Source organism: Shinella sp. HY16 (assembly GCF_028534175.1).
Classification (GTDB): domain Bacteria; phylum Pseudomonadota; class Alphaproteobacteria; order Rhizobiales; family Rhizobiaceae; genus Shinella.
The window spans coordinates 230687-287979 of record NZ_JAHYXL010000003.1 but is presented as its reverse complement, the minus strand read 5'-3'; the positions used below and the strand labels follow the sequence as shown (position 1 = coordinate 287979).

Here is a 57293-nt window from a genome sequence, read left to right as displayed (position 1 = left end):
GCGACGAGCACGTAGAAGCCGGTGACGATGACGAGCGCCGAGATGATGGCGATCGGCAGGTTGCGCCGCGGATTGACCACCTCCTCGCCCGCCGTCGAGACGGCGTCGAGGCCGACGAAGGTGAAGAAGATCGACGCCGCCGCCGCCTGCACCCCATTGAAACCGCTGTCGTTGAAGAAGGGCGTGAAGTTCGCGCTGTTGAAGGCACTGCCGGCAATGACGATGAAGAGCGTGAGCACGGCGAGCTTGACCAGCACCATGATGGCGTTGGCGCGTGCCGATTCCTTGGCGCCGCGCAAAAGCAGGATGCAGCACAGCATAACCAGGATGACGGCCGGCAGGTTGATGAGGCCGGAACCTTCGGCAAAGAAGGCCATGGCGAAGGGATGGTCTCCGTCGACGACGGTGATCGGCCCCTTGATCATCCAGCCCGGCAGCACGATGCCGGTGACGTTGGCGAGCAGCTTTTCGACATACTCCGCCCAGCCCACCGCCACCGCGGCAGCGGAAATGCCGTATTCCAGCACCAGGCAGGCGGCGACGAAGAAGGCGATGCCCTCGCCGAGCGTCGCATAGGCGTAGGAATAGGACGAGCCCGAGACCGGGATCATCGAACTCATCTCCGCATAGCAGAGCGCCGAAAGCCCGGCCGCGACCGCCGCGATGACGAAAGCAATGACGACGGCGGGGCCTGCCACCGGCACCTGCTCGCTCAGCACGAAGAAGATACCCGTGCCGATCGTCGCGCCAACGCCGAACATGATCAACTGGAACAGCGTGATCGAGCGGCCGAGATGGCCATGCCCGTCGCCCCCGCCCGACGTATCCGCTACAAGCCGATCGACCGGCTTCTTGCGCGTGATCTGCTCAAAGATAGATGATGCCATCGTCCTCCCCTCCGATGTCTCCTCACATGCCAGAACTGTAGCGGCGGATGCGGCAAAGGTGCTGCCGTATTTCGATCCTCTTCCGACACTTGCTGCTGCCTGGCCCATCCCTGGCGACAGTTTTTATCGCGCGGCCGGAGCAAGGTTTGCCGGCCGGAAAATGCGCGCACGGGGGCCAGCTTGACAGGGTCGGGCCAAAAGTATCCATATGGCCAGGGCCGCCAGGCCACGCTCATCATGAGACAGCATGGCCCGGTCCGTGCAGCAGGGGGCGAATGAATGAAGGACGAAGACGGGTCGATCCGGCTCGATCAGATCGACTTGCGGATTCTGGCCTGTCTGCAGGCCAATGCACGCATGACCAACCAGGAACTGGCCGATGAAGTGGGGCTATCACCAAGCCCCTGCCTGCAGCGGGTGAAGCGGCTGGAGAAGGCCGGCGTCATCAACAGCTACCATGCCAGCATCGACCTAGCAAAGGTGTGCCGGCATGTGGACGTCATCGCCGCGGTCACCCTGAACAGCCACGGGCTCGAGGATTTCCAGATCTTCGAACAGATGGTCGAGGACATGCGCTACGTGGTGGAATGCACCAAGGTCAGCGGCCCGATCGATTATCTCGTGCGCTTCGTCTGCCCCGACATCGCCTCCTACCAGATGCTGTCGGACGAGCTTTTGCGGCTCGGCCCCAAGATCGGCAATCTTTCCAGCTATATCGTGCTGAAATCCAGCAAGCCCTACCGCGGCGTGGCCTTCGACGACCTGGTGTCGCCCTCGCCGCGCGGCGTGACGACGCGGCCGGCCGCGCGCACGGGCAAGTAGTTCAAGCGAGATCGTCCCCCATGTCAGCCTCTTCCCTCGAAGCCAATGCAATGCTGCCGTCCGGCGGCCGGCGGGACAATTCCCGTTTCCTGATATCCGGCATCCAGATGCCGGTGCCGATCGGCGGCCGCAACATTCCGGCCATGGCGATCCAGGTGGAAAAGACCATGGCGCTCTATCCGGGCACCGACATGATCGTCTTTTCGGAACTCGCCATGCACGGGCCGCTGCATGCCTGCGCGGCGGAGGATCCTGCCGTCGACGAAGCCGCCTTCCAGGCGCTTGCCGCCAAGCACCGTGTCTGGATCATACCGGGCAGCTACTTCGTGCACCGCGAAGGCCGGACCTACAACCATTCCATCGTGATCAACCCGGATGGGGAGATCGTCGGGCGCTACGACAAGATGTTCCCCTTCATGCCTTTCGAGGCCGGGGTCACGGGCGGCACCGACTTCCTGATCTTCGACGTGCCCGATGTCGGCCGCTTCGGCCTGTCCATCTGCTACGATATCTGGTTCCCGGAAACGACGCGCACGCTGACCTCGGCAGGCGTGGAAGTGCTCCTCCATCCTGTCCTCACGGGCACGACCGACCGCAAGGCGGAGCTGGCCATCGTGCAGGCCACGGCAGTGATGTTCTCCTGCTACGTGATCGACGTGAACGGGCTCGATGCCGGCGGCGTCGGCCGTTCGCTGGTCGCCGACCCGACAGGCAATGTCGTGCACCAGTGCGGGCAGGTCGCGGAAATCTTTCCGATCAATGTCGATCTCGGCCTGGTGCGCCAGGTGCGCGCCGAAGGCGCCAACGGGCTCGGCCAAGTGCTGAAATCCTACCGCGACCGCAATGTCGCCTTCGGCACCTACGAGAACGGCGGCGCCTCGGCCTATCTCGACAGCCTCGGCCCGTTGACCCCCATGGCCAAACGGCGGTAACCGCCGCGCCCTTTTGCCGGGATCGTTTCAGGTCCACGCGTACCGGACGATGTGGAAGAAGACCGGCGCGGCGAAGACGAGGCTGTCGGCGCGGTCGAGCATGCCGCCATGGCCCTCGATCATGTGGCCCCAGTCCTTCACCCCGCGGTCGCGCTTGATGGCGGAGGCGACAAGGCCGCCGAAGAAGCCCATGATGCAGGCGAGCGCGGCGAGCGCCCCCGCTTCGAGCGGCGAGAACGGCGTCAGCCAGTAGAGCCCGGCCCCGAGCAGCGAGGCGCTGCCAATGCCGCCGATCAGCCCCTCCCAGGTCTTTGACGGCGAGATGCTCGGCGCAACCTTGTGCCGGCCGAAAAGTTTCCCAAAAATGTACTGCAGCACGTCGCTGCCCTGCACGGTAGCGATGAGGAAGGCGATGAGCAGCAGGCCCCGGCCCTCGTTGCCGGGAATGGGCAGCGTCACCAGCGCCGGCACATGGCTGATGCAGTAGACCGAGAGCATGATGCCCCATTGCTGTTCGCTGACCCGTTCGAGGAAACGGGACGTGTCGCCGCGCAGGGCCGTCAGCGCCGGCATGGCGAGGAAGCAGTAGACGGGGATGAAGATCGAATAGAGCCCGTACCAGTCGATCCAGATCAGGTAAAACTGCACCGGCACGATGATCAGGAACATGCCGAGCAGCGTCCACCGATCGGCATGGCGGGTGTTGGTGAGGGTGACGTATTCGCGCAGCGCCGCGAAGGAAACGAAGGCGAAGAGCAGGATCACGCCGCCCGTGCCGAACAGGAAGGCGACGCTGATACCCGCGACCATGATCCACCAGGCCTTGATGCGTGCATTGAGGTTTTCGAGCGTCGCCGGCAGCGGCTTTTCACTGCGCCAGGAGAGCACGCCCGCAACAAGGCTCGCAATGACGAGCACGGAGACGAGGCCGAGGAATAGACGCGTGTCGTCGCTCATCAACGGGTTCCATCCTTTCGGGGCGCAAGGGCGAGAAGCGCTTCGCGGGCGCGATCAAGGAAAACTTTCCGCTCCTCCCCCGCCTGAAGCACCAGCGGGGCGCCGAAGACGACGCGGCAGAGCAGCGGAACCGGCAGGAGCGCGCCCTTCGGCAGGACACGCGACATGTTCTCGATCCAGCAGGGTACCAGTTCGATATCCGGGCGAAGCGCCGCAAGATTGTAGAGGCCCGAGCGGAAGCGCAGCAGCGGCTCCTCCGTCATGTTGCGCGTGCCCTCGGGGAAGAAGATCAGGGATTGCCCCTTGTCCAGGGCGGCGAGCATCACCTGCATCGGGTCGGCGGTGCGTTCCACCCAGTTGCGCTCCACGAGCACCGTGCGCAGCATCTTGCCCGAAATGAAGCGGCGGACCGGGCCGGCATTCCAGTAGTCCGCTCCCGCAACCGCGGCGGTTCGGCGTCGTTCGGCAAAGGGCAGGCAGGTGGAGATCAGGATGAAATCGCCGTGGCTTGCATGGTTGGCGAAATAGATGCGCTGCCGGCCATAGGGCGCCGAGCCCGCCCAGATCGGCCGCACGCCGGTGACCGCCCGCGAAAGCCCCGCAAGCGCCGCCCCGGACACGCTCTGCAAAAGCGATACGCCGCTCACGCTCATGCCCCGCCTCCCTCCATCCCGTCGAGGAGCAGGACGAAGTAGAGTGCGATGGCGATCAGCAATGCGATCCGCTGCAGCCAGAGGAGCCGCCGGCATCCCTGCAGACGCTCCGGCAGCGTTGCCGAAACGCTCCCCCTGGCGCGAAGCCCCATGCGCGCCAGCACGTCGTCGATGGCAGCAAGCCCTGTCGTTTCCCCGTCATGGGAGGCGGCGAGCCGGAAGAGCGCGGCGTCGAACAGAAGATGCACCGAAAGTGCCAGCGGCACGAGGCAGAAGGCGAGCAGCAGCCCCCAGGCGAGCGGCCCGGTAAAACCGTGGGCGCCGGCCGTCGGCGGCGCCACGGCGAGGATCAGCAATGCCGTTGCCCCGCCGGCAAGGCCGTTGCGCTGAAGGCGCCGGACGGTATCCGCAACAACCGTCTGCCAGTCCGTCATCGCGCCGCCTCCTCGATCGCGGCATAGGTTTCCAGCGCAAGATGCACCGGCCGACCCTTCGCCCGGATCTGGGCGACCGCCGCCGCTGCCGTGGTGGCAAAGCCGGTCCGCATCAGGATACAGGAAGCAACGAGCGCGCTGCGCTGGAAGCCGAGCGCGCAGCAGACAAGGACCGGCCCATGCCGCCCCGCCTCCTCGACGGCGAGCGCCGCTTCGCGGATCCGGGCAGCGGAGACGGGCAGCAGGTCGAGCGTCGGGAAAGCACGCCAGGAAAGGCCGGGAACGACAAGGCCCGGCCTTTCCGCCGTCATATCCACAACGGCGGCATAGGTGGAAAGTGAGCGCTGCGACGGCACCCGGCCGAGGAAAACGCCGTCGGCGATCTCGACGGCATCGGGCAGGCGCCGCGTCCACCACCAGACATTCGCCCGCACGCCCAGCCTGTAGGGCATCAGCAGCCAGCGGCTCGCCAGGCTGATGCGGCCATCGGCCCGTTTCTGGAACACATCCGGCCCCGCACCGGCATAGGCGAGCGCGACGAGGGCGAGCGCAAGTGCCGGCCAGAGCAGCAGCAGGCCCGCCCCTGAATCGAACGTCGTCCACACGGCGAGGAACAGGAAAACGAGCGCGCCGGCGGCATAACAGACGGCGAGTCGCCGCGCCTTCGTATCGAGCGTCAGGCGGAACCCTGCCAGCGGCGACGGCCGGCCGGCCGGGAACAGCCAGAGGGCAAAGAGGCCGAGCAGCGCACCCGTCGGGATATCGATGCTGTGATGTTGCCAGGTCGTGAGAACGGAGATGCCGATCAGGAAGCTCCAGACGTGCCAGAGTGCCAGCATCGCCCCGCGCAACCGCAGGCGCCAATGTTCCCAGATGATCACCAGCAGGGCGATATGCAGCGAGGGCGCCTGGTTGAACGGCTTGTCGAAGCCGCCGAGCACGTCGAACAGGAAACCCGGCAGCCCCTGCGTCTCCGGCCGCACGAAGACCGCCTGCAGCGGAAAGGCGATGAAGCAGAGGGCGGCGACGACCTGCGCCGTAAGATAACGCCGCGCCAGCCGGCCGACCTCCGCCGGCGTCTCGTTGACGAAGAGCGAGAGCGCATAAAAGGCGTTGATCGACCAATAGGGCAGGATCGTCCAGGCGAGGAAGGGGATGTGCCGCTCCCAGCCGAAAGCGAGATTCGGCACATCCGCCTGCTGCGCGGCCAGCCAGTTGGAGAAACCGTAAGTCAGATAGAAGAACGGTGCCAGGAAGGCGAGCCACAGCGCCGCAGCGCGAAAAACCGCGCGGCGATCGACGGCAACAACAGATGCGACGCCCTCCCCCATGATCGCCTCAGATACGCTCGGCCAGCGAGACGGTGAAGATGCCCCACTTGTCGATGCGTTGCTCGACCTTGCGGAAACCCGCCGCGGCCACCAGCTGGTCCATTTCCTGCTGGGTGCGCCGCCGCATGATCCACGCCTCGCCGCCGCGATGCGAGGTCAGCGCCCGGGCGATCATCTCGAGCTGCGGATGCCAGGGCTGGCCGGTATAGAGGAGCAGCGCCCCCGGCTCCATCGCCCGGGCGAGCCCGGCCAGCGAGGCCTCGATCAGGGCATTGTCCGGGAAGAGCTCGTAGAGGCCGGAGACGATCGCGAGCGTCGGCTGCGGGGTGATCGCGGCAAGCCCTTCGGTGTCGAAGGCATCGGCCCGGTGGAATTCCGCCACCTCCCTCAGGTCGCGCTCGGCGATCAGCGCCGCGCCCTTGTCCACGTTGATCGGCGAATAGTCCTGCAGGCGGATGCTCTCCGGCTTCGCTTCGGATCCCGCAACCGCGTCGAGCACGTAGCGCCCGTGGCCGGCGGCGATGTCGAGCACACGCAGCGGCCGTCCCTCGGCCTTCAGGCGTGCCAGTGCCTTGCCGATCAGCTCTTCCAGATGGACCTTGCGCTGGCGGATGCCGCGCCAGCCGATCGCATCGAGGAATTGCCGGTCGATCAGCCGCCCGCCGGGGCCGAGACCACGGGCCTCGTCCTCATAGACATAGTCGAGCGTGGAACCGGAATCGAAGCCGGTGCGCACGCCCGTCTCTATGCCCTTGGAAAAAAGGCTCCCGAGGCGGATCGAGCCCCGCGTCAGTGCCCAGTAGAGCCCGCGCGGGGAGAACAGCGACAAGGGTGTCGCCAGCCGGTCGGCCTCGTCGCGGGTGTAGCCGGAAAGATGCGCACGCCGCAGGTCGGCCACCACGGGTGGTTCGGCGAAACGCTGGAGGAGGAAGGTCCGCACCTTTTCAAGCGCCTTGGCCCGGTCCCGCTCGCCGAGCGTGTCGTGGTAGAAGCCGGGCAGCACATGGCGCTCCTTGATCGTGCTGCCGAGATTTTCGAAGAAGCGGTGCTGCGGCGCATGGCGCACGACGAAATCGCTGCCGGAAACGAGAAGCTGCGTCGGCACCGTGATGGCACGCGCATCGCCGACCACCCGGTCCGCCGCCTCGTAGAGCTCCAGGAGGATGTTGGAGGCGATGGGACGGGTGATCAGCGGATCGGCCTCGAAGGAAGCAATGCGCGCAGGATCGTGCGTCAGGAAGCGGGCCTTGACGTAGGAGTTGACGAAGAACGTGCCCTTGAGCTTCTGCCAGAGCTCGATGCCCTCCCTGGCGAAGGGTACGTAGAGTTTCACGTCGAAGGCGGGCGACGCCAGCACCAGCGCGCGGATATCCGGCGCATAGTCATGCACCCAGGTGGAAGCGAGCACCGCACCGACGCTCTGGGCGACGACGGCAATCTGGTCCATGGCAAAGCCGCCGGTCTCGCGGATGTGGCGGACGAAGCAGTCGAGATCGCGCACCGAATGGGCGAAGGACGGCGAATGGCCGCGCTCGCCGGGGGACCGGCCATGGCCACGCGCATCCCACGCGTAGAAGGCGAAGTCGTCGAGCCCGAGCTCCTCGGCAATATGCGCCACCCGGCCGCTGTGCTCATGGCCGCGGTGCAAAAGCACGATCGCGCCTTTCGCCGTGCCGGAACGGGCGGGCCAGGCACGGTAGAAAAGCTCCACGCCGTCATGGCTCGCAAAGGCGGATTCGATCATGCTGTCATCTCTCCTGTAGAAACCTCAGCACCTATACGGATGAGGACGCATGTTTGCAGTTGATTTCATACGATTTGCATCCTCTTTTGTGGCACGCAATCGAGCGGATTCGAGCTGACATGTCGATCTATAAACTGAAATCGTCCTTCCAGAACCTGCTTCGCCCCCTGGTGGGACGGCTGGCGGCCATGGGCGTCACGGCAAATCAGGTAACACTGATCGCCGCGATCGTCTCGGTGGGGATCGGCGCGCTGCTTCTCGTCAATCCGGCACCCGCCCTTTTCGCGCTCGTTCCGGTCTGGATGCTGTTGCGCATGGGGCTCAACGCCATCGACGGCATGCTCGCGCGCGAACACGGCCAGAAGAGCCCGCTCGGCGGCTATCTCAACGAGATCACCGATGTCGTCTCCGATGCCGCGCTGTACGTGCCCTTCGCGCTGGTCGCGCCCTTTTCCCTGCCGTGGTTCACCGCCATCGTCTTTCTCGCCGCGCTGACGGAGTTCGCCGGCGTGCTCGGCGTCGCCCATGGCAACGGACGCAGCTACGAGGGGCCGATGGGCAAGAGCGACCGGGCCGTCCTCTTCGGGGCGCTCGGCGCGCTCGTCGCCGGTTTCGGCACGTTACCCGCCTGGACATGGCATATCCAGCCGATGGCCTGCGTGCTGCTCGCCTGGACGGTCGTCAACCGGGTTCGGGCCGGCCTCACCGCCCCGTAGCCGTCAGCGCTTCTCGCCGAAGCGGCGTGGTGTCGGCCGGCCGGTGATCTGGTCCCAGTGCTCGTCGGCGCGCCGTTCGAAAGTTCCTGCCTCGCGGGCGTCGCTCTGGTAGAAGGCGCCGCGCGGCACCTCCGGCGCGTAAACCTGCTCGCTCCAGCCCCGTCCGTCATCATGCGGAAAGGCATAACCGACATGGCCGAGCGCCGCCGCACCCTTGTAGTGGGCGTCACGCAGATGAAGCGGCACCGACGATGGCGCTTCCTTTGCCACATGGGCAAGTGCCAGCGAGATGCCGCGGCAGGCGGAGTTCGATTTCGGCGCCCGGGCGACGTGAAGAGCGGCATGGGCGAGGATAATCTGCGCCTCGGGATAACCGATCTTCTCCACCGCATGCAACGCCGCCACCGCCGTCTGCAGCGCCGTATTGTCGGCAAGGCCGACATCCTCGGAGGCGTGGATCATGATGCGGCGCGCAATGTAGCGTGGGTCCTCGCCGCCGTGGATCAGCCGGGCAAGCCAGTAGAGCGTCGCATCGGGATCGGAACCGCGCATCGACTTCACGAAGGCCGAGACGACGTCGTAATGCGCATCGCCCGACCGGTCGTGGTTGACCGGCGCGGCGGCATAGGCCTCCTCTACCATCGCCTCGGTGATGACGACAGGTATTCCCGAAGCGTGCCCGACGGCAAGGCTTTCGAGCACCGTCAGCGCCCGCCGCGCATCGCCGCCGGACCGGCCGGCGATGCGGCGCAGCTGGGCGGGCTCCAGGCGCACCTCGATGCCGCGCGCCGCAAGATGGCGAAGACCCCGCCGCACCACCTCTTCCATCTCCTCGAGCGTCAGCGGCTCCAGTTTCAAGATGGTCGAACGGGAGATGAGTGCAGGCGTCAGCGTGTGGTAGGGATTGCCGGTCGTTGCGCCGATGAAGTCGGCGACGCCCTCTTCGCAGAGCGCTAGGAGATGGTCCTGCTGCGTCGCGCTGAAACGATGCACCTCGTCCGCAAAGAGCAGGGTCGGCCGCATGCGCGCCTCGTCGGCGATCTTGCGGATGTCGGCCACGTTGTTGTGCGCGGCGTGCAGCGGGCGGAAACTCTTGCCGAGCATGTTGCCGATGGCACGGGCGATCGACGTCTTGCCGAGGCCGGGCGGACCGTAGAGCACGATGCTGCCGAGCCTTCCGGCGGCGATGCGCCGGCGCAGCATGGTGCCCTCGCCGATGATCTTCTCCTGGCCGATCACGTCGTCCAGCGTCGCCGGGCGCAGTTCCGCGGCAAGCGGCATGACGCCGGAGCGCGGCGCAGCGTCGAAAAGATCGGTCATGGCATCCTCCGGTCTTAAACGGTCCTGTCCAACCCGGCGGCCTGACGCAAAAGCCCGCCTGCCCGGCCGGATGACGTTCGTCTATCGGCCGGAGCAGGCGGGGTCAAAGGCAATCGTGCGCGATGGCGCTCAGTGCAGACCGAAGAGGGTCAGCAGCTCCTCGCGGTGACGGACGAATTCCGGCGCGCTGCGGTCGCGCGGACGCGGCAGGTCGATCTCGATCAGCCGCGGCGCGGCGTTCTTCTCGCGCGGCAGGATGAGGATGCGGTCGGCAAGGTAGATCGCCTCCTCCAGGTCGTGTGTCACAAGGATGGTCGTGACGTCCTCATCGCGCCAGATGCGCGTCAGCTCCTGCTGCATGCCGATCTTCGTCATGGCGTCGAGCGCGCCGAGCGGTTCGTCCAGCAACAGGATCTCCGGCTGTACGGCAAGCGCCCGGGCGATGCCGACGCGTTGCGCCATGCCGCCGGAAAGCTGGCGCGGATAGGCGTTCTCGAAGGATTGCAGGCCGACGAGCTGGACATAGCGCCGCGCACGGGCCTTCGCTTCCTCGCGGGAGGCCCCGCGCGTATCGAGACCGAAGGCGACGTTTTCGAGTACGGTCAGCCAGGGCAGCAGGCGCGGCTCCTGAAAGATCACGGCGCGTTCCGCGCCGACGCCCGAAACGGCCTTGCCGTCGATCAGCACCTCGCCGCCATCGGCATCCTCCAACCCAGCAAGGATACGCAGCAGCGTCGTCTTGCCGGAGCCGCTGGCACCGACGATGGCAAGGCTCTCCCCGGAGCGTATCTTCAGGTTGACGTTGTCGAGGACCGGCAGCGGCCGGCCATCGAGCGTGTAGGATTTCGAGAGGTGACGGATCGTCACCTCTCCGCGGATCGTTGCAGGGGCAAGGCTCATGGGAGACCTCAGTTCGTTGCCGCGTCGGGCGAATAGAGCACGTCCTTGGCCGCGAGCTGGCCTTCCTTCAGCTTGCCTTCGCGGACCAGAACGTCGATCCAGAACTGCACGTCCCGCTCGACCGGAAGGCCGCCGGCACGAACGCCATAGCCGCGGAAATATTGCGCAATATCAGGGTTCTCGCCGCGTTCCTGCAAGGCCTTTGCGAGGATCTTGCGGGTCTCCTCGGGGTGCTCGCGGGCATAATCGAGCGCACGGGCCGACTGTTCGACGAAGATTTTTGCCGCCTCGGGATGCGCCTTGACGAAATCACGGCGCAGCACCACGAAGCCGCCGGCGATCTCGCCGAGCACGTCCGTATCGTCGAAGATCGCACGCAGGCCGCCATTCTTGCTGGCCGCACCCTCGAAGGTCGTCTGCCAGTATCCGAACGCCGAGATGTCCACCTGGCCGGAGCGCAGCACCTGCTCGAGCTGCGGGCCGGGCACGACGACCTGGTTGGCTGCATCCGTCGGCAGGCCGACCGAATGCAGCGCCTCGCGGATCGTATAGTCGAGATGGGCGCCCAGCGTGTTGACGGCGATGCTCTTGCCGGCAATATCCTTGATATCCTTGATCGGGCTGTCTTCCAGCACATAGAAGATCGACTGGACTTCGGCATTGATGCCGTTCGAGGGATAGGCGGCGACGAAATCGTTGCCGCCGATGATCGAGTTCAGAACGGCGGAGGTGGCCGCACTGCCGAGCTCCACATCACCGGAGGCGAGCGCGATCAGCGAGGCCGGGCCGCCGGCGGCATAACCGACATTTTCGATCGTGATGCCGGTTCCCTTGAAATAGCCGAGTTCGGCGGCAAGCTCATGGGCGGAAAGACCGCCCTGGCTGGCGAGGTACCGCAGGTTCACATCCTCGGCGAAGGCCGTGCCGGCAAGGCCCAGGAAGAGGGTGGTGGAGAGGAGAAGTTTTCGCGAGTGGAAGGTCATGGCGGTGTCCTTTGACAAAGAGAAATGCGGAAGGTTCAGGCGTTCGGCTGCGACCAGCGGCAGAGTTTCTTCTGGAGGAGGACCAGCACCGCATTGGCGAGGAGGCCGAGCAGCGCCAGAAGCAGGATGGCGGCGAACATCAGCGGGACCTGGAAATTGTACTGGGCGTTCATCACCTGGAAGCCGATGCCCTTGTTGGCGCCGATCATCTCGGCGGCGATGAGGAGCAGCAGCGCCGTGGTGGCGGAGAGGCGCAGGCCGACAAAGATCGCAGGAACCGAGGCCGGCAGGATGACGCGGCGGAAGATCGTCAAACGCCCTGCGCCATAGGTCCGCGCCATCTCGATCAACTTGCTGTCGACCTCCTTCACGCCGCCGATCGTGGCAAGCAAAATCGGGAAGAGCGTCGCCCAGAAAATGACGAAGACTTTTGACGTTTCACCGAGCCCGAGCAGCAGGATGAAGACGGGATAGAGCGCGAGCGCCGAGGTCTGGCGGAAGAACTGCAGTAGGGGATCGAGCGCCTGCTCGACGATCTTCGCCTGCCCCATGACAAGGCCGAGCGGGATGCCGATCGCGACGGCGGCGACAAAGGCGATACCGGAGCGCTGGAGGCTGATGAAGATGTCATCGAGAAGCGCGCCGCTGGCAAGGCTGTCCCAGAGAGCCGAGACGATGATGTGGAGCGGCGGGAAGACGGAGGGATTGACCCAGCCCTGCGTGCTCGAAATCTGCCAGAGCGCCAGGAAGGCCAGAACCAGTCCGTAGCGGGCGAGGAACGACGGCAACAGCGCATTCAACCGTGTCGCAAGACCGGGCGCCGCCGGCGGCCGGTTCGCAAGGCGAAAATCCGCACCGAGGGTGGAGTTCACGTTTTCATAGGACATCGTCGTCTCCTATTCGGCGGCCTGGACGGCGGCGCGTGCGCCGGCCCAGCGGTTGACGGGGAACGGCAGACCGAGGTTTTCACGCAGCGTCGTGCCCTCGTAGGCGGTACGGAACAGGCCACGGCGCTGGAGTTCGGGGATGACCAGATCGACAAAGTCGTCGAGCGCCGTCGGCAGCCAGGGCGGCAGGATGTTGAATCCGTCGGCGGCCTCGTTCTCGAACCATTCCTGCAGCGTATCGACGATCGTCTCTGGCGTACCGACGACGGTGTAATGGCCACGGGCGGAAGCGATCCACTGGTAGAGCTGGCGGATGGTGAAATTGTTCTCGTCGGCGATCTGGCGGATCAGTGCCTGACGGCTCTTCATGCCCTCGGTCGGCGGTGCGGGCGGCAGCGGACCATCGAGGTCGTAACCACGAAGATCGAGCGTGCCGCCGGTGAGCCCGTTGAGGAGGCCGACGCCATCCGCTTCGACGATCAGCGCGGTCAGGCGGTCGTATTTTTCGCGCGCCTCCTCCAGCGTTCGGCCGACAAAGGGCGAGACGCCGGGCATGATGAGGATATGGTCCGGATTGCGGCCGAGGCCGCGGGCGCGCGCCTTGATGTCGCGGTAGAATTCCTGTGCCGTCCCGATGTGCTGGTGGGCGGTGAAGATCACTTCCGCCGTCGCGGCGGCAAGCCCGCGGCCGTCATCCGACTGGCCGGCCTGCACGATGACAGGATGGCCCTGCGGCGAACGGGCGACGTTGAGCGGCCCGCGCACCTGAAAATGTTCGCCGCGATGGTCGCTCTCGTGCAGCTTCTCCGGATCGTAGAAGACGCCACTCTCCTTGTCGCGCAGGAAGGCGTCATCCTCGAAACTGTCCCAGAGCTTCTTGACCACATCGACATGCTCGGCAGCGCGGCGATAGCGCGCGGCATGGGGCAACTGGGTCTCGCGGTTGAAGTTCTGCGCGGTCGGATCACCCGTGGTGGTGACGACGTTCCAGCCGGCACGCCCGCCGGAAATGAGGTCGAGCGAGGCGAATTTGCGGGCCGTGTTGTAGGGCTCCTCGTAGGTCGTCGAGGCGGTGGCGATGAAACCGAGATTTTTCGTGAAGGGCGCAAGCGCCGAAAACAGCGTCACCGGCTCGAAGCCAGCGACGCGGGCATTGCCCCCTTCCCGCGCCCCGCCGAACCCGATGGCAAGGTTGTCCGCCAGGAAATAAGCGTCGAACAGGCCGCGCTCCGCAGTCTGGGCGAGTTGCTTGTGGAACTCGAAGCTGGTGGCGCCGTCCGCCGGCTGGTCCGGGTGCCGCCAGGAGGCGACGTGCTGGCCGCCGCCGGGAAGGAATGCGCCAAGCCTGATCTTGCGTGTCATCATGTTTCCTTTCATCGCATCTGGAGAGGGCCGCGTCGGCCACAGGGGTCCGATCCCGCCCGCGGCGGGGTACGGCAGTACTCGGATGTGGATGTCGGTGCGGCGGGCGCCGCTCAGCAGGCGTCAGGACAGGGCATGATAGCGGCCGTCCTGATAGAGCAGCGAATGGCCGGCGCCGAGGCGGATCGCCAGAACCTTGCCGATGACGATGACGTGGCTGTGCCGTTCGATGGCTTCCTCGATAATGCAGTCGATTGCTGCGACGGCATCGACCAGAAGCGGCGCGCCGCTGACGGCGGTGGTCCAGTCCGCGCCGTGGTAGCGATCGGCGCCACGAAGACCACCACGGCCGGCAAACTGGTTGGCAAGGGCCTCATGGGCGCTGCCGACGATGTTGATGCCGAGGTGGCCGTAGCGTTCGACGATGGGCCAGGTGGACGAGGTGCGGTTGAGGGAGACCAGCATGCGCGCCGGCTCGACGGAGAGCGCGGTCGCCGACGTGACGGTCGCGCCGGTGCGGGTTTCGCCCTCGCCGGCCGTGATGATGCTGACGCCGCCGCCGAGCGTGCGCAGCGCCGCCTTCAGCGTGTCGGCGTCGGCCGGCTGCTCGATCAGCGACGTGCCGTGAAGGTTGAAACGTGTGTTTTCGACATGGGCGTTCATCGTTCCCGCTCCGCTTGAGACCCTTGATGGTGATAGGGATAACAAGCGGAAGCCCGGGATAGCAGGCACGCCATTTCTTATTTCACTATTTTTATAGAAAATATGAATTTCAATTGCGCATCGCCCGTGGATGCACGCGCCGACCGGCGAGAGCAGAGCCAGACGCACCGCAAAACCAAGCGATGCGTCCGGCATGGGCTCAGGCGCGCCCGCGCCGCGCCGCCATCGCCGTCACCTCGACGCGCATATCGGGATCAGCGAGCGCGGCGACCCCGACGGCGCAACGCACCGGATAGGGCTTCTTGAAATAGGCGCAATAGACTTCGTTGAAGGCCGGGCGCTCGTTGATGTCGGTGAGGTAGATCGTCAGGTGGATCACGTCGGCAAGGCTGCTTCCGGCCTTTTCCAGCGACGCCTTCAGGCTCTCCAGCGTCGCGATGCTCTGCGTCCTGATATCACCGGTCTCCAGCGATCCGTCGGCGCGCAGCGGGATGTGCGTGGTGACGAGGAGGTTGCCGAGGCCGGCGGTGTCGGAGGAGATCTCCGTCTCGTCGGTATCCTCGATGAAGAAGGGGGCGTCGTTGTCAGCCATGGCGATTCTCCTTGAATGCGTTTGCCGGCCAGCACGAGCGGCTTTGCCGCGCGCCGTCAACCGAAATCCGGCCTCACCAGACCGTGCCGCGTGCGGCGACTGCCTCGACCCGCGTCACGATGCCACCGCGGTGGAAGACCATACGGTCGAACAGGTTGCTGACGACACAGGTGTGGTTCGGCACGATGCGCACCACGCTGCCGATGGCGGGAAACTCTCCCCGGCAATCCTTGAGATCGACCACCGCATGCTCCTCCGAGAGCGAGACGATGCGGGCGCCTTCGTGGCCCTCGATCTCGCCGTAGTCGCTGAAACCGAGCAGGTCCGAGGTCAGCGCCTTGGAACCGGCATCCAGCACCGCACGATCCTCAGCCGGGCGCGAGACGACGGTCGCAAGGATATGCATGGCAAGATCCTGCCGCGTGCAATGGCCGGCGCGCACCATGCTCCGGTCGTTGTAGACATAGGTTCCCGCGCGGTGTTCGGTGGCGGAAGGCACGAGATGGGCCTTCCAGAGGTCCGGCGAACCACCGCTGGAGCGCACCGGGCAATCGAGCCCCCTTGCCGCCAGCAGCGTCATGGTCCCGGCGATGAAAGCCTCCACGGCGCTTGCGCCGCCGGTTGCAGGGTAGGTGAGGATGCCGCCGAAGCGGAGGGGCGGCGCGGCGGCGATGCGGGCCGCCAGTTCTGTTGCCGCCTCCGGTGTCTGCACGCCGCATCGGCGCCCGCCCGTATCGCACTCCACAAGCACGGTCAGCGGACGGGCGGCATCGAAGGCGCGGGCAAGACCGTCCACGGTCGTGGCGCTGTCGGCGACCACGGCAAGACGCGGCACCCGCTCGTGCAGCCCGCGCAGGCGCCCGAGCTTCGCCGCACCGAGGATGTTGTAGGTGATCAGGATGTCCTCGAAACCGGCATCGGCGAAAACCTCGGCCTCGCTGATCTTCTGGCAATTGAGACCGACGGCGCCGGCCGCGCGCTGCGCCTCGGCGACGGCGACGATCTTGTGGGTCTTGATATGCGGGCGGAAGGCCTTGCCGTGCCCGTCGAAATAGGCCTGCGCGCGGGCGATGTTGGCGGCCAGCCGGTCCTCGTCGATGACGGGCATCGGGGTGAGGACATCGTCGAGCGGCGTGCCGGCAGTGGGCCAAGGATCGGTCATGGGAAGCCTTCCAGTCTTGGCGCCTGCAGCGCCTGTTGGGGTGTGGTCACTATGATGAAAACAGTGGCGGGGCAAAACCGAAATCCCCGCGCCTGCCTCGGTAACATCTCAGGCCTTGCGCTCCTGAAGAATGTTTCCGCCATCGACCACCAGCACGGCACCGTTGATATAGCTCGCCTTGGGTGAGGCAAGGAAGGCGACGGCGGCCGCCACTTCGTCTGGCCGGCCTGCGCGGCCACAGGGTGTCGCCATGGCGGCGCGGCGCTCCTCCTCCGTCGACGCGCCGGTATCGATCCAGCCTGGCGCCACGGCATTGATCGTGACGCCATGCGGGCCGGCTTCGAGCGCCAGTGCATGGGTCAGGCCGACCATGCCAGCCTTGGCGGCGGAATAGGCCGTCTCGCCGGGATTGGCGACATAGGGGCCTGTCACCGACGCCACATTGACGATGCGGCCGTAGCCGTCCGCCAGCATGTCCGGCAGATAGAGGCGGGTCGAAAGGAACGTCGTCTTGAGCGTGACGGAGATGCCGCGATCCCAATCCGCCTCCTCCAGCATCGCAAAGTCGCGCTGCAGTGCCGGCTGCGCGAGGCTGCCCATGCCGGCATTGTTGACGAGCACCGCGGCCGGCCCCGTCGCTTGCCGCAGGCGCTCGACATCGGCCTTGACGGTGAGGTCGCAAATGTGGCCCGTCGCGGAGAACCCGTTACGCCTCACCTCCGCGGCACGGGTGAAAATCCGATCGCTCGTTGCCACGAGGTGGACGGCATAGCCCTCCTCCGCCAGGCTCCGTGCGCAGGCAAAGCCGATGCCGTCCTCGGCCCCTGCTCCGGTGATGATCGCCGTTTTGCGCTGCATCCGTCCCTCCTCAGTAGCCGGCCGTCACGCCGAAATCGATGGAAAGCGCGGCCCCGGTGATGGGCGCGGCATCCGGCTCGCAGAGATAGGCGACCATGCGGGCGATCTCCTCCGGCCGGATGAAGCGGGCGGCTTCCTGCTGGGGATAGTTGGACAGGAGTTTCGCCTTGTAGCCGTCCGGGTCGCCTCCGCCATAGCGTTCCGCCTGGAACTCGATCATCGGCGTTGCGACGTCGCCAGGGCAGACCGCGTTGACGCGGATGCGGCGCGGCGCAAGTTCCAGCGCCAGCGCCTTGGTCAACAGAACCAGCCCGCCCTTCGAGGCACAGTAGATCGACGCGCCGTTGTTGCCGACGAGGCCGGCATCCGAGGCGATGTTGACGATGGAGGCGCCGTTCTCCAGATGCGGAATGGCCGCCTGGATGAGGAAGAACGCTCCCTTGAGATTGACGTCGAGCACGATGTCCCAGTCCTCTTCCGTCATCGTTCCGGCCGCACCCTCGCGCCAGACACCCGCGGCGTTGACGAGGGCGTCGAGGCGCCCGCGCCAGGCGAGCGTCTTCTCCACGGCAGCGGCACAGGAGGCGACCTTGCGCATGTCGAGCGGCACCGCAAGCGCGGCACCGCCCCCGACTTGCACTGCCTCCGCCGCGGCCGTCAGGCGTTCGGATTCAAGGTCTGCGAGAACGACAGCGTAACCGTCGGCGGCAAGCCGCGTGGCAATCGCCGCTCCCATGCCGCCGGCCCCACCGGCTATGAGCGCTACTCGGGTCTGGTCGGTCATGGGTGTCTCTGCTCCAATGCGATATCCTCCCGGAAGAAGAATGGGCGACGGCGTCGATAGTCAACACCGCAATTCAGGCAACCCACCGCTCAGTGGCGGCCGTCGTCTCAGGCCGCGCGTTCGCGCCACCAGTCCTGTGCCTGCAGTTTCCAGTAGGTCAGCTGTGCCACCGCCAGCCCTGCAAGGCCACCGGCCCAGACAAGGCCGAAGGGCGCAAAGAGCCTGTAGCGTTCGCTTTCGCCGAGAATGCCCTCCGCAATGACCTTGCCGCCAATCGCCGTCGTGTTGAGGCCGTGGCCGCCGAAGGCGGTGCAATGCCAGACGCCCGGTGCCATGCGTCCGATCTGGGGCATCAGGTGGCGGGCATAGGACATCAGACCCGACCAGGCGAGCTCCGTCCCGAGGCCGGCAAGCTGCGGAAAGGTGCCGACCATTTCGGCGCGCAGTTCGCGCACCAGCCCGGCGGTCGAAGCAGCGCGGGTGGTGATACGCCCGCCCCAGAGCAGCCGCCGGCCGTCGTCGACGAGGCGGTAATAGTCGCCCGCCCGGCGGTTGTCGCCGATGGCTTCGCGGGTGGCGATTGCCGAGGCGAGAAGGTCGGGCGCCTCCTCGCTGACCATCACATAGGTGGCGATCGGCAGGAAGGCACGCTGGAGCCGCGCATTCAGCGACCCGGTATAACCACCCGTCGCAAAGACGACGTCGCGCGCCGTCACCATGCCGCCCGCCGTCCTCACTCGCTTTTCCGCCTCGTCCAGTTCGGTTCCTGTCGCCGTAGACTGCCCGAAGATGCGCCCGCCGAGGCGCTCGATTTCGCGGGCAATGCCGCGCAGATAGTTCAGCGGGTGCATGTGGAAGGCAGCCCCGTGGCGCACCGCCTGATGGTAGCGATCCGATTTCAGCACCGCACGCACGGCGTCACGATCCATGTAGGCGATGTCTTCGCCATAGCGCCGGCGCGCCTCCTCCACATCGGCCCTGAGACGCGCGCCGTCATCGTAGCGCAGCACGCTCATCAGGCCGGGCCGGAGATCTGCATCGGAAAGGCCGAGGGTCCGGATGTTGTCGCGGACGAACTCCACGCCCTCCATCGACAGGCGATACAGGTCGTGCGCCACGGCCGGGCCGGCCATGCGGGCAATATTGTCCTCCCCCGTCGCATAACCGGCGCTGACGAAGCCGCCATTGCGCCCGGAGGCGCCGAAGCCGATGCTTTCCGCTTCCAGCACCACGACGCTCCGCCCCGCCCGCGCGAGCTGGAGAGCCGTCGAAAGACCGGCAAGACCGCCGCCGATGATCACCGCGTCGCACTCGACGGTGCCGGAGAGCGCCGGGCGCACCACCTGATCCGTCATGGTGCGGCGATAATAGGTATCCGGATAGACCATGCTGCTCCCCCTCGGCCTGCGACGGGAGGAACTGATGCGCATCCCGTGCCCGTTCGTCAATCAGCCCTAAAGCTGATGCAGCACGAAGGGCTTGCCCTCGATCGTCTCCACCCGCATGCGGAAGCCGAAGACGGTTTCGAGCATTTCCGGCGTCAGGATCTCCGTCGGTGCGCCGTCCGCAACGATACGGCCGCCCTTCATCGCAACGATACGGTCGGCATGGGCGCTCGCCTGGTTGATGTCGTGCAGTACGATGACGACCGTCTTGCCCTTGCCGTCGGCGGCGCTGCGCAGCGAGCGCATCAGCTCACGGGCATAGTACATATCGAGATTGTTCAGCGGCTCGTCGAGCAGGAGGTAGTCCGTACCCTGCGCGAAGGCCATGGCGACCAGCGCGCGCTGGCGCTGGCCGCCGGACAGCGTCTCGATGAAGCGGTCGGCAAGGTCGGCGAGGTCGAACTGGGCAATGGCCGCGTCGATGATGGCGTGGTCGGCCTCGGTAAGGCGTCCACGGCCGTGAGGAAAGCGGCCGAAGCCGACGAGCTCACGCACCTTGAGGCGGCTTGCCACCGTCGTGTCCTGCCGCAGGATGGCGATGACGCGGGCAAGTTCCCGGCCGGGCGTCGTGTCCACCGGCAGGCCGTCGATGTCGATGGTACCCGTCTGGAGCGCTTGCAGGCGGGCAACGAGCGAAAGAAGCGAGGATTTTCCCGCGCCGTTCGGGCCGATCAGCGCCACGACGCCGCCCTTCGGGATCGTCAGGCTGACATCCGTGAGGATCGGCGTTGTCCGGTGTTTGAAGGAGACGTTTTCGATCCGGATCATTTTCGGCTCCCGAGAACCAGCAGCAGGAGGAAGACAAGCCCGCCGACGAATTCGATGACGACGCCGAGTGCTGTGGCATTGCCGAGCGCGTGCTGGAACAACGTCTGCCCGCCGACAAGCACGGCGATGCCGGCAAGGGCTGCTGCCGGCAGCAGCACGCCGTGACGGCGGGTATCGACGATGCGCTCGGCGAGCGCCGCCACCAGAAGACCGAAGAAGGCGACCGGCCCGACGAGCGCCGTGGAGACGGCGACCAGCGCGGAGACGAGCAGCAGCAGGCCCGTCACGGTGCCCGCCCAGCCGACGCCGAGCCCCGTCGCCGTATCCGGCCCGAGCGAGATGACGTCGAGCACGTGGCGCGCGCGCCAGGCGATGACGGCGGCGACGACCGTGACGATGGCGGCAAAGACCAGGAGGTCGGTACGCACGGCATTGAAGTTGGCAAAGCTCGCCGATTGCACGACGGAGAATTCGTTGGGGTCGATGAGGCGCGCGAGCAGCGAATGCAGACTGCGGAACAGGACGCCGAAGACGACGCCGGCCAGCAGCATCAGCCCCATGTCGAGGCGGCTCTTGAGCATGGGCAGCAGCAGCGCCGAGGCGAGCGCCATCAGCACCAGCACCTCCAGGCCGAATTTCAGCTGCGGATCGAGCGTCACGTAACCGACCCCGCCGAGCAGGAAGACCATCAGCATCTGGCCGAAGAGGTAGAGGGCATCGAGGCCCATGATCGATGGTGTCAGGATGCGGTTGCCTGTGACGGTCTGGAAGATCACGGTGGAAATGGCGATCGCCACGCCCACCTGCACCAGAGCTGCAAGCTTCAGCAGCCGTAGTTCCAGCACGAAGGCGATGTTGCCCTTGAGGCCGATCGCCAGGAACGCGGCGGCGGCGGCAAGGGCTGCCGCGGCAAGAGCGAGAAGACGACGGTCAGGCATGGGCGCCACGCCGGAAGAGCAGCCAGAGGAAGATCGCGCCGCCGACCACGCCCATCACCGTGCCGACCGGAATTTCGTAGGGATAGCGGATGAGGCGCCCGACGATGTCGCAGGCGAGAACCAGTCCCGCTCCACCGGCGGCGACCCAGCCCAGCGTGCCGCGCACATTGTCGCCCATCAGGCGCGAGACGATGTTGGGCACGGCAAGCCCGACGAAGGGGATCATGCCGACGACGGCAACGGCCAGCGCGGTGATGACGGAGACGAGGACGAGGCCGATCTGCATCATGCGGGCATAGTCGATGCCAAGCCCGATGCTCGCCTCCCGCCCGAGTGCCATGATGCTCAGCCGGTCGGCGACCACCCAGGCGATGGCGACCATCACGGCAGCGATCCACAGGAGCTCGTAGCGCCCGCGCAGCACGCCGGAAAAGTCCCCGTTGGTCCAGACGGCGAGGAACTGCAGGAGATCCGCCTGCCAGGCTGCATAGGTCGCCGCCGCGCCGATGACCCCGCCATAGACGATGCCGAAGAGCGGCACGAGAAAGGGCTGGGCGGGCGGCAGGCGATGGGCGGTCGCTAGGAAGATCGAGGTACCGAGAAGGGCCGCGCCGCTGGCGACGAGCGTCTTCACTGGCAGCGCGGCGGCGGGAAAAAGCAGCGTGACGAGGAGGATGCCGAGTTCGGCGCTCTGCGCCGTGCCTGCGGTCGCTGGCTCGACGAAACGGTTGCGTACCAGCGTCTGCATGATGAGCCCGGCGATCGCCAGCCCGGCGCCACACAGGACCGCGGCAAGCGTGCGCGGCAGGCGGCTGACGAGGAGGAGCTGGAGCGCTTCGGGATCGCTCAGCACCCGGCCGAGCGGCAGCGGACTGACGCCGACGGCAAGGCTCAGCACAAAGAGGATCGCGAGCCCGAGGCCCGCGATCGTTCCGGTCCGCAAGGATGGGTGCAGGGCGCTGGCGCTCATTTCGCGGCGGAAAAGGCCTCCGTGACCGTCGCAAGCACGCGTTCGAGCGACTGTACGCCGCCGGCCGCGATGTAGAAGTCCGGTGCCGGCAGGTAGACGACCTGGCCCTTCTTCCATGCCGTCGTTTCCGCGACAAGCTCGTTGTCGAGCGTCACCCTCGCGGCCTGCTCGTTGGAGCCGACGGCGGCGGCACGGTCGAGCACCAGCAGCCAGTCGGGGTTCGCCTCGCGGATGAACTCGAAGGACACCGCCTCGCCGTGGGTCGCCGTCTCGATCTCGGCGATTGCCGGCGGCAGGTCGAGCGCCGCATGCACCCAGCCGAAGCGCGAGCCGGGGCCATAGGTGGAGACCTTCGGCCCGTTGGTCATGACGATCAGCGCCTTGCCCTTGCCCGCAACAGCAGCCTTGGCAGCAGCAAGCTTCGTGTCCAGCTCGCCGGCAATCGCCTTTGCCTCAGCCGCCTTGCCGAACAGGGCACCATAGGCCTGAAGGCGCAGCTTGGCCTGCCCGACCAGATCGTCGCCATCGATCGTCATGTCGATCGTCGGCGCGACTTTGGCCACAACATCCGCCTTTGCGGCGGACCGGCTGCCGACGATGATGAGATCGGGACCGAGCGCGCTCAGCGCCTCGAGATCGGGCTCGAAAAGGGTGCCGACCGTGGTCGCACCCGCCTTGATCGGCTCCAGCGCGGGAACATAAAGCTTGTCCGGAACGCCCGCCGGGCGGATGCCGAGACGGTCGAGCGTATCGAGCGCAGCCATGTCATAGACGGCGATGGTCTTCGGCACGCCGTCCACCGCGACCGTTCCCCGTGCCGTCGTCACGTCCATGGCGCTGGCGGGCAGGATGGCAAGGGCAAGCGCGGCGAAAGCTGCGAGCGGGCGGAACTGTCTCATGGTCTACCTGTCATGCTGGATGGATGCGAGCGCTCAGCCGGCCTTATTCTGCCACTGCCAGTCGAGCGGCTGAAGCTCTTCGCGGAAGGCGAAGCGCGCGAGGTGGGATTCGATCACCGACTGGGTCTGGGCGAGATCCTCGCCGTTTTCCGACCGGGCGGTCATGCGCAGGCCATAGTCATCGGCATCGAGAATGCCGAGGCCGCAAGCGAAGTGACATTCACCGTGGTTTTCCGAAGCAGTGACCTCGATCTTGTGCGCGAAGTGCTTGCACAGCTGAGCCAGGTATTTCCGGCCGTGGGCGGTTTCCAGATAGGCGACGGATTCGAGCATGGCCTTCCCTTTCATTCTTGTCCGGCGGTCGGCTCTCCTGCCGACGCACCGAAAACATAACGTCTTTACTCATGTTTTCCCAACAAGGGAAGCCGGCCGTCAGGGCCGGTCCCCACCGAAAAGCGCGATCAGCCCGTCCGAGATGACGCCCTGCCAGACGAGGTAGTCGTGGCCGCCGGCATAGTCGCGATAGATGACGGAAATGCCCTTGGCCTGCAGCACGTCCCGCAGATGCCGGCTGGTTTCGAGGATGCCCGCGGTGCCCTGCGCACCCGTTTCGAAAAGCCCGGCCGAAAGAAAGAAGCGCAACGGCAGCGCCGGGCCTGCGGCAATCAGCCCCGCCACATGCTCCCGGCGATCCTCCGGCGTACCCGGCGGGCTCCACCAGAAGGAGCCGGACATGGCGAGCACGTTGCCGAAGACCTCCGGATGCCGCATGGCGACGGTGGCCGAAGCCAGCCCGCCATAGCTGGAACCGGCCAGCACCGTACGCGCGGCCGGAACCGCCAGCCCCGTTTCCTTTGCGACAAGCGGGTGGAGCTCGGTGGCCATGAAATCCGCAAAGGCCAGATTGGCCGGGAGTTCCCGCGCCCGCGCCGCCCGGTCGGGATTGGCGACGAAGACGGCGACCACCGGCGGGACGGCGCCGGCGGCGATCATGTTGTCGAGGATGCGCGGCACCGGCACGCGGCCGAGATACTGGTCGGCGTCGAAGACGAAGAGCAGGATCGTGTCCTTGCGCGCCGGGTCGAAACCGGGCGGGTAGTAGAACGTGATGTCGCGGCGGTTGCCGAGCAAACGGCTTTCGACCGACAGCGTGTTCAGCCGGCCCTGCGGGTTGCCTTTCTCCGCCAGAAACGGCTGCGGCGGGGCACCGGCCAGTTCCAGCACGGAATCCTGATTGTAGGCGTCTTTCGCTTCCGCCGGCCAGCCGTGCCGGTTCAGTGGATCGGCCTTGGCCGTCGAAAGGATAGCGACGCGCCGGTCGCGCGCGGTGCCCGGCACATCAGGCACATCGAAAGCCAGCTGATAGGACAGCCGCGTGTCGTCGGGCACCTCGAAGCTCTTGAACCAGATGTCCGAGCCGCCAAGGCGCTGCAACTCCTCGTGATCGCCGCTCGGTGCGCCGAACAGGCGGATGTTGCGCTTTGCACCGCGCCCCAGGAAGGTGACGACCTTGCGCCCGTCCTGCCCGTCCTCGACAAGTGGCGTGCCGCGGTCCGTGACCATCGCCCAGAAGGCCTCCGTCGTTCCACCCATCGCGACCGCGGCGGCGATCCCGGCGATGGCAGGGCTCAGATACGCGGTCGGCGCCGGCCGCTGGTCGGCGACGCCGACCTTGCGCTCGATGCCGAGCACATAGGTGCCCTCGCGGTCAGCCGTGACGACCAGCCGCTCGCCAGAACCTTCGGCAACGAGCTGGAACTCCGCGACGCCCCCCGCCCCTTCCGCGAGGCGGCGCAGGTGCCGGCCCCCGTTGTCGACGAGATCGAGATCGAACACGCCAGCCTCGACGCGAAGCGTCCCCTTGACATAGTCGCCCGCAGCCGCCTCGGGATCGAAGACCTGCCTTGTCCCGGCCGCCACAGCCTTCCCCGTTACCGCCGCGCCGACCGCGAGCGGCACGGCGTGTGTCGTTTCCGCGGCGAGCAGCGGTGTCACCGAGAGGATCAGGGCCACGACGCCCGATCCTACTATCCTGCGCATCACCATTCCTTCTTCAGCGTCGCGACGATGCTGCGGCCTTCGCCATAGAAGCAGGCATAGGCGCTGGCGCAAGAGGCGACATAACGCTCGTCGCCGATGTTCTTGACGTTGAGCTGGAGCGAGAGCCCCTTCAGGTCCGGGCTCTTCGCGCCGAAATCGTAAGAAGCCATGGCGTCGAACAGCGTGACGGCGCCGACCTTGAACGAATTGCCGCCATCACCCCAGCTCGTGCCGATGTAGCGCAGCCCCCCGCCGACGGTCAGCCCCTCCAGTGCACCCTCATCGGCCGTGTAGGTCGCCCAGAGCGAGGCCTGGTGCTGCGGAATGCGCGGCGGCATCTTGCCGACTTCGCTGGTGTTGACGGATTCCTTGACGATCGAGTCGATGTAGCTGTAGCCGGCGATCAGCGAGAGGTTGTTCGTCACCTCCGCCCGGGCGGAAAGCTCGATGCCGCGGTTGTGGATCTTGCCGACCTGCGAATAGACCGTCTGGCCGAGGTCCGGGTCCCAGGTACCGGCCACCACGTCCTTCTGCCTGAGATCGTAATAGGCGGCCGTCAGCAGCAGGCCGGAGCCTTCCGGCGCATATTTGACGCCGACTTCGAATTGCTCGGCCGTCGTGGGCGAGAAGGCCGACGCCCCGGCAGGCGGCATGTAGAGCGCCGGCTCGAAGGAGGTCGCATAGCTGACATAGGGCGAGAGGCCGTTATCGAAGACGTAGAGCGCGCCGGCCCGCCAGGTGAAGGCACCGTCCTCATAGGACTGGTCGTTGGTGCCCAGCCGGTCGTCGATCTCGGTCTTGGCGCGGTCGTAGCGGATGCCGGCGAGGAGGTTGAGCGCGCCGATCTCCACCTGGCCCTGCAGGTAGACGCCGGCCTGACGGGCCGTCAGGTCCTGAAGATCAGTGGTTGCGAGCACCAGCGACGAGAAGTCGAAATCACCGTAGCGCGGATCGGCAAGGTCGATGCTCGGCCCTGCGGCACGGCCCCACTTGTAGTCGCGGGTGCGATACTGGAAATCCACACCGCCGAGCAGCGTGTGTTCTGCCGCCCCCGTCGAGAATGTCGCCTCGAGCTGGTTATCGACGGTGAACTGGTTCCAGGTGTCCGTGCCGCCGCTCGCCGAGCGGCTGACGATCGTGTTGTTGCCGGTCACCGGATCGGGGCCGGCACTGCCATAGACCAGCGTGTGGTGCAGCCAGTCGACATGGTGGTAGCGCGCATTCTGGCGGAAGGTGAGATTGTCGTTGAACTCGTGCTTGAATTCGTAGCCGATCCAGGCCTGCTTGCGTTCCGAGCGCTCGAAATCCGGATCGGACACGAAGAAATCGCGCGGCACGAAGCCGAAACCCGGGATCGGCGTGACGGTGCCGGCAGCATCGAGAAAGTTGCGATAGCCGGCATCCGGTTCGTTCTGGTAGCCGCCAAGGATCGTCAGCGACGTACCCTCGTCCGGCGACCAGGTGAAGGATGGCGCGATGGCGAAGGAGCGGTTCGCGGCGTAATCTTCCTGCAGGTCGCGCCCAAGCCCCTTCGCGGCGACGCGGTAACCGAAAGCATCGTCGAAGGTATCGGAGATATCGAAGCCGGCGGAAAGATACTTGTCCGTGCCGACCGAAAGCTCCACCGCGCGCAGCGGCGTATCGGTCGGCTTCTTGCTGACCATGTTGACGATACCGCCGGGATTGGCCTGCCCGTACAGGACGGAAGCAGGCCCCGAGATCAGTTCCACCCGCTCCAGAAGATAGGGATCGATCTTCGCATAGGAGAGGTCGCCGCCAAGAAAGAGACCGTCGAGATATTTCGGCACATAGTAGAAACCGCGCACGAAAAGTTCGTCGCGCAGGTTGGAGGCGCCGCGGTAGTCAGTCAGCGCGCCCGGCGTATAACGCAGCGCCTCGGCTACAGACTGGGCGCTCTGGTCCTCGATCTGCTCCTTGGAAACGACGCTGACGGTCTGCGGCGTTTTGGAAACGGGCGTGTCCGTCTTGGTACCGGCAAGGCTCTTCTTGGCGACGTAGCCGTCAACCGGTCCATCGCCCCGCTCGCCGGCGCCGCCCTCCACAACGACCGCTTCCAGTGCGGTGCTGCCCTGGCCGGTCCCTTGATCCTGCGCGACGGCTGCGTTCAGTGCCAGGGCGCTGGCCGCGGCAAGCAGCATGATACGACGGTGTCCGATCGACGGCGAAAGAATGCCCCACATTTCCTGAATCCACATACGACAAGGCCGGCATGGCGGCCGGCAATTAAACTTGATTAACGAAGTCAACTATGCCAGTAGCTTGGATCGGCTGTCGACCGGAAAGACTTTCGCGGAGGCCGCAGAAAACTTTGCGGAAGCGGCAGCCGAGGTCAGCTCGCGCGGAAAAAGGCGATGCAAGAGGGCGGCGTCTTGAACATCAGGATCAAACCGGAAGTTCCCCAACACCTGTTCGTCGGCGCCATGGATGGCCCGGCAAGCTGCACGCCGGACGACAATCTCTATGACGTCTGGCCGAAATTCCTCATCATGGTGCTTCTGCAAGGCCAGCAGCATTTCGTGATGGACGGGGAGCACTTCCGCATCGATGCCGGCGATGCGGCAAACCCGGAACCGACCGTCTTCATGCTGAATGTCGGGCGGGACTGCAAGCTGCAGTTCGTTAATGAAAGCACGACGCCGCTGCGCAAGGTCATGATCTCCGCGCCCCTGCCCTGGATCGACCGGCTGATGCGCTCGCAGCCGACGAGCATGCCGAAGCTGCGCGCCTTCTTCGCCCGGCACCTCGCCGAGTTCAGCTTTGCCCCGAACCGTCACCTCATCCAGATCGCCGAACACATCCTCAAACCGCCAGGCACCATGGCGGGCGAACTCCTGACACTCTACCGCAACTCGCACGCCTTCGACATCATGTGCCAGGCCTGCACGGTTCTGGTCGAGGCCGACGCGGCCGCGCCGCACCAGCCGACGGCCTTGAGCCGCCGGCAGAGCGAGAAGGTGCGCGACTACATCCTCGCCCATGTTTGCGAGGACCTGACGCTCGACCGCATCGCACGCGAAATCGGCATCAGCACATCCTCCATCCAGCGCCATTTCAAGGAGCATTTCGGCACGACCGTTTCGGACTTCATCCGGCAGGAGCGGCTGGAGACGGCACGCGCCGCGCTGGAGCGGGACGGCATTCCGATCTCGCAGGCCGCCTACCTCGCCGGCTATCGCAACCCATCGAGCTTCACCACCGCCTTCAAGAAGGCCTATGGCGTGACGCCGAAGCATCGGCGGGCATGACGGGCAGCCGCGCTCCCGAGACAAACTTGACCTTATAAATCAAGTTAAGATATGTCTCATGGACACACGACTGCCGCCTGAGGCGCGGCGATTCTGAAGGATTGGCAATGGCGGCGACGTGCGGCGATGCCGGAAAACGAGCGGGAAAGGTTTTGGCGCGCGGCTTGACGTGCCGGGTCGGACTCCTGCCGACGGCCTCCCGCTGGACCCACCTCGAAAAGGCTGTGCCGTGAAGGAGGGAGATGCCACCTCGCTGCTCTACGCCGCCCACCGCCCTGCCCTCGTGCGTTATGCGACGCGCATCCTCGGCTCGCGCGAGGCGGCGGAGGATATCGTGCAGGACGCCTTCCTGCGCTTCTCTCCGGCCAACACCTATGGCGCTTCCGCCAGCCAGACACTCGCCTATCTCTATCGCATCGTGCGCAATCTCTGCCTCGATCTCATCAAGCGGCGCAAGATCGAGATGAGGGAACAGGATAGCGAGCCGCCGTTCTGGTCCATGCCACGCGCCGTCGAGACGCCGGAGGAGACCGCACTCGTCTCCGACGAGGTGCGGGCCATCACCGGGATTCTTGACCGGTTTCCGCTGGATGTCCGCGTTGCACTCGAAATGCACCGCTTCGGCGGCTACACGCTGGAGGAAGTCGCCGCCCATCTCGGGATCTCTGTCGCCACTGCTCATCGCCATGTCCGCGCCGCGCTGGTGGAGATCGCGCTTCGGCTCGGCAATGACGCCCCGTGAAAAAAATCCGCGCGCAAATCGTCCCTACGCAGCAATTTGATATTCGGCTAGAACGCCAGGCATGGCGTGGGGAGCCGGGGCACGGGTAAGAACTTGATTCAGGACGACAGCGAAAAGCGCCGCGCGATCGAAGAAGCCATGGATTGGCTGCTGCGGCTGAAGGCCGATCCCGATTGTCCGCAGGCCGCCCGGGATGTGGAGGACTGGCTTGCGCGGGCGGAAACCAACCGTTCCGCCTGGCGCGATGCACTGAAAGCGTGGGATGCCCTCGGCGAGATACGGCCGCGCCACGCCGACCTGTGGCCGGCCCGCCCGGTCGTGCCCCTGGCCCTGCCCCGCCGCAGCCGCCGGCCCCTTGCGACAGGCATCGCCCTGGCCCTTGCCGCCGCACTCCTCGTCGTGCTGGCCGCGCCGGCCCTGATGATCTGGCTCAAGGCCGATTTCCGCACCGGCACGGGCGAAAGCCGCATGGTGACGCTCGCCGACGGCAGCGCCGTCAACCTTTCCGCCGATAGCGCCATCGATGTCGAGCTGACGCCGGAGGGCCGCCATGTGCGCCTCCTCGCCGGCCAGGCCTTCTTCGACGTGGCGCATGACGGCAAGCGCCCCTTCACCGTGGAGGCCGGCAATGCCCGGGTGGCCGTGCTCGGGACCGCCTTCGACGTGGCGCTCGACGATACCGCAACCACGGTGCAACTCGCCCGCGGCGTGGTCGGTATTTCCGGCGAAGGCGACAGGCAGGCCGTTGCCGAAATGGCGCCCGGCGACATGGCGACGGTCGATGGCGCGACCGGCGCGATCCGCCACGCGGTCGTTCCATTGGAGGAGATCGGCGCCTGGCGGAGCGGCCTGCTCTTCGTCAATGACGTCACCGTGGACAGCGTCGTTGCACGCCTGCAGCGTTACCATCCCGCCTGGATCAGCGTGCCGGATCGCACGCTCGGCCGCCAGCGCGTGACCGGCCTCTACGACCTTCGCGACCCGGACCGGGCACTGACGGCCCTGGTCAAACCCTATGGCGGCAAGGTGCGCGCGATTTCCTCCTATACCCGGATCGTCTCGCGTTATTGAGCCTTTCGGAAAGTTTTCCGAAAAATTCAGGAATTTTGCCGGAAGCGTGAAAAAGATTCCCGAGGCGATCGTTTCTGCACCGGGAATGCGCGCTTCAGGAGCAGCGCATCCCGAGGATGATACCGGGGGTACAATGCGTTTGCATATCGATCGATCGACCACGTCGCGCGCCAAGGCGCGCACGCGCACCGTCTTCATGACCAGGCTGATGGTCTCCACGGCGACGGCGCTCGTTTTCAGCCTGCCGCAGTCCGCCCTACAGCCGGCAGCAGCCCAGGCGAAATCCGCCCGCATCGGCACCATGGCGTTCGACATTCCCGCACAGCCGCTGGCGAGCGCCCTCAACAGCTTCGGCCGGCAATCCGGCCTGCAGGTCTCGCTCGCCGCCGCCACCTCGCGCGGGCTGACCTCCCGCCCGGTCAAGGGCACGTTCACGCCGCAGGAAGCGCTTGCCCGGCTTCTCGAGGGCACGGACACGCGCCACTCGGTCACCACCGACGGCACGGCGATCGTCACCGCTTCGCATCTCTCCCCGCTCGTCACCGGTTCCGTGGAAAACGGCTCGACGACGCTCGACCGGATCACGGTGGAGGGCGAACAGGTCGGTGAGGGCGACGTCAGCGAACTGAACATTTCCGCCAAGGATCTCGAGCGCAAGAACCCCGCCACCATCCAGGACGTTTTCCGCGAAGAGCCGAGCGTCAAGGTGGGCTCCTCGCTGCCCATGTCGCAGAAGGTTTATGTCAACGGCATCGAGGAAACCAACCTCGCAATCTCCATCGACGGCAGCCGCCAGAACAACAAGGTGTTCCACCACAATGCGACGACGCTGATCGACCCGACGCTGCTGAAGGCCGTCAGCGTCGACGAGGGCGTGGCGCCGGCCGATGCCGGCCCGGGCGCGCTCGCGGGCTCCATCGTCTACGAGACCAAGGATGTCGGCGATTTCCTCCAGGGCAACGGCTACGGCGGCTTCGTCAATTCCGGCTTCAACACCAACGGCAACATTTTCAGCACCGGCCTTTCGACCTTCGGCAAGCAGGACGGGTTCGAATATCTCGGCTACTTCAACATTGGCCGCGGCAGCGAATTCTCCGCCGGCAACGGTGACGAGGTGCTGGGCACCCGGACGCACTTCCAGAGCGGCCTCGGCAAGCTTGCCTATGAATTCGAAAGCGGCGGCCGCATCGAACTCAGCCACGAGGCGATCAAGGACAACGCACCGCGCCCGTTCCGCGCCAACATGGGCACGACGACGGGGGCCAAACCGTGGGAGCCGCTGGTGCGCGACTACGCGCTCGACCGCACCAACACGGTCCTGACCTATACGGACGCCACGCCCGAGGGCTGGTGGGATCCGAAGCTTGTGCTCGCCTACGGCCAGACGGAGGTCGGCACGACCGTCTACCTGAAACCCGGCAGCGCACCGGAAACCTATCCGGTCACCGGCATCACCGGCACCTTCAACGGCAAGTTCGAAAACCGCTTCCATTTCGATCTTGGCACGGTGACGGCCGGCGTCGACTTCTACAGCGACAAGGCGGAGGTGGAAGACCTCTACGAGCCCGCCACCGAAAAGGCGCGCAATATCGGTGCCTATGTCCAGGCGCGCCTCGAGCCCTTCGAGCGTGCCCGCCTGTCCTTCGGCGGCCGCGCGGACCGGCAATGGTTCACCGGCACGACCGGCGAGGAATGGGACAATGCCGGCCTCAGCGGCAACATTTCCGGCGAGTACGACCTCATCCCGGATTTCCTGACCGCCAAGGCCGGGTACTCCCATGTCTGGGCCGGCATTCCGCTCGCCGAGAACTTCATCATGAACCCCGCCTGGATCTATTCGCCCGAGCCGGAGCCGACGACCTCCGACAACTACACGGTCGGCCTCGTCGCGAAATATGCCGGCTTTTCGCTGGAAGGCTCGGTGTTCCGCACGGAAATGGAGAACGCCCGCGCGGCGCGCTACAAATATGCCTTCGAGGGACGGCATGTGGAATCGGAAGGTTTTTCGATCGGCACCGGCTATGACTGGACCGACGGCTACATCCGCGTGAAATATGCCAATATCGACACGCTGATCGACGGGAAGCCGGCCGATTCCGATACCGGCACTTACCTCACGACACCGGTCGGTGAGATCATCACGGTCTCCGCCGCCCATACCTTCGCCGATTGGGGCCTCACCGTCGGCGGCGATATCGAGATCGCGCCGAAATACGACAAGGTGCCAGATGGAAGCCCTGCCTTCAAGGCGTATCAGGTCGTCAACAGCTTCGTCGAGTACAAGCCGCCGAGCCACCAGAACCTGACGCTGCGTGCCGAGGTGAAAAACATCTTCAACGAGACCTATGCCGACCGCGCCACCTATGGCCAGGAGTTCGGCGAGGTGAAGCCGCTTTACCAGCCCGGACGCGCGTTCCTCCTCAGCGTGCGCGCCACGTTCTGACGCCATGGCCCCGGCCGACCGCCGGGGCCTTACCGGAGACAGACATGAAACGCCTGAAGTCCCTCGCCCTTGCGGCAGTCCTCCTTGCCACCGGCACTGCCGGCGCCACCGATATCGCGATCGACACGGCGGCCGGCCGGAAGACCGTTGCAACGCCTGTCGCCACCGTCGCCGTCTTCGACATCGCCGCCATCGACACGCTGGACAAACTCGGCATCAGGCCGGCAGGCCTGCCGTCCAATCTCTACCTGAAGGAACTGTCGCGCCTGAGCGACGGTGCGACTGTGGTCGGCGACATCTTCGAACCCGATCTCGAAGCACTGAGCGCGCTCGCACCCGATCTCATCATTCTCGGTGGCCGCTCCTCCACCAAGGTGGACGCCACGGCCAAGGTGGCTCCGACGATCGACATGACGATGGACGGGGACGACCTCATTGACCAGGCCCGCGCGCGGATCGCCACCTACGGACGGCTGTTCGGCAAGGAAACCGAGGCCGAGGCCGCGCGCAAGGAACTCGACGGCGCCATCGAAACGGCCCGTGCCGCGGTTGCCGGCAAGGGCAAAGCGCTGATCGTCATGACCAACGGGCCCAAGGTCACCGCCTATGGCCCCGGCTCGCGCTTCGGCTGGCTGCACCGCTCGCTCGATCTTCCGCCGGCGATCACCGAGGTAGAGGCGGCAACGCACGGCGAGGCGATCTCGTTCGAATTCATCCGCGAGGCCAACCCGGATTGGCTGATCGTGCTCGACCGCGCCGCCGCGATCGGCTCCAACGAGCAGAACGCCAGGATCACGCTCGACAACGAGCTGGTCGCTGAGACGGTGGCGTGGAAGAAGGGTCAGGTCGTCTATCTGCCGTCCGGCGATTTCTACATCGCCGCCGGTGGCGCGCAGGCGATGATCCGCGTCTATTCCACCATCGCCGAAGCCTTCGCCGCGGCGAAGTAACCGTCAGTTCAGCCGCTGCTCCGTCTCAGCGTCGAAAACATGGAAGGCAGTGGGCGCAACGACAAGCGCGATCTCGTCGCCGGCGGCGATGCGGGCGGTGGCCGGCAGGGCGGCGACGAGGCGCTGGCGGCCCATGACCGCCGTGACGACCAGTTCCGGCCCGGTCAATTCCGCGACCTCGCAGCGCGCCGTAAGCGACACGCCTTCGCCCGTCCGCTCGACCGCCTCCGGCCGGATGCCGAGGACGAGCCGGCGCCCGGACGAGACGCCGTTGAGACCCGGCACAGGCACGGCGATGTCCGTGCCGTCGATCCGCACGCCGTCCTCGACCGCGGTAGCGGCCAGAAGGTTCATCGGCGGCGCGCCGACAAAGGTCGCGACATAGAGCGTCGCCGGCCGGTTGTAGATGGCCTCCGGCGTATCGAGCTGTTCGATCCGGCCACCGCGCATGACGGCAATGCGGGTGGCGAGCGTCATCGCCTCGATCTGGTCATGCGTGACATAGACGACGGTCGTCTTCGTCATCTGGTGCAGGCGCTTCAGCTCGGTGCGCATTTCCATGCGCAGCTTCGCATCGAGGTTGGACAGCGGCTCGTCGAAAAGGAAGATTTTCGGATTGCGCACCAGCGCGCGGCCGATGGCGACGCGCTGACGCTGGCCACCCGATAGCTGGCCAGGCTTGCGCTCCAGAAGGTTCTCGATCTGCAGGAGCTTCGCCGTCTCATGCACGGCCCTATCGCGTTCCGTCTTGTCCACCTTGCGCATTTCGAGGCCGAAGCCGATGTTCCGGTGCACGGTGAGATTGGGATAGAGCGCGTAGGACTGGAACACCATGGCGATGTCCCGGTCCTTCGGGTGCACCCCGACGATCGAGCGGTCCCCGATGCGGATGTCGCCGCTCGTCGGCTCGGCAAGGCCGGCGATGATGTTGAGCAGCGTGGACTTGCCGCAGCCGGAGGCGCCGAGCAGCACGAGGAACTCCCCGCTTTCGAGCGCGATGTCGATGCCCTTCAGCGTCTCGACGGCGCCGTAGCTCTTGCGGATGGCGTCAATGGTCAGCGTGCTCATGCCGTAGTGTCCTGCCCGGTCGGTGTGTAGCTTCGGGGATGGGTGGAAATTGCGCGCGAGGCCACCGCCGTGCCGGCGGCAAGGCTTGCCTCAAGCCCTCCGTCGGCTGCGTGGGAAGCAAGGAAAGCTGCGTTGAACACGTCGCCCGCGCCGATCGTATCGACGACCTGCACGAAAGGCGCAGCGACGTGAAAGACCCGCTCGGCGGCATCCACGGCGATGGCCCCCTTCGGGCCGCACTTCACGACGACGAAACTTCCCTCCGGCATGCCCTGCCGCAAGATACGTGCCGCCTCCGCGGGATCGGCAACACCGGCAAGACTGGTCGTCTCCACCTCGTTGAACAGCGCGATCCGACAGCGCGACAGCCAGCGTTTCGCCGACCGCCTGTTCGCCTCCGTCCAGCCGTCCAGCGGCCAGCCGGTATCGAGGGCGACGGCGATATCATGCCGATCGGCCCAGTCGAAAAACCGGTCGTAGTCCTCCACCAGCCGCTCCGTCAGGAACGAGCCGCAAAGGAGCGCAATGCCGCCGGCAAGCCTCGGCCCGTCGAGCACCGAAAGGACGTCCTCCAGGCTGAACAGCGGCAGGTGCCCGCGCGTCGTGAAGAAGGTCCGCTCACCGTCCGGATGGGTGATGCCGACGGAGAGCGTCGTGCTGTCGCCGTGCACCGGCCAGGTGCTTGCGCGTGCGCCGAAACTTTCCGCCAGCCAGCGGCCGAACTGGTCGCGGCCTATGCTGGCGGCGATCTCGAAGGGCGTGCCGAGCGCCATCCAGGCGAGCGCGGCATTGCCCGCCGAACCGCCGACGCGCAGCTCGTCGTGATCGACGATGCTTTCCGTGCCCGGCTGCGGCCAGGGCGCAGCCGGTCCCATGATCAGGTCGACATTGACGTTTCCGATGACGGCAAGCGGCTTCACTCATTCACTCCGGGTAATCTTGGTCGTGCGCACCGGCGTTCCGGCATCGGTGACACGCTCCGCAGCGAAGGCGATCATCAGCCGCTGCGCCGTCGGCAGCATCGCGAAGACGGCAGCAAGCCCGGTCAGCGCCGAGAAGGCGATCGTCGCCGCGCCCTCGACCGGCGGCCGGCCGGACGCGTCGAACATGACGAGCCTTGCGCCCGCCTCGACGACCGACGTCGCCATCGCCGTCACGAGATCTGTCGTCGCATCGTCACCGCGGAAGAGGACCACGCCCACCTCTGGCGAGAGCATCTCCATCGGCCCATGGCGCAGCTGGCCGCCTTCCAGCGAAAAACACGGCAGACGCGACAGTTCCGTGAAACCGAGCGCGATGGCCTCGGCAAGCCCCTGCAGCCGCCGCCCGGACGTCACGACGGAGCGCACGTCGCGCAACATGGCCAGCGCCGCATCAATGGAAGGCTCCTGCGGGTTTTCCAGGATATCGACCGCCGACGCGGCGTCTTCACCGAGGGCAGCGAGGATCGCAAGGTGGAGCGCGAAACTCACGGTCAGGCTGCGGGTCGCGGCGAAGGCCTGCTCCGTGCCGCCGTGGCCGACGAGGCAAGGCGCCGTGCGCGCGAGGAAGGAGCCGTCTTCTAGCGTGAATCCGAATGTGTCCTCATTGCCACCGGTCTCCCCGAACCAGCGCAGCACCTCCGCGCTTTCCCCCGACTGCGAGGTGACGAAGATCGTGCGCCCGTCGAGGGCGAGCGGCGCGCCGAGCTGCTCGGAAAGCGGCAAGGCAATCGCGTCGATGCCGAGGCGGCGGTAAAGCGGCTCGACGGCGCGACCGACCGCCTGCGAGCCGCCCATGCCGAGGAGCAGCAGCCGGCCGGTGCGCTTCAGGCTGGCAGCGGCCCTTTCGGCCATTGCGCCGTTGTTGCGGAACGAGGCGAGCGCATCGGCATGCTGGCGCGCCATTTCGCGATCGATCGCCTTGAGACCTTCCGGCCGGGATGCAGTCGTGTCCATCGTCATCCTTTCACACCGCCGCTGGTAAGGCCCGAAATCAGGGCCCGTTGCATGAGGAGGCCGACCAGAACCGGCGGCAGCGCTGCCAGAACGCCGGCCGTCGCGATCAGCCCGTAGTCGGAGACCCGGCCGCCCGCGAGGTCGGCAATGGCGACTGTCAGCGTGCGGGCGCGCTGGTCCGAAGTGAAAAGCAGCGCATAGAAGAACTCGTCCCAGCCAAGCAGGAAGGCAAAGAGCGCCGAGGTCGCGACGATGGGCATGGCAAGCGGCAGGGTGATGATGCGCAGCGTCGCAAAAAGGCTTGCCCCGTCCATCATCGCCGCCTGCTCGATTTCCCGCGGAATGCCGTCGAAGCCGGATTTCATCAGCCAGGTGGTAAAAGGTGCCAGGATGGTGAGGTAGACGAGCGCCAGGCCGAAGACAGAATTGAGCAGGCCGAAGGCGGCGAGCGCCATGTAGAGCGGCACGGCGAGCGCGACGGGCGGCAGCATGTAGGTGGCGATGACCAGCGAGAGCGACCAACCGACCGAAGGTGTGCGCGAGACCGCCCAGCCCGCCGGCACGGCAAGCAGGACGGCGGCAACCGTCGCCATGCCCGCCACGAGGATGCTGTTGACGAGCGAGGCGACGAAGGTTGCACCCGCACTGTTCGGGATGGTCGAAAGCAGCGTGGCGTAACGCGAGAAATCGACCGTGCTCGGCCACCAGCGCAGCGGGCGCGCCACGAGGTCGGCCGCCGGCGAGATGCTCATCACGAAGAGCCAGAAGATCGGCGCGACGATGACCGCGGCCAGCAGCAGCGCGGCGGCATGGATGAGGATCGAGGCGAGAAGGCTGCGGCGTTCCATCAGGCGGCACTCCCCGCCGTGCGCCGCACGAGCATGCCGTAGCCGATCGCCAGCACCGTCACGATGAGGGTGACGACGAGGGCGAGCGAGGCGCCGGAGCCGGCACGCTGGAAGGAGAAGGCCTCCTGATAGACGAGGATCGACAGGGTGCGCGTCGAATTGGCCGGGCCGCCGCGCGTCATCACCCAGATCAGATCGAACACCTTGAAGGCCTCGATGGTGCGCAGGACCAGCGCCACCATCAGGGGGCCGGCGAGATAGGGCAGGATGACGAAACGGAAGCGCGCGAAGGGGCCTGCGCCATCGACCAGCGAGGCGGAGGTAATGTCGCGCGGCACGGCCTGGAGGGCAGCAAGCGCGATGAGGGCGACGAGCGGAAAGTTCTTCCAGCAGTCGGCGACGATCAGCGCCGTCATGGCGGTGCCGGGCTCGCCGAGCCAGGAGCGGTAGCTGTCGAGAAGGCCGACCTGTGTCAGCGCCGCGTTCAGCGCGCCGTATTCCGGATTGTAGATGAGCCGCCAGAGCGTCGCATTGACCACCGTCGGCAACGCCCAGGGCAGGATCAGCAGGGCGCGCAGCACGGTGCGGCCGTAAAACCGCTGGTTCAGCAGGAGAGCAGCCAGAACGCCGATCACCATCTCCGCCGTCACGGAGACCACGGCAAACCAGGTCGTCGCATAGAGCGCGCGCTGAAAATTGCTGTTCGACAGCATTTTCAGGTAGTTGTCGAAACCGACGAAAGCACCGCCGGAACCGATCAACTTGGCATCGGTAAAGGAGAGCCGCACGGTATCGACCATCGGCCAGCCGATCACGGCGAGCATGATCACCAGCAGCGGCAGCATGAGAAGCCATGCCCGGGTCGTCATCCAGGTGCCGGACATAGCGTCCTCTTCATCGATTTCAGGAAAGGGGAGTGTGCGGGCGGCCGAAGCCGCCCGCAAGGCCGAAGGTCAAAGACCGCTGTTGTCAGCCGCCGATTTCAGCGCATCTTCCGGCGATGCCTGGTCGAGCAGGGCTTCCTGAATGGCCTGCTGGAGGGCCGTGGAAAGCTCCTGGTACTTCGGCGTGGTCGGCCGCGGATACATGGCGGCAAGACCGAGCTTGGCGGCCGCGATCAGCTCTTCCTGACCGGCAGTGACGGCGGCATCCTCGTAGGACGACGCCCAGATCGGCAGGCTGAGCTTGGCATAGGCGTTCTGCGTCTCCTGCGAGGTCATGTGCACGATGTACTTCCAGGCCTCATCCGGGCTCTTGCTGGTCGTGGTGATGCCGAGGCCCATCGAGCCGTTGACGGCCGAGACCTCGCTCTTGCCCTCGACGCCCGGTGCGGGCACGACACCGACCTTGCCGGCGACCTTGCTGTCCTTGCCGCCATTGGCCATGTTGTACATATAGGTCCAGTTGAGCGCGAAGGCCGCCTCGCCGTTCTGGAAGAGGTTGCGCACGTCCTCTTCGAGGAACTCCTTGGAGTTCGGGTTGGTGAGACCGGACTTGTAGCTGTCGACCATGTACTTCAGGGCATCGAGACCGCCACCTTCCGTAAAGGCCGGCTTGCCGTCCTTCAGGAATTCACCGCCATAGGCGCTGACAAGCGTGGTGTAGTCGCAGATCGCGGCCTCGGCCTGCGACCAGCTCCAGGCGATCGGGGTCGCCAGCAGGCCCTTGTCCTTGATCACCTTTGCCTGTTCGTTGAGTTCGGCCCAGGTCTTCGGCGGCGCCTTGATGCCGGCCTTCTCAAGGATTTCCTTGTTGTAGAACAGGTATTTGGTGTCGAGGATCCACGGCATGCCATAGGACTTGCCGTCATAATTGACGGTCGTCCAGGCGCCCGGCAGCACGCCCTTCTTCATCTCCTCGGTGACGCGGGACGAGACGTCGACCAGCACGTTGTTGGTCGCATATTCGGCCGGCCAGATCACGTCGAAAAGCACGACGTCGTAGCCGCTGCCGGAACCCTGCGCGAGCACCGCCTTGTCGTGCAGGCCCTCGTAGGGAACGAATTCCAGGTTCACCTTGATGTCGGGGTTCGCCTTGGTGAAGGCGTCCGTCATGGCGCGCACGTCCGCCTCGCTATAGGCGGCCTGCGCCATGAAGAGCGCGTTGAGCGTCGTTTCCGCAAAGGCATGCGGAACGGAAACGCCGGCAACCAGCACCGCGCCGAGCAAGGTCTTCTTTATCGATTTCAACATGATTGCGTCCTCCTTTTTTGGTTCATGCATCCGAGGGCACCCTGTGGGCACCCCTGGTCGTTTCGGGCCGCCTCGGCCCCTGAGGACCACTGACAGCTCCTTGTCGGATCAAGGCGGGAGACCCGCCGCCGTTCCCCGGAGCTCTTCGGCTCCTTATTAAGTCAAATATCTTGACTTAAGTGTTCTGTATTATTCAAATGGTGTCAAGAGGGGGTATCGATGAACGAACTGCGGACGATCCGCGCCAAGAGCGGAACCAACCAGGAAGGCACCAGCGCCCATAACAGGCGCGTCATCATCGAGGCCATCCGGCTGAACGGCCCCCTGTCGCGCGCCGATCTTTCCCGCGCCACGCGACTGACCAAGCAGACCATCTCCAATCTCGTCGAAAGCCTCGAGGTGGACGGGCTCGTCGCGTCGGAGGAGGTGGTGCGCGGCGGGCGCGGCCAGCCCTCAACGCCCTATCGCCTTGTTCCGGAAGGCGCCTTTGCCCTCGGCGTGCAGATCGACCGGCACCTCACGCGCCTCGTCGCCGTCGACCTGATGGGGCGGGAAGTCGCCCGCGCCGTCGCCAACCTTCCGCCGGGCGGCCCGGTGGAGGGGTGCAAGCTGATCCTTCGCCTCATCGAGACCATGCGCAGCGACCTGGCACGGCGCATCCCCGAATCGACACACCGGCTTGCCGGGCTCGGCCTTGCAATGCCCGGGCCTTTCGGCCTTCCGCCGTCCGAGGACAATGCCTGGATGATGGCGCCGTGGCAGAGCTTCCCGCTCGTCGAAACGCTAGCCGCCGGCACGGGACTGGCCACAAGCCTGCAGAACGACGCCACCGCCTGCGCGACAGCCGAGCGGATGAACGGCTCGGCGGACGGCCTCGACCATGCCGTCTGCATCTATTTCGGCTACGGTATCGGGGCGGGGCTGATCCTCGGCGGGGAGCTCTATACGGGCAGCAACCGCAATGCCGGCGAGATCGGCATGGTGCTGTTCTCGCGCGGCGGCAGCCAGTCACCGCTCGAACATCGCTCGTCGCTCGCTTCGCTGTTCCAGCATCTCGGCCTCGATTCGGCGACCACGGAGGCCTACGCTGAGGTCGAGCGGCGGACGCTTGCGGACGATCCGCGCATTCTCGACTGGCTGGCCGGCGCGGCGGCCGACATGCGCCAGGCCGTGCACACGGTCGAGACCATCTTCGATCCCCAGACCGTCATTCTCTCGGGCAGCGCACCGGAGCCGCTGGCAAAGCGGCTGTTCGATGCCATGTTCCCGCTCATCTCCTCCAATGCCGACCGACCTGACCGCACGCTGCCGCGCCTGCAGCTCGGCATGATCGGCCCGTGGGCGGTCGCGCTGGGTGCCGCGGCCGAGCCAATCCGCCGGGCTTTCGATCCCCGCTTCTCCGCGATCCTGAAAACGGCGTCCTGACGGCTGCCTGTTTCGTGGGCACTTCCCGTCCGCAACCCGGCCAAAACCGCTGCATCTGCAGTTTATTTGCGCGAGCGTACCGGAATCGCCGAATCAGACCTTCCCTGCGTCCCAGCAAAACCCTACTCAGATATTACTCGCGCAACCCGCGAGCTTCCCCGCGTCATTGGGAGCCAACCGTGGCGCTCGCTGCCCCGCTTCGTGCGGGGCCTCTTTTTTTCCGCTGTCGAAAATCCCATCCGCTCAGGGGTGATGCAGCACGCTCATCCCGCCATCCACCGTCAGGCAGGTGGCGTTCATGAAGGGGCATTCGTCCGAAACCATGAAGAGCGCGGCCCTGGCGATCTCCTCCGGCGCGGCGATACGCCCGCCGGGATGCAGCTTCAATGTTTCAGCCTCTGCCGCGACGGGATCTGGAAAGCTGTTCCAGTATTCCACCGCCTTCTGCGTGCGCACATAGCCGGGCGCCAGCGCGTTCACACGAACGCCCTGCCCCGCATATTCGAGGCCGAGCGCCTTGGTCATGCCGAGCAGCGCGTGCTTGGCCACCGGATAGGGAAAAGTGTGCGGGATGATGGTGAAGGCGTGGGTCGAGGCGATGTTGAGAATGACCCCGCCCCCCTCTTCGATCATGCCAGGCAGAACGGCCTTGCTGCAATTCCAGGCGCCCTTGAGGTTGATGTCGAAGCAGCGCTGCCAGTCGGCATCCGAGAGCTTGAGCGGCTCGAAGAAGACATTGACCCCGGCATTGTTGACCAGCGCATTCGGCCGGCCAATCTCGGCTGTCGCGGCAGCCACCGCCCGCGCGATGGCATCGGCATCGGTGATGTCAGCCGCCGCATGGCCAACCTTGCCGCCAGCGGCACGAAGCCGGCCGGCTTCCGCGGCCAGCAGATCGCCGTCACGATCGATGAGGAAGAGACTTGCCCCTTCGGCAAGGAAGCATTCGGCGATGGCAAGGCCGATGCCCTGCGCCGCACCGGTGACGACGATCCGTTTTCCGTCAAGACGTCCAGCCATCTCCGCTCCCCCTACCATTCGGCGACGCTGCCGTCTTCATGCCGCCAGACGGGGTTGCGCCAGCGATGGCCCTCCTTTGCCCGTTCGATGACATAGGCCTCGTCCACCTCGACGCCGAGCCCGGGTCCCTGCGGGATCGAGACGAAACCATCGGCATAGTAGAACACCTCCTTGTTGGAGATGTAGTCGAGGATATCGTTGGCCTTGTTGTAGTGGATGCCGAGGCTCTGTTCCTGGATGAAGGCATTGTAGGAGACCGCATCCACCTGCAGGCAGGCGGCGAGCGCGATCGGGCCCAGCGGGCAATGCGGCGCCAGCGCCACGTCATAGGCCTCCGCCATCGCGGCGATCTTGCGGCATTCCGTGATGCCGCCGGCATGGGAAAGATCCGGCTGGAGGATGTCGACATAGCCATCCGAGAGCACGGACTTGAAGTCCCAGCGCGAATAGAGCCGTTCGCCCAGCGCGATCGGCGTCGAGCAATGGTTGGCGATCTCCTTCAAGGCCTCGCGGTTTTCCGAAAGCACGGGTTCCTCGATGAACATCAGATTATAGGGCTGGAGCTCCTTTGCGAGCACCTTGGCCATGGGCCGGTGCACGCGGCCATGGAAATCGACGCCGATACCGACATGCGGGCCGATCGCCTCGCGGATGATGGCGACGGTCTCCACCGCCTTTTCCACCTTGTCCCAGCTGTCGACGATCTGCATTTCCTCGCAGCCGTTGAGCTTGATCGCCTTGAAGCCACGGGCGACGACCTCGCGGGCATTGTTGGCGACATCGGCGGGACGGTCGCCGCCGATCCACGAATAGACCTTGATCTTGTCGCGCACCTGGCCGCCGAGCAGAGCGTGAATGGGCTGGCCATAAGCTTTGCCCTTGATGTCCCAGAGCGCCTGGTCGATGCCGGCCAGCGCCGACATGTGCACCGACCCGCCGCGGTAGAAGCCGCCGCGATACATGACCTGCCAATGGTCTTCGATGAGCAACGGATCCTTGCCGACGAGGTAGTCGGAGAGCTCGTGCACCGCCGCCTCCACGGTCAGCGCGCGACCTTCCACGACGGGTTCGCCCCAGCCGACGATGCCCTCGTCCGTCTCCACCTTGAGGAAGAGCCAGCGAGGCGGAACGATATAGGTCGTGAGCTTGGTGATCTTCATGGGGACACTCGTCTGGAAACAGAAAGGGGATTGGATCAGGCGCCCGCAGGCGTCGGATGATTCTTGACGGCAATCGCCAGATCGCGCGCGGCCAGATCAAGCAGGCGGTGCGAACATTCACGCGCCGTCGCCTTGTCGCGCATGCGCAGCGCATCCACGAGGCGCTTGTGGACCTCCAGCGCTTCGTCCCGGGCATCCGCCGCTTCGGCGGAGGCATGCAGCGAGAATTCGAGCGCGGCCTGGATGATGCTGGCGAGCTGCATGAAAACCTGGTTGTGGCTGGCCTTGAGCAGCGCCGCATGGAAAGCGAAGTCCGCCTGCGAGAAGGCATCGAGATCGCTCTCCGCATCGCGCATGCGTTCCCAGGCGCGCTCGATTTCCGCGACGTCCTGCACCGTCGCGCGCTCGGCGGCGAGTTCGGCGGCAAAGGGCTCGATGGCACGGCGCGCGTCGAGCACGCAGGTGAGAAGGTCGAATTCGAAGATGCGCGGGCCGATCCATTCCAGCACCTGCTGGTCGAGGATGTTCCACTCCTCCTTGGGGCAGACGATCGTGCCGACCCGGGAGCGGCCGCGCACCAGGCCCTTCGATTCGAGGATCTTCAGCGATTCGCGGATGACGGTGCGGCTGACGCCGTAGCGCAGGCACAGCTCGTTCTCCGTCGGCAGGAACCCGCCGACCGGGAAGATGTCGGCGCAGATATCCGAGGCAATCGCCCGCGTGATGTTCTTCTGCACCCGGGGACGCCGTACGCCGCCCTCGCCATCGGCCACGCCCGAGCGCCCGTCCTGTTCCTGCACGATCATTCTCCACCCCATTTCCGTCCGCGATGCATATCCCGTTTCGCGCCCGATGGCGACGGCCCGCTTCGCGTCATCGCGACGTTACTATCATACACTGTTATTTAATTCATCATACAAACGCAATTGACGAATATGATGAAAGACACTACACCAAGGCACACTGCAGGCGCAGTTAACTTGGGAGAGAGACAATGGGCCTTATCAAAGCAGCCATCCTGGCTGGCACCGTCGCCGTATTCGCCGCAACCTCCGCCTTCGCTGCCGATGTGAAGATCGGCTTCATCGTGAAGCAGCCGGAAGAGCCGTGGTTCCAGGACGAATGGAAGTTCGCAGACGTCGCCGCCAAGGAGAAGGGCTTCACCCTCGTCAAGATCGGCGCCGAGGACGGCGAGAAGGTTCAGTCGGCCATCGACAATCTCGGCGCCCAGGGCGCCCAGGGCTTCATCATCTGCACGCCGGACGTGAAGCTTGGGCCCGGCATCGTCGCCAAGGCCGCCGCCAACGATCTCAAGCTGATGACCGTCGACGACCGCCTGGTCAATGCCGATGGCAGCCCGATCGAAGACGTGCCGCATATGGGCATCTCTGCCACCAAGATCGGTGAGGCCGTCGGCGAGACCATTGTCGCGGAAATCAAGAAGCGCGGCTGGGACATGAAGGACGTCGGCGCGATCCGCGTCTCCTACGACCAGCTGCCGACCGCCGTCGATCGTGTCGAAGGCGCGCTCTCCGTGCTGAAGGCCGCCGGCTTCCCGGAAGCCAACATCTTCGACGCCCCGCAGGCCAAGACCGACACGGAAGCGGCGCTCAACGCTTCGACCGTCGTGCTCAACAAGAATGCCGGCATCAAGCACTGGGTCGCCGTCGGCCTCAATGACGAAGCCGTGCTTGGCGCGGTGCGCGCCACCGAAAGCGTCGGCATTGCCGCCGACAGCATGATCGGCGTCGGCATCGGCGGTGCGGATTCGGCGATCAACGAGTTCAAGAAGCCCACGGCAACCGGCTTCTTCGGCACCGTGATCATCTCGCCGAAGCGTCACGGCTACGAGACCGCGCTCAACATGTTCGAGTGGGTCGCCAACGGCAAGGAACCGGAAAAGCTGACCCTGACGGCCGGCCAGGTCGCTCTGCGCGACAACTATGAGACCGTCCGCAAGGACCTTGGCATCGAATAATCATCCTCCCAAGATGATATCACCCCGGCGGCGCAGTTGAAGGCTTTTGGGCCGCCGGGCTTCTTTTCGGGGGTGGAGAGATGCAGGACTTCCTTCAATTCAACGCGATATCCAAGGGATATCCCGGCGTGCAGGCGCTCGCCGACGTCTCCTTCTCCGTGAAGAAGGGCGCCGTGCACGGCCTGATGGGCGAAAATGGCGCGGGAAAATCGACGCTTATCCGCGTTCTCTCGGGTGATCAGTCCGCCGATACCGGAGAGATCCTGATCGACGGCAAGGCGCAGCACTACCGCTCGGTGCGCGACGCCTTCGAAGCCGGCGTCATCGTCATTCACCAGGAACTGCAGCTCGTGCCCGAGCTGACGGTCGCCGAGAACCTCTGGCTCGGGCGCTTTCCCGGCAAGGCCGGCGTCATCGACCGCACGCGCCTCCTCGGCGTGGTGAAGGCGAAGCTCAAGGATATCGGCATCGACATCGATCCCGCCGCCAAGGTCGCGTCGCTGTCGATCGGAGAACGCCAGATGGTCGAGATCGCCAAGGCCGTGATGGCCGACGCGCGCGTCATCGCGCTCGACGAACCGACCTCCTCACTCTCCTCGCGCGAAAGCGAAATCCTCTTCTCCCTCATCGACCGCCTGCGCGCGCAAGGCAAGGTTATCCTCTACGTCTCGCATCGCCTCGACGAGATTTTTCGCCTGTGCGACAGCCTCACGGTCTTGCGCGATGGCAAGCTGGCGGCCCATCACCCCGATATCGCCGCCGTGACGCGCGACCAGATCATTTCCGAGATGGTCGGCCGCGAGATCGCCAACATCTGGGGGTTTCGCCCCCGCGAGCGCGGCTCCGTGCGGCTGAAGGTTAAGGACCTCGCAGGGCGCAAGCTGCGTACGCCGATCAATTTCTCCGTGCGCCAGGGTGAAATCCTCGGCTTCTTCGGTCTCATCGGCGCCGGCCGCAGCGAAATGGCACGTCTCGTCTACGGCGCCGACAGCCGTTCGCAAGGCACGGTGACGGTCGACGGCAGGGCCGTTGCACCGGACAGTCCGCCGCAATCGATCCGCTCCGGCATCGTGCTCTGCCCGGAAGACCGCAAGTTCGACGGCATCGTGCAGGGTCGCAACATCGAGGAGAACATGGCGATCTCCTCGCGCCGGCACTTTTCCCCCTTCGGCATCCTCCAGCCGAAGAAGGAGGCCGAGCTTGCCGACCGCTTCATCGCCAAGCTGCGCGTGCGCACCCCCTCCCGCAAACAGGAGATCGTCAACCTCTCGGGCGGCAACCAGCAGAAGGTCATTCTCGGCCGCTGGCTGTCGGAGCAAGGCGTCAAGGTCCTCATCATCGACGAACCGACACGCGGCATCGACGTCGGCGCCAAATCCGAGATCTACGAGATCCTCTACGAGCTCGCCAGCCAGGGCATGGCGATCATCGTCATCTCCAGCGAACTGCCCGAGGTGATGGGCATCACCGACCGCATCATGGTCATGTGCGAAGGCCGTGTCGCCGCGGACATCGAGCGGGCCGATTTCGACGAACGCCGCATCCTCGCCGCCGCCCTTCCCGATGTTCCCAACCAGCAGGTCAAGTCCCGATGACGTCCTTGAAAAAACTCCTCCTCGGCGAACAGGGTCTGGTCGTCATCTTCGCCGTCGCCTTCGCCATCGTGGCCCTGACGGTGCCCAACTTCCTGACCGAGCGCAACATGCTCGGCCTCTTGCAATCGGTGGTCACCATCGGCATCGTCGCCTGCACGATGATGTTCTGCCTCGCCTCGCGTGACTTCGACCTGTCGGTCGGCTCCACCGTCGCCTTTTCCGGCATGGTCGCCGTCATGGCGTCCAATGCCTCGGGGTCGATCCTCGTCGGCCTCATCGCCGCACTGATCTGCGGCGGCGCGGTTGGCCTCGTCAACGGCGTGGTGATCGCCCGCTTCCGCATCAACGCGCTGATCACGACGCTCGCCACCATGCAGATCGTGCGCGGCTTCGCGCTGATCGCCTCGGACGGTCGCGCCGTCGGCATCAACGATCCGGGCTTCTACCAGCTCGCCCTGTCGAAATTCCTCGGCATCCCGACGCCGATCTGGGTCATGGCCGCCTTCTTCATCGTCTTCGGCTTCGTGCTGAACCGCACGGTCTTCGGCAAGAACACGCTGGCGATCGGCGGCAATCCCGAGGCCTCGCGCCTTGCCGGCGTCAACGTCTCGAACATGCGCATCTGGATCTTCGCACTGCAGGGCCTCGTCTGCGCGGTTGCCGGCGTGCTGCTGGCCTCGCGCATCACCTCCGGCCAGCCGAATGCCGCGACAGGCCTAGAACTCTCGGTCATCTCGGCCTGCGTGCTCGGCGGGGTGTCGCTTGCCGGCGGCCGGGCGGCCATGACAGGCGTCATCGTCGGCGTGCTGATCATGGGCATTGCGGAAAACGTCATGAACCTCCTCAACATCCAGGCGTTCTACCAGTATGTCGTGCGTGGCCTGATCCTCCTGCTCGCCGTTTTGCTCGACAACCTGCGCTCGGCCGCAGCCGGCCGGCGCACCTGACTGCACCTTCCGCAGCACGGCAGTGCCGGGTTCATCCTTTGCAGGTCACTGTAGCCTGGGTGGCCGGGATTGAATTCCGGCCACCCCTGTCGCCCAGTCGCAGGAAACACCCTGTTTTGGGCAGCGGGGATATTGACTTTACCCGTCTTGTCGCTTTCCATGAAGACTTGCTAATTTCGGGTGGACAGGACCATGACCAGATTCGTAATAGCAAGGTGGACTTCGCTGGCAGCACTTCTGTCGGCATCCGTTTTACTGAGCGGCTGCGAGACGAGCGCAGGTAAACCGACAGTCTGTACCGTCAAGGGCAAGCAGGTGCCCTGCAAGGTCGCCAAGAAGGCACATATCGATACGTCAAGCGCCACGCGCGGGGCCAGGAATTATTGATCCTTTCTCTGGATGCGGGGCAGATCCGGTCTTCGGCCCGGTCGTCCGCTGCTGGCATGCGCTATTCCGACTGGGTCCTGCAGACCGCGGGCGATATCCACACCGCCCCCCTGCTTGAACTGGAACGGGAGGATGGACGCGACGTCATTCTACCGACGAGCCGCAAGCTTTTCGACCGCATCGCAACGCTGGCCGTTGCCGATTGCCTTGTCGGCGGCAGCGCCTTTCGCCGGCGGGCGATCCGCGAACTGCTGAACGCTGCCGTATTCACCGACTGGAACCCGACCCATTTCCTCGACACCGCGGAGATGACGACCGGCATGGCGCTCGGCCTTTGCTGGACGAGGCCGCTGTTGACCCGTGCCGACCATGACACGATCGCCACGGCCATCGCCACCAAGGGGCTTGCCCCAGGCCTTGCCGCCGCGGCAGCCGGGGCGTCCTGGATGACGGTCAGCAACAACTGGAATATCGTCTGCTGCACCGGCATGATCGCCGGTGCCGCCGCCATGGCCGACACGGACGCCACCCTCTCCGGGGACGTGCTGGCGTGTTTCCGGCCTGCCCTGCGACATGGACTGTCCGCCTTCGGCGCCGATGGCAGCTATGAGGAGGGGCCGGACTACTGGGAATATGCCACGCGCTACGCCGTGCTCGCCCACGCCCTTCTCGACGATCTCGGCCTTGCGACGGATATGCCGGACGCAATCACGCGCACCTGGCGATATGGCCGCGACCTCACCGGCCCCAGCGGCCGGGTGTTCAATTTCGGCGACGCGACGGAGCAGCCGCGCCGCGCGCCCGTGCTCGGCTGGCTCGCCGGCCGCGCGAGCGAACCGGCCGCAACGGCCTGGCAACACACCGCTCCCGGCGATCCGCACCCTTTCGACCTCCTGTGGTGCGCACCGGAGGCCGGGCCCCAGCCGGCCGATGACGCACCGACCGCCTACGAGCCGGCAGGTGTTGCGATTCTGCGGACCGGCACAACCTGGCTCGCCCTGAAAGGCGGGCGCAACGACGTCAACCACGCCCATCTCGACCTCGGCACCTTCGTGCTGGAGATAGCCGGCCGACGTTTCGCCAGCGAGCTCGGCCGGGAAAACTATGCCCTTCCCGGCTATTTCGAGCCCGCGCGTCGGTTCGACTATTTTCGCACGCAGACCGCGGCTCACAGCACCGTGCTGATCGACGGCGCACCGCAATCGACCACGGCCTTTGCAAGGCTCCTTGGTGTGGGACAGCGGGACGGCCGCCGCTTTGCCGCCTATGCCATGGGCGATGACGGCTGGCCGGTCGATTGGCGCCGAGGCGTCGCCCTTGACGGCGCCGACACCGCCTTCATCGTCGATGAGCTGGAGCAGAAGGGCGCCGCCACCCCGGCCGGCTTCTGGCAATTCTACAGCGAAGCCACCGTCGATCTCGATGACGCCTGCGCCCGACTCACCCTCGACGGCGTGACAGTGACGGCTGAGATCCTGGCACCGGTCGGCCTCGCCTGGTCGTTCGAGCCCGCCCCTTCCCCCACCGGCGAGAGCAGCAATGCCGCCTTCGGCCGGTTGTTTTTCCCCGTTCCTGCGGCCACCGGAACGCAATCGGTCGTCGTGCGTCTCGCCGCCGGCCAGCCGTCGCTATGGCGCCCCGCTGCCATTGCCGCTTGGCCGCTCGCCTCCTGATCCCTCACCCCGCTTTTTCCATTCGCCCTTCGTTGACAGCGCCGGGTCCCGGCAATAGCCTTCATCCAGAGGCGCTTTCAGGCCCGCCCCGGCGGGATCGAGGGGGAGGCGAAATGGGGATCTTCGGCTGGTTGCCGCAACGCGGCCCTAAGCCTGCCACACCGGACGAAGTGCCGGCGCAAACCCTCGCCATCTACGCCTCGCAACCGGCGCTCAGCACGATCATCGTTACGCTCATCGGCGTCGAGGCGGAGCAGATCGACGAGATCATCGACGTGACGGCCCGTCGCTTCGGCACGAAGCACAAGATCGTCTATCTCACCGACAGCCTCGACTTCATGCGGTTCCGCGACAGGAACGCCATCTTCGAATACCTGCCCTCCACCCTCGAACAGAAGCTGCACGCCGCCGAAATCTCCTGGAACGCCTATCTGGCCAAACGCTGGCGTCTCCTCATGTCGAAATGGCAGCCGGTGCATGTCATCAGCTACGGCCAGAACATCGACACCTTCCTTGCCGCAGCCCCTGCAATGACGGCGCGGACCGATCGATGAGCACCGCGCTCGACGTCCTCTTCGTTGCGGATGTTCGCTTCGAGGGAGGGACGTCGACGGCACTCGCCGTGGAAATCCGTACCGCCGCACGCGCAGGCCTGCGCACAGGGTTGCTCGCCGTCAAAGGACCGCTGCTCGGTCTGCCCTTCCCCATGCACCCGGACCTGCGGCGCCTGATCGATGAAGGATTGACCGAGCGCATCGACCCCGACATGCGCCTCCACGCCCGCCTCGTGCTGATCCATCACCCGACGATCGTCGAGAACCGCCCGACGCGCCCGCTGTCGATCACCACGGACAAACTGCTGATCATCCTGCACCACCCGATGTATGACGGAGACGGCCGCCGACAGTACGACCTCGAACGCGTCGTTGCCCATGCCTGCGACGCCTTCGGCAGCGATGTGTTCCTGGCGCCGGTCAGCGCCGTCGTGCGCGACAGCCTTCCGCGCCGCCTGCCGCCCTATGCGCTTATACTGGAGGAGGACTGGGGCAATCTCATCGACCTTGACGACTGGGCGGCAAAACCGGCCCGAGAGCCCGCCTATCCCGTCGTCATCGGGCGACACTCACGCCCCGACCCGTTGAAGTGGCCGACCGCCGAGGACGTGCTGCTCGCCTACCCGGCCGACGGCGCACGGTTTCGCGTGCGCGCGCTCGGCGCCGATACTTTCCTCACTGAAAAATACGGCGCGATCCCGCCGAACTGGGAGCTGGTGCCCTTCACCTGGGACGGTGTTCCGGCCTTCCTCGGCACGCTCGATTTCTATGTCTACTTCCATGATCCGGCCTGGTCGGAGGCCTTCGGGCGGACGATCCTTGAAGCGCTCGCGACTGGTCTTGTCGTCATCCTGCCCCCGCATTTCGCGCTGCTGTTCGGAAAGGCAGCGATCTACGGCGAACCTCAAGATGTCGAGCGCCTCATCGATGGCTTCGTGAACGACCCGGAGCGCTACCGGTCGCAATGTATGCAGGCCCGCCGCTTCGTCGAAAACAACCACGACGCGGCGATCTACGCCGACCGCCTCACCCGCATCATGGGGACGCCGGAAGAGGCGCCATCCTTCGGTGGCAGGCTCTTTCCGGCCCTGCCGCAACGCAATGTGCTCTTTGCCTCCAGCAACGGCATCGGCGTCGGACACCTCACCCAGCAGCTCGCCGTCGCGCAGCGGCTGCCGTCGGGTCTGACACCGGTCTTCGCCACCATGTCCTATTCCATGAAGGCGGCCGTACAGCAGGGCTACCAGGCGCATTTCCTGCCGCATCACCGCATCCTCGATGCCGACCCCGAGGACTGGAACACCTGCCTTGCCGAGGAGCTGTTCGAACTCATCGCCCATCTGCGCCCCGCTGTCTTCGCCTATGATGCGACGGCGGTTTTCGAAGGCGTCACCCGGGCGCTCGGCGCGTTTCCCGATCTCTTCAAGATCTGGGTGCGGCGACCGCTCTGGCGGGAATCCCACCGGGTGTTCCTCGACTTCACCGACCATTTCGATGCGGTGATCGAACCCGGCGAGCTGGCGGAAACCTTCGATCACGGCCCAACCGCAGCCTGCCGCAGGGAAACCTTCCTCGTGCCGCCCGTCCTGCAGCTCGACCCGGCCGACCGCATGGCACGCGAAAGCGCGCGGGCCGCGCTGGGCCTGCCCGAAGGCATAACCGTCGTCGCCTTCCAGCTCGGCTCGGGCGCCAATTTCGACATGCGGGATATTCGCAGCGCGCTGCTCGCCGAAGTGCTGCGCCGCCCCGACACGATCGCGCTCGAGATCCGCTCGCCGATCACGCCCGACGCCGCCGACCTCGAAAGGCTGGGCGAGCGGCACCGGGTGGTCGAGCTCTTCCCGAGCTTCCGCTTCAGCAACGCCTTCGACGCGGCGATCACCGCGGCCGGCTACAACACCTTTCACGAACAGGTGCTCGGCGCCGTCCCGACACTGTTCGTGCCCAACGAAGCCGACGAGATGGACCTGCAGGCAAGCCGCGCCCGCTGGGCGGAACTCACCGGCCGCGGCTGGCTGATGCGCCGCGACTACGACCTCGGCTTTGCCGCGGCCCATGTCGAGCGCCTGCTGGATCCGGTGGAACGAGAGAGCGTGGTGCGCCGCTGCCGGTCTATCACCTGGACGAACGGCGCCCGCGACATCGCCCGTTACGTGGAGGACCATGCCCGGATCGTCCGGACCGACTGGGACATCACCAAGCTCGACAGCCTGTGAGGACGACGGTGGCCTCGCCAACCTGCAACATCTGCGGCAGTCCGGTCTTCGGGGATACCTATGGCGAGAAGGACAGCGCCTTCCTGCGCCGAAACGTGCGCTGCGAGGGTTGCGGTTCGCTGGAGCGTCACCGGCTGATCTTCGAGGTGCTGCGCCTGCGCGGCCTCCTGTCGGGAAATCGCCGCATCCTGCACCTCGCTCCCGAAGAGTGCCTCGCCACCCCCTTTCGAAACCGCTTCGGCAGCAGCTATCTCAGCGCCGACATCGACCCCGGCCAATTCCCTTTCGCCGTCACCCGTCTCGATCTCTGCCGCGATCTTCCAACCCTTGCCCCGGCTTCCTTCGATATCGTGCTGCACAACCATGTGCTCGAACACGTCGCCTGCGACTATCGCGCCGTCGCCGCCGGCCTCCACCGTTTGGTGAAACCCGGCGGCCTGCATGTTTTCAGCATCCCCTTCCTCGAAGGCGGCTTCCGGGAGGCGCTGGAGGGGCGGACCGGGGCCGAGCGCACGGCACGCTTCGGCCAGTCGGATCATATGCGCATCTTCTCTCCGGAAGATCTCGCCGGCACGCTCGGCGCGGTCCTGCCGCTGCCTGCGGATTACGACGCGACCCGCCTCGTTCCCGCAGAACGGCTTCTCGCCATCAACGTCCCGGAAACGGCCTGGCGCGGCTTCAACAACAGTGCCGTCTTCTTCATCGAAAGGCTGGAGGATCGGCCGATCCTCGATGAGCGGGCGGCAACGGCGCAGCCGGCAAGCCCTGTCCCTCTCTCTGATCGTCCCGACGGCATCCTGTTCGTCTCGGCGAACGGCATCGGCCAGGGCCATCTCACCCGCCAGCTTGCGGTCGCAAGACGGCTGAAACACCGCCCGGCCGCCTTCCTGACCATGAGCTACAGCGCAGGCATCGTGCGCGATCTCGGCTTTCCGGTGCATTTCGTGCCGCATCATGGGCTGACCGGCGAGGAGCCCGCCGCCTGGAACGACCGGCTCGCCGCGGAAATCGGTCTGCTGCTCGAAGCCCATCACGCCACTACCCTCGTCTACGACGTCAATTTCGTCTTCGACGGCGTCATCAAGGCCCTCGGCCATCATCCCGGCGTGCAGGCCATCTGGATCCGGCGCGGAATGTGGCCGGCACACCATGAGAGCTATATCGGTGCCGGCGCGCATTTCCCCATCATCATCGAACCGGACGACTATGCCGGCGAATACGATGGCGGGCCGACCGCAGCCGACCGAGCAAAGACCCGGCTGGTACCTCCGATGCTGCTGATCGACCCGTCGGAGCGCCTGGCGCGTGATGCGGCGCGACAAACACTCGGCCTGCCACAGACAGCCACCGTCGTCCTTCTCGACCTCTCCCGTTCCGCCAATCCCGATCTCATGCGTCTTCACACCCGGCTGCTGGACGACCTCCTTGCGAGGGCCGACCTGCATGTGCTGGAACTACAATCCCCCCTGACCGGAAAGACCGCGCCCCGCCATCCCGAACGCCACCACCGGCTCATGCGCCACCCCGCCTATGCCGTAAGCCGCGCCTGGGACGCCGCGATCGTGCGGGCTGGCTACAACACGTTCCATGAGAACATTGCAGGTGGCATTCCCACCCTCTTCGTGCCGGACGAAAGCCCGGACATGGACCGGCAGGTCGATCGCGCACGCTGGGCCGAGAGCCGCGGTGCAGCCTTGCTGCATCGCGTTGCGGACGACGAGGCGCACCTCTCCGCCGCCCTCGGCAGACTGCTTCGTGCCGACGTGCAAGCTAATTTGGCAACGGCGTGCGCAGGCATCGCCGAGGCCGGAGATGGCTGGCGGAACGGCGCTGAAACGCTGGCGCGCATGCTGGAAGGCAGTTTTGAGGACAGGGACGCAGAATAACGCCGGGCTGCATCCCGTCTTGTCCAGTATCGGGCCGGAGGACTATGCTAGCCTCCTGCCAGGATCTTCATGGGGTGGCGATGCTCATGCAAAGATTGTGTCTTCTTCTCGTTCTGTTTTTCTCGATGGCGACCGCGGCGTTCGCCGCCGCAGACAACCGCGTCGCGCTGGTGATCGGCAACGGCAAATATACCGATCTTCCGCGCCTGCCCAATGCGCAGAGCGACGCCAAGCTGATGGAGAAGGCGCTCTCCGCCGCCGGCTTCAAGATCGTCTCGGTCATCGACGGCGACCGCCAGCAGATGGTTCGCGCGCTGAAGAGCCTGACCGAGGCGCTGACGCCGGAAACCAATCTCGTCGTCTACTATGCCGGCCACGGCATCCAGTTCGCCGACGAGAACTACCTGATCCCGACGGACAGCCAGCTCACCTCCTCTTCCGACCTGCCGCTCGAAGCCTTCAGCCTGAAGATGATCACCGAGCAGATCGAGCGCGCCCGCCCACGCATCGCCGTGTTCATCGTCGATGCCTGCCGCAACAATCCGCTGGAGACCAACCGCTCGGCGGGCACGGCGGCCAATGACGGCGCAACACGCGGCCTTGCGCGTGCCACCGGGCCGCTGGGCACCTTCATCGCCTTCGCCACCGCACCGGGAAAGGTCGCGACGGACGGCACGAAGGGTAACAGTCCCTTCACGCGGGCACTCGCCGACTTCATCACCGCGCCGGGCCTGCCCATCGAGCAGGTCTTCAAGCGGGTGCGCGAGCGGGTTGTCGAGGAGACCGGCGGCGAGCAGGTACCGTGGGACAATTCCTCGCTGACCAAGGACTTCTTCTTCACCGACGCCCTGCCGGAAGTGCCGAAGTTCTCCGCGGAAGCAACCAAGGATGCCGAAGCCTGGCAGGCAGCCGCCGACGGCGACACGACCAAAAGCTACCAATCCTACCTCGCCGCTTTCCCCCAGGGCCTCTTTGCCGACATCGCCGAAATGCGCGTCGATACGCTGACCGAAGCGAACAAGCCGAAGGAGGAGAAGGAACAGGAGGTTGCGGCTCTGCCGGTCGATCGCAGCATCAATGCGGCCGAGGACCTTCTGATGTGGAACGGCATCCAGGCGAACGGCACCGCCGACCAGTATCGCGGCTATCTCGAAAAATTCCCCGAGGGCGTCTTCGCCAAGCTCGCCCGGCTGCGGCTGGAAGATGCGACGAAGGGCTCCGACGAGACCGTGCCGGCGATCTCCGGCCGCGTCACGGCGAATTACGAGGAATTCGCCCAGAACCCGCTCTACCCCGAGATCACCGAGTGCGACCGCGAGGCCGGCCATGTGCAGGAGATCGCCGACCCCGCCGTCGGCGTCTATTTCAAGCAGATCAAGCCGGAAACTGCGGTGCCGGCCTGCATGACGGCGCTCAAGCAGTTTCCCGACAGCCTGCGCATCCTCATGAACTACGGCCGCGCCATCGATGCCGCCGGCCGGCATGACGAGGCTCGGGAAATCTACCGGACCGGCGCCAGTGCCGGCTTTCCGATCGCCTATCGTTCGCTGGGCGACGTCTATCGCGACGGCCGCGGCATCGAGAAGAACCTGACGGAAGCCCGCTACTGGTATGTGCTGGGGGCGGCGAAGAAGAACGTCTTCGCCGAGTTCAACCTTGCCTTGATCTACGAGAACGGTCTCGGCGTGACGGCCGATCCGCAGAAGGCGGCCTACTGGCTCTGGCGGGCGGCAAAACAGGGATTCGCGCCCGCCATGGAGAAGCTCTCGGCCTATTATCTCGACGGCAAGGCCGTGCCGAAGGACGTCGCCCAGGCGGAGATCCTGCTGACGGGCGCCGCAGAAATGGGCCATATCTATGCCGAGCTCCGGCTCGGGGACCTCTATCTCGACGGCAGCGCCCTGAAAAAGAACCCCGCCGCCGGCGCCGAATGGGTCGGCAAAGCGGCAAGACAGGGCTACAACGAGGCACAGTTCCGGCTTGCCACGCTCTATCTCGACGGCACAGGCCTCAAGAAAGATGCCGGGCAGGCACTCAACTGGTTCACGCTGGCAAAAGCCAACGGCGTCGAACGGGCGGGAGAGATCGTGGCGGCGCTCGGCGAAAAGCTCGGAGGAAAGGCCATCAGGAAGGCCGAAAAATTCGCGGCCGGCTTCCAGCCCACGGCCGTCAAATAGGCACGACTGCGGCCGGTCCGAGGCAATAGTGGGTCCGCATCGTGCGCGCATCCCGCCCGTCGATGCAGACCACACCGCGCTCGGCCAACGCGTTCAATTCCCTCAGCACAAGGGCGTGGGCAAGGCCGAGGCGGTTGGCGAACGTGCGGCTGTCGCTCGCGACGCCCATGCGAGCGGCCGCGACGAGCGCGGCCTGGATGCCCGTCAGCCGAGGATCCTCGCCCTGCACGCGGGCGACGAGCGCCAGGAAATCCCAGGCCTCCCTCGCCTTGCCGCTCACGCGGCCTCGCGCCTGCGGAAGGAGACCATGATCGACTTGGAGGTCGGCGTGTCGCTTTCCTCCCCGGCGCTGGAGAGCGGCACCAGCACGTTCAGCTCCGGATAGTAGCCCGCGATGCTGCCGCGCGGCACGTCATAGGGCACGAAGCGGAAATCGCGCGCCACGCGTTCGATCCCGTCGTTGTGAGCGCCGACGACGTCCACCCGGTCACCGGCTTCCGCCTCCATGGCCTTCAGGTCCTCGGGATGGATGAAGATGACCTGCCGTTCGCCGTAGACGCCGCGGTAGCGGTCGTCGAGGCCGTAGACGGTCGTATTGTACTGGTCGTGCGAGCGGAACGTCTGCAGCGCGAAGCGCCCGCCGGCCTTGCGCGCCCGTTGGTGCACCGTCTCCTCCGGCAGCGGGCCGGAGAAAAAGGAGGCCTTGCCGGC

Annotated in this window: 52 protein-coding genes (2 of these 52 running past the window's edge); 17 read left to right on the top strand and 35 right to left on the bottom strand. The window is 65.7% G+C overall.

Annotated features, from left to right (window positions below; all coding sequences use genetic code 11):
* On the bottom strand, positions 1-887 hold the 5' portion of the coding sequence (locus K0P03_RS27740) for an APC family permease (RefSeq protein WP_272791266.1). It extends 607 nt beyond the left edge of the window; only the first 887 of its 1494 coding nucleotides appear in the window; its start codon is at positions 885-887; its stop codon lies beyond the left edge, outside the window.
* 279 nt (positions 888-1166) lie between these two features.
* On the opposite strand from K0P03_RS27740, the gene K0P03_RS27735 reads away from it, so the two are divergent.
* Both K0P03_RS27735 and K0P03_RS27730 read left to right on the top strand, forming a co-directional pair.
* Entirely contained in the window at positions 1167-1709 is a 543-nt protein-coding gene (locus K0P03_RS27735) for an Lrp/AsnC family transcriptional regulator (RefSeq protein ID WP_023515030.1), read from the top strand.
* A gap of 20 nt (positions 1710-1729) precedes the next feature.
* Positions 1730-2641, top strand: a complete 912-nt coding sequence (locus tag K0P03_RS27730; RefSeq protein ID WP_272791265.1) for a carbon-nitrogen hydrolase family protein — start codon at positions 1730-1732, stop codon at positions 2639-2641.
* A gap of 27 nt (positions 2642-2668) precedes the next feature.
* Here K0P03_RS27730 and K0P03_RS27725 read toward each other — a convergent pair whose 3' ends face one another.
* From K0P03_RS27725 to K0P03_RS27705, 5 genes are read right to left on the bottom strand one after another with little or no spacing between them, the layout of a single operon-like run.
* Positions 2669-3598 carry a phosphatidate cytidylyltransferase gene (locus tag K0P03_RS27725; RefSeq protein ID WP_272791264.1) on the bottom strand — a complete coding sequence of 310 codons (930 nt, stop codon included), beginning with the start codon at positions 3596-3598 and terminating at the stop codon, positions 2669-2671.
* Positions 3598-4251 (bottom strand): lysophospholipid acyltransferase family protein, encoded by a 654-nt coding sequence (locus K0P03_RS27720; protein WP_023515033.1) that lies wholly within the window; start codon positions 4249-4251, stop codon positions 3598-3600. The genes K0P03_RS27725 and K0P03_RS27720 overlap by 1 nt, the downstream gene beginning before the upstream one ends.
* The gene (locus tag K0P03_RS27715; RefSeq protein WP_272791263.1) at positions 4248-4685 is read right to left on the bottom strand and encodes a hypothetical protein; all 438 of its coding nucleotides are present in this window, start codon (positions 4683-4685) and stop codon (positions 4248-4250) included. Before K0P03_RS27715 ends, K0P03_RS27720 begins: the two co-directional genes overlap by 4 nt.
* Positions 4682-6016 carry a phosphatase PAP2/dual specificity phosphatase family protein gene (locus K0P03_RS27710; protein WP_272791262.1) on the bottom strand — a complete coding sequence of 445 codons (1335 nt, stop codon included), beginning with the start codon at positions 6014-6016 and terminating at the stop codon, positions 4682-4684. The genes K0P03_RS27715 and K0P03_RS27710 overlap by 4 nt, the downstream gene beginning before the upstream one ends.
* Positions 6017-6023: 7 nt before the next feature.
* Positions 6024-7760 carry a bifunctional alpha/beta hydrolase/class I SAM-dependent methyltransferase gene (locus tag K0P03_RS27705; protein ID WP_272791261.1) on the bottom strand — a complete coding sequence of 579 codons (1737 nt, stop codon included), beginning with the start codon at positions 7758-7760 and terminating at the stop codon, positions 6024-6026.
* A gap of 119 nt (positions 7761-7879) precedes the next feature.
* On the opposite strand from K0P03_RS27705, the gene K0P03_RS27700 reads away from it, so the two are divergent.
* Entirely contained in the window at positions 7880-8476 is a 597-nt protein-coding gene (locus K0P03_RS27700) for a CDP-alcohol phosphatidyltransferase family protein (RefSeq protein WP_272791260.1), read from the top strand.
* A 3-nt stretch (positions 8477-8479) separates the two neighbouring features.
* Here K0P03_RS27700 and K0P03_RS27695 read toward each other — a convergent pair whose 3' ends face one another.
* From K0P03_RS27695 to K0P03_RS27610, 18 genes are all read right to left on the bottom strand, one after another.
* Positions 8480-9796 carry a replication-associated recombination protein A gene (locus tag K0P03_RS27695; protein ID WP_272791259.1) on the bottom strand — a complete coding sequence of 439 codons (1317 nt, stop codon included), beginning with the start codon at positions 9794-9796 and terminating at the stop codon, positions 8480-8482.
* 129 nt (positions 9797-9925) lie between these two features.
* Positions 9926-10696 (bottom strand): ABC transporter ATP-binding protein, encoded by a 771-nt coding sequence (locus K0P03_RS27690; RefSeq protein ID WP_272791258.1) that lies wholly within the window; start codon positions 10694-10696, stop codon positions 9926-9928.
* Positions 10697-10704: 8 nt separating this feature from the next.
* The gene (locus K0P03_RS27685; protein ID WP_023515040.1) at positions 10705-11679 is read right to left on the bottom strand and encodes an ABC transporter substrate-binding protein; all 975 of its coding nucleotides are present in this window, start codon (positions 11677-11679) and stop codon (positions 10705-10707) included.
* A gap of 35 nt (positions 11680-11714) precedes the next feature.
* Positions 11715-12566 (bottom strand): ABC transporter permease, encoded by an 852-nt coding sequence (locus K0P03_RS27680; RefSeq protein ID WP_272791257.1) that lies wholly within the window; start codon positions 12564-12566, stop codon positions 11715-11717.
* Positions 12567-12575: 9 nt separating this feature from the next.
* Positions 12576-13928 (bottom strand): LLM class flavin-dependent oxidoreductase, encoded by a 1353-nt coding sequence (locus K0P03_RS27675; protein WP_037409281.1) that lies wholly within the window; start codon positions 13926-13928, stop codon positions 12576-12578.
* A gap of 123 nt (positions 13929-14051) precedes the next feature.
* Positions 14052-14591, bottom strand: a complete 540-nt coding sequence (locus K0P03_RS27670; protein ID WP_272791256.1) for a flavin reductase family protein — start codon at positions 14589-14591, stop codon at positions 14052-14054.
* 199 nt (positions 14592-14790) lie between these two features.
* Complete coding sequence (locus K0P03_RS27665) at positions 14791-15183, bottom strand: RidA family protein (protein WP_023513952.1); 393 nt, start codon at positions 15181-15183, stop codon at positions 14791-14793.
* 73 nt (positions 15184-15256) lie between these two features.
* Positions 15257-16345 carry a D-TA family PLP-dependent enzyme gene (locus K0P03_RS27660; protein WP_050744860.1) on the bottom strand — a complete coding sequence of 363 codons (1089 nt, stop codon included), beginning with the start codon at positions 16343-16345 and terminating at the stop codon, positions 15257-15259.
* Positions 16346-16453: 108 nt separating this feature from the next.
* Positions 16454-17203, bottom strand: coding sequence for an SDR family NAD(P)-dependent oxidoreductase (locus K0P03_RS27655; RefSeq protein WP_272791255.1), 750 nt, complete (start codon positions 17201-17203; stop codon positions 16454-16456).
* A gap of 10 nt (positions 17204-17213) precedes the next feature.
* Entirely contained in the window at positions 17214-17987 is a 774-nt protein-coding gene (locus tag K0P03_RS27650; RefSeq protein WP_050744858.1) for an SDR family NAD(P)-dependent oxidoreductase, read from the bottom strand.
* A 107-nt stretch (positions 17988-18094) separates the two neighbouring features.
* The gene (locus K0P03_RS27645; protein WP_272791254.1) at positions 18095-19375 is read right to left on the bottom strand and encodes an NAD(P)/FAD-dependent oxidoreductase; all 1281 of its coding nucleotides are present in this window, start codon (positions 19373-19375) and stop codon (positions 18095-18097) included.
* Between the two features lie 66 nt (positions 19376-19441).
* A complete protein-coding gene (locus K0P03_RS27640; protein ID WP_050744857.1) occupies positions 19442-20200 on the bottom strand; it encodes an iron ABC transporter ATP-binding protein in 759 nt (252 codons plus the stop codon).
* A complete protein-coding gene (locus tag K0P03_RS27635) occupies positions 20197-21138 on the bottom strand; it encodes an iron chelate uptake ABC transporter family permease subunit (protein ID WP_024271431.1) in 942 nt (313 codons plus the stop codon). The genes K0P03_RS27640 and K0P03_RS27635 overlap by 4 nt, the downstream gene beginning before the upstream one ends.
* Positions 21131-22108: an ABC transporter permease gene (locus K0P03_RS27630; protein WP_050744856.1), complete on the bottom strand. Its 978-nt coding sequence runs from the start codon at positions 22106-22108 to the stop codon at positions 21131-21133. The genes K0P03_RS27635 and K0P03_RS27630 overlap by 8 nt, the downstream gene beginning before the upstream one ends.
* Positions 22105-23007, bottom strand: coding sequence for a siderophore ABC transporter substrate-binding protein (locus K0P03_RS27625; RefSeq protein ID WP_272791253.1), 903 nt, complete (start codon positions 23005-23007; stop codon positions 22105-22107). The genes K0P03_RS27630 and K0P03_RS27625 overlap by 4 nt, the downstream gene beginning before the upstream one ends.
* A gap of 33 nt (positions 23008-23040) precedes the next feature.
* Positions 23041-23340, bottom strand: coding sequence for a DUF2218 domain-containing protein (locus K0P03_RS27620; protein WP_023514756.1), 300 nt, complete (start codon positions 23338-23340; stop codon positions 23041-23043).
* Positions 23341-23439: 99 nt separating this feature from the next.
* A complete protein-coding gene (locus tag K0P03_RS27615; RefSeq protein WP_272791252.1) occupies positions 23440-25047 on the bottom strand; it encodes an alpha/beta hydrolase-fold protein in 1608 nt (535 codons plus the stop codon).
* Positions 25047-27248: a TonB-dependent siderophore receptor gene (locus tag K0P03_RS27610; RefSeq protein WP_272791251.1), complete on the bottom strand. Its 2202-nt coding sequence runs from the start codon at positions 27246-27248 to the stop codon at positions 25047-25049. Before K0P03_RS27610 ends, K0P03_RS27615 begins: the two co-directional genes overlap by 1 nt.
* 189 nt (positions 27249-27437) lie before the next feature.
* Here K0P03_RS27610 and K0P03_RS27605 point away from each other — a divergent pair, with 189 nt between their 5' ends.
* The 5 genes from K0P03_RS27605 to K0P03_RS27585 all read left to right on the top strand — a co-directional run bounded on the left by K0P03_RS27605 (position 27438) and on the right by K0P03_RS27585 (position 33519).
* The gene (locus K0P03_RS27605) at positions 27438-28313 is read left to right on the top strand and encodes a helix-turn-helix transcriptional regulator (protein WP_272791250.1); all 876 of its coding nucleotides are present in this window, start codon (positions 27438-27440) and stop codon (positions 28311-28313) included.
* A 229-nt stretch (positions 28314-28542) separates the two neighbouring features.
* Positions 28543-29055 (top strand): RNA polymerase sigma factor, encoded by a 513-nt coding sequence (locus K0P03_RS27600; RefSeq protein ID WP_272791249.1) that lies wholly within the window; start codon positions 28543-28545, stop codon positions 29053-29055.
* Positions 29056-29148: 93 nt separating this feature from the next.
* Entirely contained in the window at positions 29149-30126 is a 978-nt protein-coding gene (locus K0P03_RS27595) for a FecR family protein (RefSeq protein ID WP_272791248.1), read from the top strand.
* Positions 30127-30259: 133 nt separating this feature from the next.
* Entirely contained in the window at positions 30260-32569 is a 2310-nt protein-coding gene (locus K0P03_RS27590) for a TonB-dependent receptor (protein WP_272791247.1), read from the top strand.
* Positions 32570-32613: 44 nt separating this feature from the next.
* Entirely contained in the window at positions 32614-33519 is a 906-nt protein-coding gene (locus tag K0P03_RS27585) for a siderophore ABC transporter substrate-binding protein (protein ID WP_272791246.1), read from the top strand.
* Positions 33520-33522: 3 nt separating this feature from the next.
* Here K0P03_RS27585 and K0P03_RS27580 read toward each other — a convergent pair whose 3' ends face one another.
* The 6 genes from K0P03_RS27580 to K0P03_RS27555 all read right to left on the bottom strand — a co-directional run bounded on the left by K0P03_RS27580 (position 33523) and on the right by K0P03_RS27555 (position 39564).
* Positions 33523-34587 (bottom strand): ABC transporter ATP-binding protein, encoded by a 1065-nt coding sequence (locus K0P03_RS27580; protein ID WP_272791245.1) that lies wholly within the window; start codon positions 34585-34587, stop codon positions 33523-33525.
* Complete coding sequence (locus tag K0P03_RS27575) at positions 34584-35507, bottom strand: PfkB family carbohydrate kinase (protein WP_272791244.1); 924 nt, start codon at positions 35505-35507, stop codon at positions 34584-34586. Before K0P03_RS27575 ends, K0P03_RS27580 begins: the two co-directional genes overlap by 4 nt.
* The gene (locus K0P03_RS27570; protein ID WP_272791243.1) at positions 35508-36524 is read right to left on the bottom strand and encodes an SIS domain-containing protein; all 1017 of its coding nucleotides are present in this window, start codon (positions 36522-36524) and stop codon (positions 35508-35510) included.
* Positions 36525-36526: 2 nt separating this feature from the next.
* On the bottom strand, positions 36527-37372 hold the full coding sequence (locus K0P03_RS27565) for a carbohydrate ABC transporter permease (RefSeq protein ID WP_130514448.1): 846 nt from the start codon (positions 37370-37372) through the stop codon (positions 36527-36529).
* Positions 37372-38256, bottom strand: a complete 885-nt coding sequence (locus K0P03_RS27560) for a carbohydrate ABC transporter permease (RefSeq protein WP_023516312.1) — start codon at positions 38254-38256, stop codon at positions 37372-37374. Before K0P03_RS27560 ends, K0P03_RS27565 begins: the two co-directional genes overlap by 1 nt.
* Before the next feature lie 69 nt (positions 38257-38325).
* Entirely contained in the window at positions 38326-39564 is a 1239-nt protein-coding gene (locus K0P03_RS27555; protein WP_272791242.1) for an extracellular solute-binding protein, read from the bottom strand.
* A gap of 219 nt (positions 39565-39783) precedes the next feature.
* Between K0P03_RS27555 and K0P03_RS27550 the strand changes: the two genes are divergently transcribed.
* A complete protein-coding gene (locus tag K0P03_RS27550) occupies positions 39784-40989 on the top strand; it encodes an ROK family transcriptional regulator (RefSeq protein ID WP_050744845.1) in 1206 nt (401 codons plus the stop codon).
* A 243-nt stretch (positions 40990-41232) separates the two neighbouring features.
* Here the strand turns inward: K0P03_RS27550 and K0P03_RS27545 are convergent, their stop codons facing one another.
* The 3 genes from K0P03_RS27545 to K0P03_RS27535 are packed head-to-tail and all read right to left on the bottom strand — an operon-like array spanning position 41233 to position 43975.
* Positions 41233-42009, bottom strand: a complete 777-nt coding sequence (locus K0P03_RS27545) for an SDR family oxidoreductase (RefSeq protein WP_272791241.1) — start codon at positions 42007-42009, stop codon at positions 41233-41235.
* Positions 42010-42020: 11 nt separating this feature from the next.
* Positions 42021-43169 (bottom strand): galactonate dehydratase, encoded by a 1149-nt coding sequence (gene dgoD / locus K0P03_RS27540; RefSeq protein WP_272791240.1) that lies wholly within the window; start codon positions 43167-43169, stop codon positions 42021-42023.
* A gap of 35 nt (positions 43170-43204) precedes the next feature.
* Positions 43205-43975 carry a FadR/GntR family transcriptional regulator gene (locus K0P03_RS27535; RefSeq protein ID WP_272791239.1) on the bottom strand — a complete coding sequence of 257 codons (771 nt, stop codon included), beginning with the start codon at positions 43973-43975 and terminating at the stop codon, positions 43205-43207.
* A gap of 188 nt (positions 43976-44163) precedes the next feature.
* On the opposite strand from K0P03_RS27535, the gene K0P03_RS27530 reads away from it, so the two are divergent.
* The 8 genes from K0P03_RS27530 (at position 44164) to K0P03_RS27495 (ending at position 56582) form a co-directional block, all read left to right on the top strand.
* A complete protein-coding gene (locus K0P03_RS27530) occupies positions 44164-45147 on the top strand; it encodes an arabinose ABC transporter substrate-binding protein (RefSeq protein ID WP_024271371.1) in 984 nt (327 codons plus the stop codon).
* An 80-nt stretch (positions 45148-45227) separates the two neighbouring features.
* Positions 45228-46742, top strand: coding sequence for an L-arabinose ABC transporter ATP-binding protein AraG (gene araG / locus K0P03_RS27525; protein WP_272791238.1), 1515 nt, complete (start codon positions 45228-45230; stop codon positions 46740-46742).
* Positions 46739-47689 carry an L-arabinose ABC transporter permease AraH gene (araH, locus tag K0P03_RS27520; RefSeq protein WP_023514737.1) on the top strand — a complete coding sequence of 317 codons (951 nt, stop codon included), beginning with the start codon at positions 46739-46741 and terminating at the stop codon, positions 47687-47689. Before araG ends, araH begins: the two co-directional genes overlap by 4 nt.
* 383 nt (positions 47690-48072) lie before the next feature.
* Positions 48073-49749 carry a heparinase II/III domain-containing protein gene (locus tag K0P03_RS27515; protein ID WP_272791237.1) on the top strand — a complete coding sequence of 559 codons (1677 nt, stop codon included), beginning with the start codon at positions 48073-48075 and terminating at the stop codon, positions 49747-49749.
* A gap of 113 nt (positions 49750-49862) precedes the next feature.
* Entirely contained in the window at positions 49863-50303 is a 441-nt protein-coding gene (locus K0P03_RS27510; protein WP_272791236.1) for a hypothetical protein, read from the top strand.
* A complete protein-coding gene (locus K0P03_RS27505) occupies positions 50300-52519 on the top strand; it encodes a glycosyltransferase (protein WP_272791235.1) in 2220 nt (739 codons plus the stop codon). The genes K0P03_RS27510 and K0P03_RS27505 overlap by 4 nt, the downstream gene beginning before the upstream one ends.
* 8 nt (positions 52520-52527) lie before the next feature.
* A complete protein-coding gene (locus K0P03_RS27500) occupies positions 52528-54405 on the top strand; it encodes a methyltransferase domain-containing protein (RefSeq protein WP_272791234.1) in 1878 nt (625 codons plus the stop codon).
* Between the two features lie 86 nt (positions 54406-54491).
* The gene (locus K0P03_RS27495) at positions 54492-56582 is read left to right on the top strand and encodes a caspase family protein (protein ID WP_272791233.1); all 2091 of its coding nucleotides are present in this window, start codon (positions 54492-54494) and stop codon (positions 56580-56582) included.
* Here K0P03_RS27495 and K0P03_RS27490 read toward each other — a convergent pair.
* Both K0P03_RS27490 and K0P03_RS27485 read right to left on the bottom strand, forming a co-directional pair.
* A complete protein-coding gene (locus K0P03_RS27490; protein ID WP_272791232.1) occupies positions 56575-56862 on the bottom strand; it encodes a hypothetical protein in 288 nt (95 codons plus the stop codon). The two genes, K0P03_RS27495 and K0P03_RS27490, sit on opposite strands and share 8 nt — an antisense overlap.
* Positions 56859-57293, bottom strand: the 3' end of a protein-coding gene (locus K0P03_RS27485) for an FdhF/YdeP family oxidoreductase (RefSeq protein WP_272791231.1). 1860 nt of this gene lie beyond the right edge of the window; the window shows 435 of its 2295 coding nt (coding positions 1861-2295); the start codon falls outside the window, past its right edge — the gene reads right to left on this strand; it ends in the stop codon at positions 56859-56861. The genes K0P03_RS27490 and K0P03_RS27485 overlap by 4 nt, the downstream gene beginning before the upstream one ends.

Coding starts and splice junctions, on each gene's coding strand:
- K0P03_RS27650 (WP_050744858.1), bottom strand. CDS start 17,987: ATGACCGACCAGACCCGAGTAGCGCTCATAGCCGGTGGGGCCGGCGGC.
- K0P03_RS27530 (WP_024271371.1), top strand. CDS start 44,164: ATGGGCCTTATCAAAGCAGCCATCCTGGCTGGCACCGTCGCCGTATTC.
- K0P03_RS27560 (WP_023516312.1), bottom strand. CDS start 38,256: ATGTCCGGCACCTGGATGACGACCCGGGCATGGCTTCTCATGCTGCCG.
- K0P03_RS27665 (WP_023513952.1), bottom strand. CDS start 15,183: ATGGCTGACAACGACGCCCCCTTCTTCATCGAGGATACCGACGAGACG.
- K0P03_RS27555 (WP_272791242.1), bottom strand. CDS start 39,564: ATGTTGAAATCGATAAAGAAGACCTTGCTCGGCGCGGTGCTGGTTGCC.
- K0P03_RS27510 (WP_272791236.1), top strand. CDS start 49,863: ATGGGGATCTTCGGCTGGTTGCCGCAACGCGGCCCTAAGCCTGCCACA.
- K0P03_RS27630 (WP_050744856.1), bottom strand. CDS start 22,108: ATGAGCGCCAGCGCCCTGCACCCATCCTTGCGGACCGGAACGATCGCG.
- K0P03_RS27710 (WP_272791262.1), bottom strand. CDS start 6,016: ATGGGGGAGGGCGTCGCATCTGTTGTTGCCGTCGATCGCCGCGCGGTT.
- K0P03_RS27610 (WP_272791251.1), bottom strand. CDS start 27,248: ATGTGGGGCATTCTTTCGCCGTCGATCGGACACCGTCGTATCATGCTG.
- K0P03_RS27565 (WP_130514448.1), bottom strand. CDS start 37,372: ATGGAACGCCGCAGCCTTCTCGCCTCGATCCTCATCCATGCCGCCGCG.
- K0P03_RS27695 (WP_272791259.1), bottom strand. CDS start 9,796: ATGACCGATCTTTTCGACGCTGCGCCGCGCTCCGGCGTCATGCCGCTT.
- K0P03_RS27670 (WP_272791256.1), bottom strand. CDS start 14,591: ATGAACGCCCATGTCGAAAACACACGTTTCAACCTTCACGGCACGTCG.
- K0P03_RS27545 (WP_272791241.1), bottom strand. CDS start 42,009: ATGGCTGGACGTCTTGACGGAAAACGGATCGTCGTCACCGGTGCGGCG.
- K0P03_RS27735 (WP_023515030.1), top strand. CDS start 1,167: ATGAAGGACGAAGACGGGTCGATCCGGCTCGATCAGATCGACTTGCGG.
- K0P03_RS27720 (WP_023515033.1), bottom strand. CDS start 4,251: ATGAGCGTGAGCGGCGTATCGCTTTTGCAGAGCGTGTCCGGGGCGGCG.
- K0P03_RS27570 (WP_272791243.1), bottom strand. CDS start 36,524: ATGGACACGACTGCATCCCGGCCGGAAGGTCTCAAGGCGATCGATCGC.
- K0P03_RS27535 (WP_272791239.1), bottom strand. CDS start 43,975: ATGATCGTGCAGGAACAGGACGGGCGCTCGGGCGTGGCCGATGGCGAG.
- dgoD (WP_272791240.1), bottom strand. CDS start 43,169: ATGAAGATCACCAAGCTCACGACCTATATCGTTCCGCCTCGCTGGCTC.
- K0P03_RS27645 (WP_272791254.1), bottom strand. CDS start 19,375: ATGGTCTATCCGGATACCTATTATCGCCGCACCATGACGGATCAGGTG.
- K0P03_RS27705 (WP_272791261.1), bottom strand. CDS start 7,760: ATGATCGAATCCGCCTTTGCGAGCCATGACGGCGTGGAGCTTTTCTAC.
- K0P03_RS27635 (WP_024271431.1), bottom strand. CDS start 21,138: ATGCCTGACCGTCGTCTTCTCGCTCTTGCCGCGGCAGCCCTTGCCGCC.
- K0P03_RS27585 (WP_272791246.1), top strand. CDS start 32,614: ATGAAACGCCTGAAGTCCCTCGCCCTTGCGGCAGTCCTCCTTGCCACC.
- K0P03_RS27590 (WP_272791247.1), top strand. CDS start 30,260: ATGCGTTTGCATATCGATCGATCGACCACGTCGCGCGCCAAGGCGCGC.
- K0P03_RS27680 (WP_272791257.1), bottom strand. CDS start 12,566: ATGTCCTATGAAAACGTGAACTCCACCCTCGGTGCGGATTTTCGCCTT.
- K0P03_RS27655 (WP_272791255.1), bottom strand. CDS start 17,203: ATGCAGCGCAAAACGGCGATCATCACCGGAGCAGGGGCCGAGGACGGC.
- K0P03_RS27620 (WP_023514756.1), bottom strand. CDS start 23,340: ATGCTCGAATCCGTCGCCTATCTGGAAACCGCCCACGGCCGGAAATAC.
- K0P03_RS27700 (WP_272791260.1), top strand. CDS start 7,880: ATGTCGATCTATAAACTGAAATCGTCCTTCCAGAACCTGCTTCGCCCC.
- K0P03_RS27495 (WP_272791233.1), top strand. CDS start 54,492: ATGCAAAGATTGTGTCTTCTTCTCGTTCTGTTTTTCTCGATGGCGACC.
- K0P03_RS27685 (WP_023515040.1), bottom strand. CDS start 11,679: ATGACCTTCCACTCGCGAAAACTTCTCCTCTCCACCACCCTCTTCCTG.
- K0P03_RS27660 (WP_050744860.1), bottom strand. CDS start 16,345: ATGACCGATCCTTGGCCCACTGCCGGCACGCCGCTCGACGATGTCCTC.
- K0P03_RS27505 (WP_272791235.1), top strand. CDS start 50,300: ATGAGCACCGCGCTCGACGTCCTCTTCGTTGCGGATGTTCGCTTCGAG.
- araG (WP_272791238.1), top strand. CDS start 45,228: ATGCAGGACTTCCTTCAATTCAACGCGATATCCAAGGGATATCCCGGC.
- K0P03_RS27675 (WP_037409281.1), bottom strand. CDS start 13,928: ATGACACGCAAGATCAGGCTTGGCGCATTCCTTCCCGGCGGCGGCCAG.
- K0P03_RS27725 (WP_272791264.1), bottom strand. CDS start 3,598: ATGAGCGACGACACGCGTCTATTCCTCGGCCTCGTCTCCGTGCTCGTC.
- K0P03_RS27625 (WP_272791253.1), bottom strand. CDS start 23,007: ATGAGACAGTTCCGCCCGCTCGCAGCTTTCGCCGCGCTTGCCCTTGCC.
- K0P03_RS27715 (WP_272791263.1), bottom strand. CDS start 4,685: ATGACGGACTGGCAGACGGTTGTTGCGGATACCGTCCGGCGCCTTCAG.
- K0P03_RS27550 (WP_050744845.1), top strand. CDS start 39,784: ATGAACGAACTGCGGACGATCCGCGCCAAGAGCGGAACCAACCAGGAA.
- K0P03_RS27730 (WP_272791265.1), top strand. CDS start 1,730: ATGTCAGCCTCTTCCCTCGAAGCCAATGCAATGCTGCCGTCCGGCGGC.
- K0P03_RS27580 (WP_272791245.1), bottom strand. CDS start 34,587: ATGAGCACGCTGACCATTGACGCCATCCGCAAGAGCTACGGCGCCGTC.
- K0P03_RS27690 (WP_272791258.1), bottom strand. CDS start 10,696: ATGAGCCTTGCCCCTGCAACGATCCGCGGAGAGGTGACGATCCGTCAC.
- K0P03_RS27615 (WP_272791252.1), bottom strand. CDS start 25,047: ATGCGCAGGATAGTAGGATCGGGCGTCGTGGCCCTGATCCTCTCGGTG.
- araH (WP_023514737.1), top strand. CDS start 46,739: ATGACGTCCTTGAAAAAACTCCTCCTCGGCGAACAGGGTCTGGTCGTC.
- K0P03_RS27640 (WP_050744857.1), bottom strand. CDS start 20,200: ATGATCCGGATCGAAAACGTCTCCTTCAAACACCGGACAACGCCGATC.